Annotated in this window: 57 protein-coding genes (1 of these 57 running past the window's edge); 26 read left to right on the top strand and 31 right to left on the bottom strand. The window is 44.9% G+C overall.

The features are described 5' to 3' along the window. The 13 genes from HRQ85_RS01310 to HRQ85_RS01250 form a co-directional block, all read right to left on the bottom strand. Positions 1 to 445, bottom strand: the 5' portion of a protein-coding gene (locus tag HRQ85_RS01310) for a DUF3833 domain-containing protein (RefSeq protein ID WP_172378454.1). It extends 98 nt beyond the left edge of the window; the window shows 445 of its 543 coding nt (coding positions 1-445); the start codon lies at positions 443 to 445; the stop codon falls past the left edge of the window. Then, positions 442 to 1,017 (bottom strand): chalcone isomerase family protein, encoded by a 576-nt coding sequence (locus HRQ85_RS01305; RefSeq protein WP_172378453.1) that lies wholly within the window; start codon positions 1,015 to 1,017, stop codon positions 442 to 444. Before HRQ85_RS01305 ends, HRQ85_RS01310 begins: the two co-directional genes overlap by 4 nt. A 3-nt stretch (positions 1,018 to 1,020) precedes the next feature. Further along, positions 1,021 to 1,542 (bottom strand): DUF2878 domain-containing protein, encoded by a 522-nt coding sequence (locus HRQ85_RS01300; RefSeq protein WP_172378452.1) that lies wholly within the window; start codon positions 1,540 to 1,542, stop codon positions 1,021 to 1,023. Continuing rightward, positions 1,520 to 2,800 carry an SAM-dependent methyltransferase gene (locus HRQ85_RS01295; RefSeq protein WP_172378451.1) on the bottom strand — a complete coding sequence of 427 codons (1,281 nt, stop codon included), beginning with the start codon at positions 2,798 to 2,800 and terminating at the stop codon, positions 1,520 to 1,522. Before HRQ85_RS01295 ends, HRQ85_RS01300 begins: the two co-directional genes overlap by 23 nt. A 104-nt stretch (positions 2,801 to 2,904) precedes the next feature. Then, entirely contained in the window at positions 2,905 to 3,711 is an 807-nt protein-coding gene (locus tag HRQ85_RS01290) for a DUF1365 domain-containing protein (RefSeq protein WP_172378450.1), read from the bottom strand. Beyond that, the gene (locus HRQ85_RS01285) at positions 3,708 to 4,979 is read right to left on the bottom strand and encodes an NAD(P)/FAD-dependent oxidoreductase (RefSeq protein WP_172378449.1); all 1,272 of its coding nucleotides are present in this window, start codon (positions 4,977 to 4,979) and stop codon (positions 3,708 to 3,710) included. The genes HRQ85_RS01290 and HRQ85_RS01285 overlap by 4 nt, the downstream gene beginning before the upstream one ends. Before the next feature lie 2 nt (positions 4,980 to 4,981). Next, positions 4,982 to 5,713: an SDR family NAD(P)-dependent oxidoreductase gene (locus HRQ85_RS01280; RefSeq protein WP_172378448.1), complete on the bottom strand. Its 732-nt coding sequence runs from the start codon at positions 5,711 to 5,713 to the stop codon at positions 4,982 to 4,984. Further along, a complete protein-coding gene (locus HRQ85_RS01275) occupies positions 5,713 to 6,144 on the bottom strand; it encodes a nuclear transport factor 2 family protein (RefSeq protein ID WP_050647550.1) in 432 nt (143 codons plus the stop codon). The genes HRQ85_RS01280 and HRQ85_RS01275 overlap by 1 nt, the downstream gene beginning before the upstream one ends. A 14-nt stretch (positions 6,145 to 6,158) precedes the next feature. Beyond that, on the bottom strand, positions 6,159 to 7,574 hold the full coding sequence (gene phrB / locus HRQ85_RS01270; RefSeq protein ID WP_172378447.1) for a deoxyribodipyrimidine photo-lyase: 1,416 nt from the start codon (positions 7,572 to 7,574) through the stop codon (positions 6,159 to 6,161). Next, positions 7,571 to 8,518 carry a YbgA family protein gene (locus HRQ85_RS01265; protein ID WP_048610067.1) on the bottom strand — a complete coding sequence of 316 codons (948 nt, stop codon included), beginning with the start codon at positions 8,516 to 8,518 and terminating at the stop codon, positions 7,571 to 7,573. The genes phrB and HRQ85_RS01265 overlap by 4 nt, the downstream gene beginning before the upstream one ends. A 143-nt stretch (positions 8,519 to 8,661) precedes the next feature. Beyond that, the gene (locus HRQ85_RS01260) at positions 8,662 to 9,342 is read right to left on the bottom strand and encodes a ChrR family anti-sigma-E factor (protein WP_172378446.1); all 681 of its coding nucleotides are present in this window, start codon (positions 9,340 to 9,342) and stop codon (positions 8,662 to 8,664) included. After that, on the bottom strand, positions 9,335 to 9,982 hold the full coding sequence (locus HRQ85_RS01255) for a sigma-70 family RNA polymerase sigma factor (protein WP_017060967.1): 648 nt from the start codon (positions 9,980 to 9,982) through the stop codon (positions 9,335 to 9,337). Before HRQ85_RS01255 ends, HRQ85_RS01260 begins: the two co-directional genes overlap by 8 nt. Before the next feature lie 110 nt (positions 9,983 to 10,092). Further along, positions 10,093 to 10,713, bottom strand: a complete 621-nt coding sequence (locus HRQ85_RS01250; RefSeq protein ID WP_172378445.1) for an LON peptidase substrate-binding domain-containing protein — start codon at positions 10,711 to 10,713, stop codon at positions 10,093 to 10,095. Positions 10,714 to 10,965: 252 nt separating this feature from the next. Between HRQ85_RS01250 and HRQ85_RS01245 the strand changes: the two genes are divergently transcribed. Next, positions 10,966 to 11,352 carry a tautomerase family protein gene (locus HRQ85_RS01245; RefSeq protein WP_017070218.1) on the top strand — a complete coding sequence of 129 codons (387 nt, stop codon included), beginning with the start codon at positions 10,966 to 10,968 and terminating at the stop codon, positions 11,350 to 11,352. A gap of 127 nt (positions 11,353 to 11,479) precedes the next feature. On the opposite strand, the gene HRQ85_RS01240 is transcribed toward HRQ85_RS01245, so the two are convergent. Further along, complete coding sequence (locus HRQ85_RS01240) at positions 11,480 to 12,277, bottom strand: DUF4344 domain-containing metallopeptidase (RefSeq protein ID WP_172378444.1); 798 nt, start codon at positions 12,275 to 12,277, stop codon at positions 11,480 to 11,482. A gap of 326 nt (positions 12,278 to 12,603) precedes the next feature. Between HRQ85_RS01240 and HRQ85_RS01235 the strand changes: the two genes are divergently transcribed. Next, positions 12,604 to 12,960 carry a YibL family ribosome-associated protein gene (locus HRQ85_RS01235; RefSeq protein ID WP_017060971.1) on the top strand — a complete coding sequence of 119 codons (357 nt, stop codon included), beginning with the start codon at positions 12,604 to 12,606 and terminating at the stop codon, positions 12,958 to 12,960. 316 nt (positions 12,961 to 13,276) lie between these two features. Continuing rightward, a complete protein-coding gene (gltS, locus tag HRQ85_RS01230) occupies positions 13,277 to 14,503 on the top strand; it encodes a sodium/glutamate symporter (RefSeq protein WP_017060972.1) in 1,227 nt (408 codons plus the stop codon). Positions 14,504 to 14,602: 99 nt separating this feature from the next. On the opposite strand, the gene norW is transcribed toward gltS, so the two are convergent. From norW to HRQ85_RS01210, 4 genes are all read right to left on the bottom strand, one after another. Next, a complete protein-coding gene (gene norW / locus HRQ85_RS01225; RefSeq protein WP_172378443.1) occupies positions 14,603 to 15,772 on the bottom strand; it encodes an NADH:flavorubredoxin reductase NorW in 1,170 nt (389 codons plus the stop codon). Between the two features lies 1 nt (position 15,773). Further along, positions 15,774 to 17,273 (bottom strand): anaerobic nitric oxide reductase flavorubredoxin, encoded by a 1,500-nt coding sequence (gene norV, locus HRQ85_RS01220; protein WP_172378442.1) that lies wholly within the window; start codon positions 17,271 to 17,273, stop codon positions 15,774 to 15,776. Between the two features lie 268 nt (positions 17,274 to 17,541). Further along, positions 17,542 to 18,198 (bottom strand): NAD(P)H-dependent oxidoreductase, encoded by a 657-nt coding sequence (locus tag HRQ85_RS01215; protein WP_104216093.1) that lies wholly within the window; start codon positions 18,196 to 18,198, stop codon positions 17,542 to 17,544. Between the two features lie 291 nt (positions 18,199 to 18,489). Then, complete coding sequence (locus tag HRQ85_RS01210) at positions 18,490 to 19,356, bottom strand: glycerol kinase (RefSeq protein ID WP_172378441.1); 867 nt, start codon at positions 19,354 to 19,356, stop codon at positions 18,490 to 18,492. 571 nt (positions 19,357 to 19,927) lie between these two features. Between HRQ85_RS01210 and HRQ85_RS01205 the strand changes: the two genes are divergently transcribed. From HRQ85_RS01205 to HRQ85_RS01195, 3 genes are all read left to right on the top strand, one after another. Beyond that, positions 19,928 to 21,820 (top strand): PTS mannitol transporter subunit IICBA, encoded by a 1,893-nt coding sequence (locus HRQ85_RS01205; protein WP_172378440.1) that lies wholly within the window; start codon positions 19,928 to 19,930, stop codon positions 21,818 to 21,820. 183 nt (positions 21,821 to 22,003) lie between these two features. Beyond that, on the top strand, positions 22,004 to 23,152 hold the full coding sequence (locus HRQ85_RS01200; RefSeq protein ID WP_172378439.1) for a mannitol-1-phosphate 5-dehydrogenase: 1,149 nt from the start codon (positions 22,004 to 22,006) through the stop codon (positions 23,150 to 23,152). A gap of 50 nt (positions 23,153 to 23,202) precedes the next feature. Beyond that, positions 23,203 to 23,739: an MltR family transcriptional regulator gene (locus HRQ85_RS01195; RefSeq protein ID WP_017065079.1), complete on the top strand. Its 537-nt coding sequence runs from the start codon at positions 23,203 to 23,205 to the stop codon at positions 23,737 to 23,739. Positions 23,740 to 23,998: 259 nt separating this feature from the next. Here HRQ85_RS01195 and nagB read toward each other — a convergent pair whose 3' ends face one another. Both nagB and HRQ85_RS01185 read right to left on the bottom strand, forming a co-directional pair. Then, positions 23,999 to 24,799, bottom strand: coding sequence for a glucosamine-6-phosphate deaminase (gene nagB, locus HRQ85_RS01190; RefSeq protein WP_019819998.1), 801 nt, complete (start codon positions 24,797 to 24,799; stop codon positions 23,999 to 24,001). A 606-nt stretch (positions 24,800 to 25,405) separates the two neighbouring features. Further along, positions 25,406 to 25,759 carry a DUF413 domain-containing protein gene (locus HRQ85_RS01185; protein ID WP_019819999.1) on the bottom strand — a complete coding sequence of 118 codons (354 nt, stop codon included), beginning with the start codon at positions 25,757 to 25,759 and terminating at the stop codon, positions 25,406 to 25,408. Between the two features lie 154 nt (positions 25,760 to 25,913). On the opposite strand from HRQ85_RS01185, the gene HRQ85_RS01180 reads away from it, so the two are divergent. Then, positions 25,914 to 26,804 carry a LysR family transcriptional regulator gene (locus HRQ85_RS01180; RefSeq protein ID WP_029405267.1) on the top strand — a complete coding sequence of 297 codons (891 nt, stop codon included), beginning with the start codon at positions 25,914 to 25,916 and terminating at the stop codon, positions 26,802 to 26,804. Positions 26,805 to 26,987: 183 nt separating this feature from the next. Here the strand turns inward: HRQ85_RS01180 and HRQ85_RS01175 are convergent, their stop codons facing one another. Further along, the gene (locus HRQ85_RS01175; protein ID WP_048610044.1) at positions 26,988 to 27,191 is read right to left on the bottom strand and encodes a hypothetical protein; all 204 of its coding nucleotides are present in this window, start codon (positions 27,189 to 27,191) and stop codon (positions 26,988 to 26,990) included. Between the two features lie 242 nt (positions 27,192 to 27,433). Between HRQ85_RS01175 and HRQ85_RS01170 the strand changes: the two genes are divergently transcribed. The 3 genes from HRQ85_RS01170 (at position 27,434) to HRQ85_RS01160 (ending at position 29,915) form a co-directional block, all read left to right on the top strand. Beyond that, on the top strand, positions 27,434 to 28,810 hold the full coding sequence (locus HRQ85_RS01170; protein WP_172378438.1) for an AlkA N-terminal domain-containing protein: 1,377 nt from the start codon (positions 27,434 to 27,436) through the stop codon (positions 28,808 to 28,810). Between the two features lie 65 nt (positions 28,811 to 28,875). After that, on the top strand, positions 28,876 to 29,358 hold the full coding sequence (locus tag HRQ85_RS01165; RefSeq protein WP_172378437.1) for a methylated-DNA--[protein]-cysteine S-methyltransferase: 483 nt from the start codon (positions 28,876 to 28,878) through the stop codon (positions 29,356 to 29,358). Between the two features lie 170 nt (positions 29,359 to 29,528). Further along, positions 29,529 to 29,915: a hypothetical protein gene (locus HRQ85_RS01160; protein WP_172378436.1), complete on the top strand. Its 387-nt coding sequence runs from the start codon at positions 29,529 to 29,531 to the stop codon at positions 29,913 to 29,915. Between the two features lie 14 nt (positions 29,916 to 29,929). Here HRQ85_RS01160 and nhaD read toward each other — a convergent pair whose 3' ends face one another. Then, positions 29,930 to 31,369: a sodium:proton antiporter NhaD gene (gene nhaD / locus HRQ85_RS01155; protein ID WP_172378435.1), complete on the bottom strand. Its 1,440-nt coding sequence runs from the start codon at positions 31,367 to 31,369 to the stop codon at positions 29,930 to 29,932. 247 nt (positions 31,370 to 31,616) lie between these two features. Beyond that, positions 31,617 to 31,787 (bottom strand): hypothetical protein, encoded by a 171-nt coding sequence (locus HRQ85_RS01150; protein ID WP_162926817.1) that lies wholly within the window; start codon positions 31,785 to 31,787, stop codon positions 31,617 to 31,619. Positions 31,788 to 32,319: 532 nt separating this feature from the next. Between HRQ85_RS01150 and HRQ85_RS01145 the strand changes: the two genes are divergently transcribed. The 4 genes from HRQ85_RS01145 to HRQ85_RS01130 all read left to right on the top strand — a co-directional run bounded on the left by HRQ85_RS01145 (position 32,320) and on the right by HRQ85_RS01130 (position 35,070). Continuing rightward, complete coding sequence (locus HRQ85_RS01145; protein ID WP_048610036.1) at positions 32,320 to 33,057, top strand: nucleoside recognition domain-containing protein; 738 nt, start codon at positions 32,320 to 32,322, stop codon at positions 33,055 to 33,057. Next, the gene (locus tag HRQ85_RS01140; RefSeq protein WP_004737023.1) at positions 33,057 to 33,524 is read left to right on the top strand and encodes a YjiG family protein; all 468 of its coding nucleotides are present in this window, start codon (positions 33,057 to 33,059) and stop codon (positions 33,522 to 33,524) included. Before HRQ85_RS01145 ends, HRQ85_RS01140 begins: the two co-directional genes overlap by 1 nt. Before the next feature lie 626 nt (positions 33,525 to 34,150). After that, the gene (locus HRQ85_RS01135; RefSeq protein ID WP_172379329.1) at positions 34,151 to 34,537 is read left to right on the top strand and encodes an MAPEG family protein; all 387 of its coding nucleotides are present in this window, start codon (positions 34,151 to 34,153) and stop codon (positions 34,535 to 34,537) included. Between the two features lie 8 nt (positions 34,538 to 34,545). Beyond that, positions 34,546 to 35,070, top strand: a complete 525-nt coding sequence (locus tag HRQ85_RS01130; protein ID WP_061037715.1) for a hypothetical protein — start codon at positions 34,546 to 34,548, stop codon at positions 35,068 to 35,070. 42 nt (positions 35,071 to 35,112) lie between these two features. Here HRQ85_RS01130 and HRQ85_RS01125 read toward each other — a convergent pair whose 3' ends face one another. Further along, a complete protein-coding gene (locus HRQ85_RS01125; RefSeq protein ID WP_172378434.1) occupies positions 35,113 to 35,748 on the bottom strand; it encodes an START domain-containing protein in 636 nt (211 codons plus the stop codon). Between the two features lie 49 nt (positions 35,749 to 35,797). Here HRQ85_RS01125 and HRQ85_RS26365 point away from each other — a divergent pair, with 49 nt between their 5' ends. Continuing rightward, positions 35,798 to 35,920 (top strand): hypothetical protein, encoded by a 123-nt coding sequence (locus tag HRQ85_RS26365; RefSeq protein WP_301540139.1) that lies wholly within the window; start codon positions 35,798 to 35,800, stop codon positions 35,918 to 35,920. A 3-nt stretch (positions 35,921 to 35,923) separates the two neighbouring features. Here HRQ85_RS26365 and HRQ85_RS01120 read toward each other — a convergent pair whose 3' ends face one another. Continuing rightward, positions 35,924 to 36,400 carry a YHS domain-containing (seleno)protein gene (locus HRQ85_RS01120; RefSeq protein WP_172378433.1) on the bottom strand — a complete coding sequence of 159 codons (477 nt, stop codon included), beginning with the start codon at positions 36,398 to 36,400 and terminating at the stop codon, positions 35,924 to 35,926. A gap of 110 nt (positions 36,401 to 36,510) precedes the next feature. On the opposite strand from HRQ85_RS01120, the gene HRQ85_RS01115 reads away from it, so the two are divergent. Both HRQ85_RS01115 and HRQ85_RS01110 read left to right on the top strand, forming a co-directional pair. After that, positions 36,511 to 37,335 (top strand): AraC family transcriptional regulator, encoded by an 825-nt coding sequence (locus HRQ85_RS01115; RefSeq protein ID WP_172378432.1) that lies wholly within the window; start codon positions 36,511 to 36,513, stop codon positions 37,333 to 37,335. Positions 37,336 to 37,567: 232 nt separating this feature from the next. Beyond that, positions 37,568 to 38,446: a 6-pyruvoyl trahydropterin synthase family protein gene (locus tag HRQ85_RS01110; RefSeq protein WP_059018022.1), complete on the top strand. Its 879-nt coding sequence runs from the start codon at positions 37,568 to 37,570 to the stop codon at positions 38,444 to 38,446. Positions 38,447 to 38,571: 125 nt separating this feature from the next. Here HRQ85_RS01110 and HRQ85_RS01105 read toward each other — a convergent pair whose 3' ends face one another. Together HRQ85_RS01105 and HRQ85_RS01100 are read right to left on the bottom strand one after the other, a co-directional pair. Next, positions 38,572 to 39,612, bottom strand: coding sequence for an acyltransferase (locus tag HRQ85_RS01105; protein ID WP_172378431.1), 1,041 nt, complete (start codon positions 39,610 to 39,612; stop codon positions 38,572 to 38,574). Between the two features lie 123 nt (positions 39,613 to 39,735). Beyond that, a complete protein-coding gene (locus HRQ85_RS01100; protein ID WP_172378430.1) occupies positions 39,736 to 40,692 on the bottom strand; it encodes an AEC family transporter in 957 nt (318 codons plus the stop codon). A 161-nt stretch (positions 40,693 to 40,853) separates the two neighbouring features. Between HRQ85_RS01100 and HRQ85_RS01095 the strand changes: the two genes are divergently transcribed. After that, complete coding sequence (locus HRQ85_RS01095; protein WP_004732750.1) at positions 40,854 to 41,447, top strand: TetR/AcrR family transcriptional regulator; 594 nt, start codon at positions 40,854 to 40,856, stop codon at positions 41,445 to 41,447. Positions 41,448 to 41,640: 193 nt separating this feature from the next. Then, positions 41,641 to 42,489, top strand: coding sequence for an alpha/beta hydrolase (locus HRQ85_RS01090; RefSeq protein ID WP_029221922.1), 849 nt, complete (start codon positions 41,641 to 41,643; stop codon positions 42,487 to 42,489). 158 nt (positions 42,490 to 42,647) lie between these two features. On the opposite strand, the gene HRQ85_RS01085 is transcribed toward HRQ85_RS01090, so the two are convergent. Both HRQ85_RS01085 and HRQ85_RS01080 read right to left on the bottom strand, forming a co-directional pair. Further along, positions 42,648 to 45,182, bottom strand: coding sequence for a glycosyl hydrolase family 18 protein (locus HRQ85_RS01085; RefSeq protein ID WP_172378429.1), 2,535 nt, complete (start codon positions 45,180 to 45,182; stop codon positions 42,648 to 42,650). 400 nt (positions 45,183 to 45,582) lie between these two features. Continuing rightward, entirely contained in the window at positions 45,583 to 46,047 is a 465-nt protein-coding gene (locus tag HRQ85_RS01080) for a DUF2850 domain-containing protein (RefSeq protein ID WP_017065063.1), read from the bottom strand. Positions 46,048 to 46,354: 307 nt separating this feature from the next. Here HRQ85_RS01080 and ppnP point away from each other — a divergent pair, with 307 nt between their 5' ends. Next, a complete protein-coding gene (ppnP, locus tag HRQ85_RS01075) occupies positions 46,355 to 46,636 on the top strand; it encodes a pyrimidine/purine nucleoside phosphorylase (protein WP_019820174.1) in 282 nt (93 codons plus the stop codon). Between the two features lie 211 nt (positions 46,637 to 46,847). On the opposite strand, the gene HRQ85_RS01070 is transcribed toward ppnP, so the two are convergent. Next, a complete protein-coding gene (locus HRQ85_RS01070) occupies positions 46,848 to 47,720 on the bottom strand; it encodes a pirin family protein (RefSeq protein ID WP_172378428.1) in 873 nt (290 codons plus the stop codon). A gap of 158 nt (positions 47,721 to 47,878) precedes the next feature. Between HRQ85_RS01070 and HRQ85_RS01065 the strand changes: the two genes are divergently transcribed. Then, the gene (locus HRQ85_RS01065; RefSeq protein ID WP_048614058.1) at positions 47,879 to 48,163 is read left to right on the top strand and encodes a hypothetical protein; all 285 of its coding nucleotides are present in this window, start codon (positions 47,879 to 47,881) and stop codon (positions 48,161 to 48,163) included. 25 nt (positions 48,164 to 48,188) lie between these two features. Here the strand turns inward: HRQ85_RS01065 and HRQ85_RS01060 are convergent, their stop codons facing one another. Next, positions 48,189 to 49,379, bottom strand: a complete 1,191-nt coding sequence (locus HRQ85_RS01060; protein WP_123300935.1) for a GGDEF domain-containing protein — start codon at positions 49,377 to 49,379, stop codon at positions 48,189 to 48,191. A 315-nt stretch (positions 49,380 to 49,694) separates the two neighbouring features. On the opposite strand from HRQ85_RS01060, the gene HRQ85_RS01055 reads away from it, so the two are divergent. From HRQ85_RS01055 to HRQ85_RS01035, 5 genes are all read left to right on the top strand, one after another. Continuing rightward, positions 49,695 to 50,033, top strand: a complete 339-nt coding sequence (locus HRQ85_RS01055) for a DUF1840 domain-containing protein (RefSeq protein ID WP_123311514.1) — start codon at positions 49,695 to 49,697, stop codon at positions 50,031 to 50,033. Between the two features lie 394 nt (positions 50,034 to 50,427). Beyond that, the gene (gene uhpT, locus HRQ85_RS01050; RefSeq protein WP_172378427.1) at positions 50,428 to 51,822 is read left to right on the top strand and encodes a hexose-6-phosphate:phosphate antiporter; all 1,395 of its coding nucleotides are present in this window, start codon (positions 50,428 to 50,430) and stop codon (positions 51,820 to 51,822) included. 189 nt (positions 51,823 to 52,011) lie between these two features. After that, a complete protein-coding gene (uhpA, locus tag HRQ85_RS01045; RefSeq protein ID WP_017061545.1) occupies positions 52,012 to 52,620 on the top strand; it encodes a transcriptional regulator UhpA in 609 nt (202 codons plus the stop codon). Continuing rightward, a complete protein-coding gene (gene uhpB / locus HRQ85_RS01040) occupies positions 52,620 to 54,116 on the top strand; it encodes a signal transduction histidine-protein kinase/phosphatase UhpB (RefSeq protein WP_172378426.1) in 1,497 nt (498 codons plus the stop codon). The genes uhpA and uhpB overlap by 1 nt, the downstream gene beginning before the upstream one ends. An 8-nt stretch (positions 54,117 to 54,124) precedes the next feature. Then, positions 54,125 to 55,465 (top strand): MFS transporter, encoded by a 1,341-nt coding sequence (locus HRQ85_RS01035; protein ID WP_172378425.1) that lies wholly within the window; start codon positions 54,125 to 54,127, stop codon positions 55,463 to 55,465. Positions 55,466 to 55,565: the final 100 nt, after the last annotated feature.

The raw sequence follows: 55,565 nt of genomic DNA, 5'->3' as shown, positions 1-55,565 counted from the left end.
TCCAATCATCGAGCACCACTTCATAGGTGCTGCCGTCTACTTCAATCTCTAAGTCATATTTCCAATACAGCGCAGAACCTTGGGTCTCACCATAAGCGGTTCCAACGACATCGTTGGCGGTCCCAGAATAGGTGTTTTCGCCCGTTTTGATCAGATTCCAAACGCGAGTTGAGCGCTCGCCATCAGCAAAAGAGAACCACTCTTTTATTTCTCCATTGTCACCGTCCCAAGTTGCGATAAGCTTGGCATCAAAGCGGCGCAGTAGGTTACCAGAGCGGTCGAGCACCATGCCGTAGGCCATGAGCTCGCCATTAAAAAAGGTTTCAAGCTTGAGTTCTGGCGTAGTGTCGACATGGTCTTCTAAACTTGCAGAGCCACAGCCTACTAGCCAAGTGAGTGAAAGAAATGCCAGAGCGAATTTTATTATTGTTGTTTTTGGATTCATTTGTTCAAACCTAAAAGTTGTTTACGAAGACCGGGTTCAGAGGTGTTTTCAGATAACCAAATCGCTAGAAAGGCTTCGCCGAATTGCTTGTCTTGAATGATGCCGATCGGTTGTTCATCGAAATAAAAGCGACTCACGTTATCTTCAGCGACACGAATCGTGAGTGTGCTTCCTTCTTCCACGTTCGGCCACATCGCGTACAAGGGTTTCAACCAACGTTGAATGTTGCTGTTAGAGTAACCAAGCTTGTTCCACTGATCTTCTGTCGCGTCTACGAGGTCTTTGCTGTCGATAGAGCGGTAATATTCAAGCTTCAAAGCTCGTTCAGAGTTGGTTGGAGTCGCGTAGAATTCTGCGGAGTAGAGAGTCCAAAACAGGTAACTCATTTCACCCTGACCACGTTTGTTCAGATCATCGACAGCAGAGGCTTTGGCGCTTCCGGAAAATAACAGCGCAGCAAAGATTAACGAGAGAGTAATAAAGCTTAGAAGTGTGTTTTTTGCTTGCTGATGAGTGCGAACAATACCTCGCTCATGTTTGAACGTCTGTGTCGGGTTGCGTGGATAAGCCATAAGTCACCTCGTTATTGCCATTTTAGGTTGTATTAAGTTGGAGTAGGCGGCCACCAGTAAGGGCAACAAAATCCCCCAACTTATTGCAAGGGCAGCAACTACCGATGCATCTGGCCAAGTAGTAAGAAGAGCACCTGCTTTGATGCCTCCCCAATAACTACTAGTACCTGCTACGAACCCTATGACAAACAAGATCACTTTCGAGCATTTTAATAGCCAATTTAGGCTGTGGTTAAAACTGATTAAGAACATGATCCACAGGCAGACAAGCCACATTGGGAACCACGATTGATTAGCAATTTCAGAGTCGACGGCAAACACGCCAAAGTGAAGTAAGAGGCTATCAAGCAATAGCCCCAATGGTAATAAAATGAGTATCTTCAGATCGCTACTGCGAGTCGGTGATAGAAGGAAGTGAACCACTACAATCAGTGGTGTGACGAACGGGGCTTGCGCGGTAAAGAAGGCACTGCAAACCCAGGTCGCTTGAAACAGTACGAGATTAATAATCCAAAACCGCTTCATCTTTTGCTCCAAAGTAACGAGGTTTTCTTGCGACGACATGGTGAGTGCTGATCACGCGCTCTTTGAATGCGCCTTCACAGTAGCAGAAGTAGAAGATCCACAAGCGCTTAAACTCTTCCGAATAGCCGAGAGACTCTAACTCTTCCCAACTATTTTCAAAGGCGATGTTCCAATCATTCAGCGTTCGAGCATAGTGCAGGCCTATGTCATCAATTTCTTGAACAACAAGGTCTGTGTTGGTCGCAAGGTGTTGGGTCATCACTGAAACCGAAGGTAGGCAACCGCCGGGGAAGATGTACTTTTGAATAAAGTCGACACCTTTACGGTATTTATCGTAACGGCTGTCGGCAATAGTAATTGCTTGAATCAGCATTTTGCCTGAGGGCTTTAACAGCGAAGAACATTTCTCAAAGAAGGTCTGTAGATATTCATGGCCGACCGCTTCTATCATCTCGATCGAAACCAACTTGTCGTACTCACCAGTGAGGTTGCGATAATCCTCTTTAAGCAGGGTGATTTTGTCGGTTAAACCAAGTGCTTTTACTCTCTGTTCCGCAAGCGTATGTTGTGCATCTGATATTGTGGTTGTGGTGACATGGCAACCATAATGCTGCGCCATGAAGATGGCTAAGCCGCCCCAGCCAGTGCCTATCTCGACCACGCTATCTTTCTCAGACAGCTCTAGTCGCTCACAGATGGTTTTCATTTTGTTTTGTTGAGCCTTCGACAAGGTTTCTGCGTCTTCGCTGTAGATAGCGGAAGAGTACTGCATCGAGCTGTCTAGGAAGCGCTCATACAGCTCGTTGCCAATGTCGTAGTGGGCGAGAATATTTCGCTTAGAGCCTTGTTCGGTGTTGGCATTCTTGCGACGCAGCAAGAGGTTTTTGATGCGAGAAATCCACTGTGTCTTGTCATCAAGCTCATCCAATTGGGCTTGGTTACGAGCCATGATTTGAATCACACGCGTGAGATTCGGGCTGGTCCATTTACCATCGATGTACGCTTCGGATGCGCCGATACTGCCGTTAATGACAACATCTCTAAAAAAGGTCGCATCATGAATCACGATTCGACCTTTCAGTTCGGCTTCTCGATCACCAAATACTGAATGCTGGTCGCGCTCAATGATCTCGAGCGTCGCGAATTGAAGGCTTTCTAAAACCTTGAAGATTAAAGCTCGATATTTACAGTTGCTTGAAACAGCAACGGCTTTAGCTTGTTGTTCAATATTGTTGTTTTGTTTGGCAAGCTGTTCCATGTAAACCTCGCTGATAACTCATTCTAATATTTTGTGCCAACTAAGCTGAGTTCTGCTCCTTGGTTGGAGCGAACCCAGCTTCAATTGAGTTCTTTCATGTGCGCTTAAGACGTAGAGTCTGGATGCGCCACAAACGGTACTTTTTTCAGGAATAATTTGAGAGCCTGATAATAAATTCCCATCACGACCTTTATCGTCATCGCCGGAATCTTGAAGACCGTTCGTCTAATGTTTGTCTTGGTTACTGACTGTTTCGTAAGAGCCAGTGTCGCATCGAAAAGCTTGTCGTCTCGGCGGCTTTCGATGTGAACTAGTGTGCGTTTCGCTGGTGGCTTAATCTTCCAAAAATAAGTCATGTTCAAGTCCATGAACGGCGAAACGTGAAACTCTTTTTTTACCTTTAATTCTTGGTGCATGTCGATGAGGTAATAGTGTCTTTCTCGCCAAGGCGTATTACTCACCTCCGCCAACATGTACTTACAATCTCCGGTTTCGTCATAACAGAAGAAACAGTTGATTGGGCTGAAATAGATGCCCAAACAGCGGCATTGAGCCAGCATCGTCACACGGTTTGAATCAGACCAAACCCCACCAAGTTGTTGCACTTTGGAAGCTATACGTTGCTTAAGTGATTTTGGTTCATCCGTGGTGACATTTTCTTTTTTTTCAGCGAGATAATCCGATTCGACAAAGCGAATCGGGTTGTACCATCGAGTTCCGAACAGCGCACTGCGCGCTGTGGTTTGGGGTAGCTCATCAAGATCTAACCCCATCATATACAGCTGATAGCTGAACTCATGAGTGATGTCGCCAAAGCGGCGATGTCTGACGTTACCCCAATAGATACCGCTGAGCTCTTTACTCTTTTCGGATGCGATCCCCATCTCGGGTGTCAGGGTTTGACTGTTCATAGCGCGGAACTCGTACTCAAATCTAAACCGAAGCGTTTGGTCACATCGAGTGCACTGTGGACACCGTCTTCATGGAAGCCGTTATACCAATAAGCACCAGCAAAGTGCGTCTGGTTTTTGCCACAGATTTGCTCACGCTTGTGCTGAGCTTCGACCGTGTTCGAGTTAAGTACCGGGTGATGATAAACAAAGCTGCGAATAATTTTTTCTGGGTCGATGGCTTCGCTTTGATTCAAGGTGACACAGAAGGTGTCTTGGCTTTCGATGCCTTGCAGAATGTTCATGTTGTACGTGACACAAGCAGGTCGTTTACTGTCGCCATCCAACATGTAGTTCCAACTTGCCCAAGCCAGTTTTCTATCTGGGAGTAAGCGAGTATCGGTGTGCAGAACCACTTCATTGCGGCTGTATGGGATTTCGCCCAGTACCTGTTGCTCTTGTTCTGTCGCATCACCAAGCAGGCGTAAGGCTTGGTCTGAGTGGCAAGCAAAGATTACTTCGTCGAAACCTTGTGTGCTGCCATCTTCAAATTCAATCGTGATGCCCGTTTCTTGGCGAGTCACTTGTTTAATCGATGTATTGAGTGCAACAGGCTTACTTAGGCGTGAAAGGATGATTTCAACATAAGAACGCGATCCCTTTGGAATCACATACCACTGAGGACGGTTTGCGATATCGAGCAATCCATGGTTGTAGAAAAACTGGATGAAGAACTTGAGCTCAAACTCTTCCATCTCTTCCAAGCTTGTCGACCAAATAGCGGCGCCCATCGGTAGAATATAGTGCTGACTGAAAAAGTCGGAAAATTGATTATCACGTAGGAAGCTGCCGAGGGTAACGTCTGGTGTGAATTCATTGCTTTCAAACTGAGCCTTACACAGTTTATTGAACTTGAGAATGTCAGACACTAAAGACCAGAACTGAGGTTTGAAGATGTTACTCCTCTGCGCGAACAACGAATTAATGCTGTGGCCGTTGTACTCAAACTTGGTAGTCGTGTTGTGGGCGCTGAAGCTCATCTCAGTCGGTTGTCTTTCGACACCGAGCTGTTCTAGAAGCTGATTGAAATTCGGGTAGGTTCGATCGTTGAATACGATGAAACCTGTATCTATCGAAAACGCCGAGCCTTGATGTTCAATATCAACGGTAGCGGTGTGGCCCCCTACGTAATCATTCTTTTCGAATACTGTTACGTCGTGGTGCTTATCTAATATATGCGCGCAAGTGAGTCCAGAGATACCTGAACCAATAATGGCGATTTTCTTCATTGTTATACCATCCTTGAAGCGAGTTTTTGCCAAACTGGAGTTGGAAGCATTCTTAATAGCTTCATCAACATGATGAATCGTCTTGGGAAATCGATTTCACTCTTTCCTTGAGCGATACCATTTACGATTCGCTGAGTTGCGGCCTCACTACTAATAATCATAGGCATAGAGAACGTATTTCGCTCGGTTAATGGCGTTTCAACAAAGCCTGGGTGCACAATTGAGACATGAATGTTGTGCGTTGCCAGATCAACCGAAAGTGTTCTGCCTAAGTAGGTGAGGGCTGCCTTTGAAGCGCCATAAGCCTCGGCTCTTGGCAAAGGTAAAAAGCTGGCGCTGGAGCTGACTAAAACCAAACGGCCGCCGGGCTTGATGTTTTTTAGCCAGGCTTTAAGGGCGTAGCCAATTGAAATGAGATTGATGTTGATGACGCGCTCGAAAAGCTCTGCATCAAAGTTCACTGGGTCGTCGATGTACTCACAATCACCCGCATTTAAAATCAGCAGATCGAGCGGCTTGTCTTGGTCGAGTTCTGGGAAGTTGTGGTAATCAGTCAGATCGAAACAGAGCGGCTTAATGGATGAATGCGCGACGTCTGTATCGTGAGAGTCAACCAAGGCTTGCAGCTTGTCTGAGTTACGGCCACAAGCAATCACCTGATGCCCTTGCTCAGCGTAATCTTTAGCGAGGGATTGGCCGATACCTGAGGTCGCGCCTGTAATCATAATACGCATTATCGGCTCGCCCTCTTTTTGATGGATTTGATCGCGCAGCCCAGTACTGGAATGTGTTCATACAACATAGAGCCGACGTCGAGGTAGTCTCTGTGGTAAATAACTTGACCGTCGAGCATCTTGAGGTGGCTGTGTCCTTGTACTTCGATTGGCTTTTGCCCATTTAATTGCTTGTGAGCGAATTGCATCGTCCAGTAAACAGAAGCTTCGTCGTTCGCTTCGAAAGTGTGTTCGATATGAAAGTAACAGCTGGTTACTTGGGTGTAGAGATTCTCGAAGTAGTGCGTAAGCGCCGAAATACCGCTGACATGATGTAGCGGATCTTGGAATTCAATATCAGGGTGATAAACCGTCTTAAGCACGTCGAAATTGTCGGTTCCGAGTTCTCGATACATGTTGAGAAAGTTATCAAGCCATAGAGAGTTATCCATAATATTCACTCTAATTATTTGAAGAAGGCTAAGGCTCTCAATCGTGCTTCTTTATGCTCAACGATGGGTTGCCAGTATTCGCTGTCTATTCCGTTTTTAGCGATAAAGTCATGTGGGAAATGCACATGCTTATCTGGGATATTTTGCAGCTCTGGTATGTACTTACGGATAAAAATTCCTTTTGGATCAAATTTTTCACTCTGAGTGATTGGATTGAAAATTCGGAAGTAAGGTTGAGCATCGCAGCCAGTACTTGAAGCCCACTGCCAGCCACCGTTGTTGGCGCTAAAGTCACCGTCGATAAGGTGCGACATAAAGAAACGCTCGCCCCAGCGCCAGTCAATAAGCAGGTGCTTGGTTAGGAAGCTTGCCACCACCATTCTTAGCCTGTTGTGCATCCAGCCCGTTTCAACCAGTTGACGCATTGCTGCATCAACCAATGGATATCCTGTTTTTCCTTCGCACCAAGCTTTGAAGCTAGGATGATCGTGATACCAATCTAAACCATTGTATTTTTGCTGAAAGTTAGCACCTTTAACCAGTTTAGGATGGTGGAACATCAAATGCTTATAAAAATCTCGCCAAATCAATTCGTTGAGCCAACAAAAGGCCGGTAATTGCGTATCAAATAACAGATCGGGTTGTTGCTGAATCAATTGAATCGCTAACCAACGTGGGCTTACTGCGCCAATCGCTAAATAAGGCGACAGTCCTGATGTTCCTTTAACTGAGGGAATATCTCTCAGACGTGCGTAGTCGTTGACTTTATCGCCTAAGAAATTGGGGATCACATTGCCCAATACATCTTGGCTTAATGGCCAGCGACTCGAATCAACACGAGGAAAGTCGAAATCATAGTCAACGGAGAGGGTTAAGACTTGTAAGTCGTCAGGAAGCTGTGTTTGTGAACGTTCAGTCGGCACGACAGGAGCTGGACTACAGATGATGCCTTTCAGCTGAACTTCTTTTAACCAAGCGTTCTTAAAGGGCGTAAAGACTTTGAACATCTCGCCTTGTTTGTTGAGAACGCTACCGAGTGGCAGCATAACGTCACAATCGCTGATCTTGAGGTTTAGGCCGCTTGAAATCAGCTTTTTATCGCGAGCTTGTTCATCGACCTCTGGTTCAGAGTTAGCGTAGACGCACTTGGCATCAAGCTGCTGGCACAAATCGATGAGCTGTTTGGATTGGTCGTCAAAATCGGTCGCTTTTAGGTGAAGCAAAGTTATCCCGAATTCAGCGAGCTGGGAATCGAGTTGTTTTAGATGACGATAGATAAAATCAGCTTTGATTGGTGCAAGGTGGTGTTGCTGCCATTGCTGTGGGGTTGAAATAAAAACGGCGATAGATACGCCGTTTTCAATTGCTGCGACGAGCGCTGGGTTATCGTGAACCCTCAGGTCTCGTCGTATCCATAAAATGTCGCTCAATATCCGTATCTCAGCTTAAGTTCTTGTGGGTGAGGGTTTAGGTAAACCTGTGATTCCAAGTACTCGTTTGGGTATTCCATTAGGTAGTGATTGATCAGTGTCAGCGGCACTAACAGTGGAATCACGCCCTCTCTGAAAGAATCGATCTGGTTGGTGAGTTCTTGCTTGTGAGCGCTACTCAGTTGTTTCTTAAAGTAACCTTGCAAGTGATGCAGCGTATTGGCGTGACTGCCTCGATTAGCATGATGCGATAACGCCTTCATCAAACCTTCGATGTATTGAGCCGCCAATTCGTCGATGTCTAACTCATTACCCGCTAACAGTTTGCCTAAACTTTTGTATCCCTCAACGTGGTGACACATGACTAAGTATTTGTGAGCGCTGTGGAACTGAATCAGTTTGTGTTTGGTCACACCTTCATCTACGAGATCGAGCCATTTTTGGTAAGTGAACACTCGAGTCATGAAGTTTTCACGCAAAATGGGATCGTTAAGGCGGCCGTTTTCTTCAACGGGAAGTAACGGGTTGCCGTCCATAATTTGTTGGGTGAACATGCCTATGCCTGTCGATTCAGAGCCGCGACCATGGTGGTGGTACACCTTCACGCGCTCCATGCCACAGGTTGGGCTTTTTTGACAAACAATAAAGCCAGCAATGTGTTGGTTGTTCTTTGAGTAGTTTTGACCGAACTCGATCAGTTCGTTGGTCACATCACCTGAACCATCTGGGCGAGAAACATGAATGATGTCATCTAACATTCTTGTTTGACGAATGGTTGGGCGAGGAGTTGGAAGGCCGACGCCCATTTCAGGACAAACCGGTTCTAACTCTACATAATCTGCAAGATCGTCTGTGCAGAAGCGCGAACGTTTGTGTCCAGTATCGAACCGAACTTTATGACCGGCGACACATGCACTGATGCCTATTTTTATTTTTTTATCCATTGGTCAATTCCTTACGATCATTGCTCATCGTTATTCTTATATTATGTGGTTTGTTGCTTATTCCACATTACTTTAGTTCGGTTATTACTTTTCTACCTAGCCAACTATGCGAGTCTTGTGACGAGCCCAGTAAATACTTCAATCTAATAAATGTATTTACCTAGTGGGTTGAACAGTTGACTCACGCCTTTAGTGAAGTACAACGCATCACTTGAAACGGTTAAACAGACACAACCTTCTTTTGTTGCAGGTTGATGAGTGTGATTGCCATCCAACCAGATGAAGTCACCTTTGTTGTAAACGCCCATTTCGTCTTCGAAACTGCCTTCTAGAAGAAGCGTGATCTCGAAGCCTTTGTGGGTGTGGCAAGGCACTTGTCCGTCTTTATCGATGTGCAACAAGCTGGTGTGGTGTGCTTCGTCAGCAAAATCGAGTCTTGCTCGTGAAATTTTGCCTAGGTTCATCCAGTCCTTTCTCGCGACTGAGTTAAGGGCGCGAGGGATTGTGAATGTCGTGTCAGCGACAGTTACTTTCTGAACCTCTGGAGTCACTTCAACAGACTGAGAAGCATCGGCTGTGATTTGCTCTATCGCATCAAAATCAAAGTCCATGTCGTCCATTGAGAAACTGTCTAGATCTTCATTTGAGAATACTGGCTCTGCGTCAAATGCATTATTAGCCGCTTCAGCAGTGAGCTGCTTAACCTGTTGTTGGCAGTGTTCACACAGCTCTACATGGCTAGAAACAATCAAAGAAACTGAATCAGCCAACGTGCCATCGACGAAGTCTTTCAAGATTGCCGCGTTTGGGTGATGTTTAATCATGGTCTTGTTCCCCCATGTGAACTTTTAATTTGGCTAAAGCGAGTCTCAGGCGTGATTTCACCGTTCCAAGTGGGACGCCAAGTTGCTGTGCGAGTTGCTCTTGAGAGAGCTCTTGAAAATAAACGCCTTTGACGATGGTTTTCTGAGCGAGAGGCAACTTTTCTATTTGAGTCATTACGTGTCGGCTCATCAAATGGTCACCGAATGGCAAATCTTCGCTTTGAGACTCGGCTACCATCGCATCGATTGGCCAGATATCGTCGGCTATCGTTTGTTCGGCTTTCGCTTTAACTTTGCGCAACATATCGAACGCTGCATTACGCATTACCGTGTAGACCCAAGTGGTCGCAGCGCCTTTGTCTACATTGTAGAGATGCGCTTTCTTCCAAACGTTAGTCATCGTGTCTTGAACTAGCTCGTTGGCAGCAGCTTCGCCACCCAACTTACTAATACCAAAACGCTTAATCTTAGGAGCGAAGAACTTGAACAAACAGGTGAACGCCTGCTTGTCTCGGTCTGTACCAACCAACACCAACCAGCTCGAGAGCTCTGTAGGTACTTTGTTGTCTGTAGGTACTTTGTTATCGGGAATAATGACATGCTCCTTGCCGTTCCCTGAACTTCTGCTTTCCACTTGCATAGTAACTAACCATCATGCGAATTTGATAGGCACTACGTGAAAGGAGAAAGTCGGGATCACTTTAATTTAAATTAATTTCTACTATACAAAATTATAGTGAAGAAAAGTGCTTATTGCCCCGTAATGATTTGATTCAAAAAAGGAACTAGAGACGGAAAACTGGCTGGCTCAGTAAATTCTGTTTTCTTTTCCAATGGGATAGGCATCATTTCGAGCAATCGCGCACAAATCCATTGTGGGTTCTCGAAATCTGGAGTGGGATAGAGTGTTCTTATCGAATCGTGGTCGCGAAACAACTGAACCAAAAAAGCGGTAAACACGTTAGGCACTTTATATTCATGGGCTGGCCAGTGTGGCAACGAGCTGAACTTACTTTTAATCAGGTCATCGTCGTCTCGAAACGACCCATGCAATTGCACCAGCTTTTCGCCTTTGACATCAATTTCTAAGATTTGGTCATCGGACATATTGAAGTCGACGATGGTCACCTTTGTTCCCCAAGAACTGAGATGATCAGAGTTAGAGTTATCTTGAGTGGCGATAATGAAACCATCGCCCTGCGCTGCGTGAGCAACCATCGCGAGATACTTTGGCTCAAAAATGCGCAGTCTTTGTCTGCCTCCCGGTAGAAGGAAGATGGGGAGAGGAAACACAGCGAGCTCTAGAGAAGACTCTACGGGTGTTTCTGGTTCGGCGTCTGTCCGCGTGGTCTTCCTAGGTGAATTCGGCACATAGTACTCCTTAGTTCAAATGTGATTTGAGAAGATATACGCGGGGAGGGTGGTGTTCGATCAATTCGCTTCGGCTTATGTTCGCAAAGGGATAGGTATTTTGTTGCACCTGTTCATAAATTCATTGTTTTTACCTTTTCTCATACGCGTCATTAGGTAATATATGTACAAATAGTAAGCGAATGGGTAGTCGCCAGACGATGCTTCTATCTGACGTTCTTCTATACCTAACATCGCATCAAAGGAATGGTCATGATTGTTATTTATGGTATCAAAGAGTGCTTAAATCCAATTAAGTTGCAGCTCTCTAATGTGTTGCAGCAGTGCTTAAACAGTGAAATGGGTTTACCCGATGACAAGCGAGCACATCGATTTGTGCCATTGGAACGAGATGACTTCTTTTACCCGGAAGGAAGAACAGAAGCCTATACCGTCATTGAGATCAACATGATGGAAGGTCGAGCGGTAAACACCAAAAAGCGCTTAATTAAGAAGATATTTTCTGAGATAGAGAAGCAGTTAGCTATCTCTCCAATTGATATTGAAATCACTATTAAGGAACAGCCATCGCACTGCTGGGGATTTCGAGGCATGACCGGCGATGAAGCTCAAGATCTGAAGTATAAAGTGAAGGTCTAGGGTTTAAACTTTTAATTCTTAACTCTCAATTCTTAACACGTATGACTTAAGCACACCTATCGATTGACGGCTTTGGAATTTGATGCCAAAGCCGTTTTTCTAGTTCTCGACACTAACCTTTCAGCATCTAAGCATCGTCACTCTCTTTTAAATACTGATGCCAATTTTCATTGATCACGTCAAAGTGCTCAACGCAGAACTCTTTTCTGTCTTTCAAATAGTCGTTTTCCACTTCATCGAGCAAGTTCTTATAGGCATCAGGATCGCTGCCATACACTAAGCATAACGTGGAGAAGTAACGCTGCAGGTCGAAACTGTGCTCGTCGATGTATTCCCCCAAGTCGTAATATTCCGGCCGGTCTTCTGACTCGAAAGCGAACATGTCTGCAGCGCTGATAGCGGCGTCGGCCCCATGCTCTACGTAGTTAAGCAGTAGCACGGTTGCTAGGTTATCAACTGCATCTTCTTCTTTACCCAATATGGCAATGTTCTGATCTTCGATATACGCATGCCCAGCTTCGTGTAGTAGGGTGTGCAGCAATGTATCAATAGCGCCAGTTTGCGCAGATTTTCCATACTCTTTTTCGTATTGGTTCTTCTCAAAGTAATTGAGTGACTCAGCGTAAAAGCTATAAGGGATCAGCACTTGATGGGTTTGCGGATCGTAGAGCGGTCCTTCTTCCCCGCCATATTGAATGGTTAATGGCTTCTCAAACATGAACAGTTGGTTTGATAGATCGACCACGGTGTCATTAACGCCACTGCTTTGAATCTCTCGTTTGAGCTGTTCTTCTTCGGTATTTTGCGGTGTAGAGTACTCGACGAGCAGGTTACTTTGGGTTGTTTGTTCACTAGATGCATAAGTTGTGGCAAACATTGCACTCAGGGCTAGGCTGCAGGTCAATGTTCGTTTCAATAATGTCATCGGCTATCCTTGTGATTGCGTGGTGAATCAGAGTCGTGCTAGAGGTAACAACGCCAAGCTGTGTACCCTGATTTAGTTACTGCGTTAGAGTATAAGTTTAGACGGAATTTTGATGCATCGAGAACTGCAATTTTTGAAGTAGACGCTATCCTATCAAGGAATAATCCGCTTAGAGTTTCGCCACAAAGAATAGGTAAGCTGAATGAGCGGTGTCGATGTGATTCGTTTCTGTTGGTAATTAACAGATAAATTTCGGTTCAACAGAACCCTTGTGCTATACTCCGCGCCCCAATCCGAATTGGCTTGTTTAATCTTAGGAAATTATTATGAGTGTTAAAAACGAACTTCAACAAATTAACAACCGTCTAGACAAGTGTCGCCACAAGTTAGATGCTGCTAAAACTCGTAATGATCGTCCTGTTGTTCGTCAGTTCGAGGAAGAGATTAAGAAGCTAACTAAGAAAATTGCCCAGCTTAAACACAAAGAAAGCTACGATGTGAACCAAGAGCGTAAGTCTCTGGTTGATATGCCATTTAGCCGTGAGATCACTAAGGCTGAGCAAGCGGATATGGGTAAACTTAAAAAGTCTGTTAAAGGACTCGTAATTGTTCACCCAATGACGAAGATCGGTAAAGAACTTCGCATTGAGGTTATGACTGGTTACGCACCGAAAAAATTCTAATTACCAGCGATGGTGATGAAAGAGGAGCTAGAAATAGCTCCTTTTTGCTTTTTTAGGTATTAAGAAAGCAGAGTCAGCGGCATAGATACTCACGCCGTTTTCAACTTTTAGAAGGTGATTGTTGTCACAAATCCTTTTATCTCCTATAAAAGTTAACGTGCTACTAACATGGCACTAAGCGATCGCAGTAATGTGTTCGCTTTTCGAATCCACACTTTCTCTCCAGTTTGTATAAATATAGGTAGAGCAGCACAAATAATTACAGATAAAACTAGACTCATTAGGGAAGATGAGAACGTAAAAAAATAGAGGTTATATGAATCAATTAATTTCAATTGGACCATTAGAATCCTTCCTAATCGCGATTAGTGTTTTGTTTCTAGGTCATTTCGTCAATGCAAAGCTTCCGATTCTCAAAAAGTACAACATTCCAGAGCCCATTGTCGGCGGCTTGATTGTCGCTTTTGCTATTACAGCCCTGCACTTTAACGGCCTTGATCTAGAGTTTTCTTTGCCCCTGCAGAACACGTTTATGTTGATGTTCTTTGCAACGGTCGGTCTTGCGGCGAATTACACGCAGCTGATAAAAGGTGGTGCTAAGGTATTCCTATTCTTAGGGGTAGCGTCGGTTTACATCATTATCCAAAACGGTGTAGGCGTAACCTTAGCTACGGCACTAGGCCTTGAACCCTTGATGGGTTTGATTGCTGGCTCTATCACCCTTTCGGGCGGTCACGGCACAGGCGCGGCTTGGTCTCAAACTTTTGCAGACACGTTTGGCATTGCAAATACGCTAGAAATCGCGATGGCTTCAGCGACCTTTGGTTTGATCATCGGTGGTATTATCGGTAGCCCAGTGGCGCAAAAGCTGATTGATAAAAACCAGCTTGAATCTGAGTACGGCACTGGCACGCAAACGCATGAACGCTTCCCTGAACTTGTTACTTACAACGAGTATGAAGAAGACAAAGTGACGGCGAAGAAGGTGATTGAAGTGTTGTTCATCCTTCTTATCTGTATCACGGGTGCGAAGTACCTAGAGCAGTGGGTGGCGACTTTTGAAATTTCTTGGTTGATGATTCCTGACTTCGTTTACGCGTTGTTTATCGGTGTGTTCATCACTAACGTGTTTGAAGTGACTAAGCTGCATAAGACTGACAGTGAAACGGTCGATATTCTTGGTACGGTGTCATTGTCACTGTTCCTAGCAATGGCGCTAATGAGCCTTAAGCTTTGGAACATCTTTGACCTTGCGATTCCGTTCTTGGTTATCCTTGCGGTTCAGGCGGTTGTACTGGGTATTTTCTCTTACTTTGTGACGTTTAAAGTAATGGGTTCTAACTACGACGCAGCGGTTATGGCTGGTGGTCACTGTGGTTTCGGCCTAGGTGCAACACCAACAGCGGTAATGAACATGGGCTCTTTGGTGAACCGTTTTGGTCCATCGCCACAAGCCTTCATGGTGGTGCCAATTGTTGGTGCCTTCTTTATCGATATCGTTAACCTGATTATCCTTCAAGGTTACATCTCGTTTATCGGTTAATGTTCGCCTTTGCTTAAACGCAATGAGCTCATCGCACTAAGATGAACACAAGAAAGCCAGTCTGTTGACTGGCTTTTTTTGCATTAGCGCATCTAGAACTTATACGGGTGAGCTTGCTTGTAGCTCTTTAAGAAGAGGAAATGCGGCTTTGATGTGCTCTCCTGTGACAATGAATCCAACCAACTGGTTATCTTCATTGAAGCCTTTGGCGACAATGCCTTTAGGATCGAATCGAGTTTCCCAGCTCTGAGCTGTGTGAATATCGCGCCCTGCCAGCTGAATCGGGTAACTCGGTGTTTTCACCTTGGTGATCATATGAGGCAAGCTGAGCTTTGCTTCGCCCACTTTGATGTCGCCTTTACCCATAGTCAACTGCTTCGCCAACACGTTTGCCGATAAGATTGCTGGCTGCAGATAAGCCATCACACGCCCTTCAATTTCAGCGCAATCACCAATCGCATACACATTGTTGGCACTGGTTTTCAGGGTGTCATCGACCACAATGCCTCTGTTGACGTCTATTCCCGCTTGCGTGGCTAAAGCCGTATTTGGCCTTAACCCTGCTGCGGCAATCACGATATCTGCTCGTATTAATCGAGAAGCGGTAGTTTGTAGCCTGACTCCATCATGAAGATAAGTCGCTCGACAAATCGCAGAGTCGGTTTCGACGGTAACTCCTGCTTTTGTCAGCTCCCTTTCCAACTCAAGAGAAACGAAAGGTGGCACTAGGTTATTCAATAGATAACTTGCGGGTTCGATAATCGTGACATCTTTGCCCGCAGTTTGAAGATCGAATGCAAGCTCTACCCCAATCAAGCCTCCACCAATCACAGTGATACGTTGAGCTTCATCGATCTGAGCTTTGTGTTTCTCGAACTCTTCCAAGCTATTTAACGTAATGGTCGCGCTGCGTTTAAGCCCTTCCGCTGGTGGTATGAAAGGCGTTGCGCCCGTTGCTAATACCAACTTCGAATAGTGGATGATTTGCCCGTCAACATGAACACACTGCTGCTTGGTATCGATTTCACTGACGAAAGCCTTGGTTTTGATGACCACGTTGTACTGCTCAGCCAATTGCTGAGCGTTATTAACGGCTAACGACTGTGGTGTTTGAGCCTGGCTGAATGCGTGTGAAAGGTTCGGCTTACTGTACTCAACCCCCGAATCTGCCGTGATCATGGTGATCGCGATATCTTGGTCGAGCTTACGCACCATCTTGATAGTTTGTAGGGCAGCGAAACCGCCACCCACAATTACAATGTTCGACATGCTATTTCTCCACAAACACTTCTTTGCCTAAATGACACTCAGGGCAAAGGAAGTCATCAGGTACTTGTGCCCATGGTGTTCCCGGTTCAACGCCTTGGTAGGGTTCACCCAATTGTGGGTCGTACACCCATTCACACACCGTGCAGCGCCAGCAAGTGCAGTCTGCGCTATGTACAGGCTTATCTTGCGCTTCTTCTGGCTTTTGTTCAGCCGTATCTTTTAGCTCTGTTGGGGTGCTTGTCGGTGCTGATTCAATACGTTGAACGTTGCGGTCAACTTGCTTAGGCTCACTAACCTCGTTCGCATCGGTGCGCCAAACCTCGGCCAGTGTCATCCCGTAATCAATACATTGACGAAGTGCGTCTGTATCTGGTTTCCAGTGGATGTGCTGAGGTGCGCTCACCTCGAAGTTGGCTTCACGTAAGCGAGCATCGATGCGTTTTACTGCGCCGCCAGTCCAACCTGAAGATCCAAATGCTGCGGCTCTTTTTTCTGCAAACCGCAGGCCGTGTATTTCTTCAAGTAGCGCGGCGATTTGCGGCATCATCACGTTGTTCATGGTCGATGAGCCAACAAGTACACCCTTCGAGCGGAATACATTGGCAAGGATGTCATTCTTGTCGTGCTTAGAAATATTGAAGACCTTGATTGCCGTTTCTGGGCTGCCTTTACGGATACCCTTTGCGATCGCGTCAGCCATCATGCGAGTGTTGTTGGACATGGTGTCGTAGACAATCGTGATACGATCTTCTTTATAGGCTTTCGACCACTCGTAATATTGCTCAACGATTTGAGTCGCATTGTCACGCCAAATACAGCCGTGAGAAGTAGCAATAACATCGATCGGCACGCCTAAGCTCAGCACTTCTTCAATCTTTGCTTTAACCAGCGGCGCAAACGGCGTCAGGATATTCGAGAAGTAACGCAGACACTGTTCATGTAGTTCAACTTGGTCTAGTTGGTCATTGAATAGATTTTCGTCGCAGTAGTGTTGGCCGAAAGCGTCGTTACTAAACAGGATTTCATCACCAGTTAAGTAAGTTGCCATTGAGTCTGGCCAGTGCAGCATTTTCATCTCAACGAAGATAAGTTGCTTGCCGTTACCGACATCGAGCGTATCGCCAGTTTTGACGGTTCTGAAATTCCAGTTTGGTTGGTGGTGGTGACCAACAATGGAGTTTACACCCGCTTCAGTGCAATAAACCGGCGTGTTCGGAATTTTAGCAAGCAGCGCAGAGAGCGCGCCTGAGTGGTCTTCTTCGGCGTGCTGACAAATGATGTAGTCGATCTCATTGATATCGATTTCCATCTCTAGGTTTGCAAGGAATTGCTCAGTAAAGCGATGATCGACAGTATCGACAAGCACGGTCTTCTCTTCACGGATCAGGTATGAGTTATAGCTCGTACCTTTGTTCATGTGGTATTCCTTACCGTGGAAATGCTCGGTTTCCCAATCGTGGACGCCGACCCAATGAACATTTGATTTAACGTGAATAGTCATAATGATAATACCTTATTGAAATATCTAAGGCTCTCATTGCACTAGTCGTGCCATGTTTTAAGTTGTTGTTTTAATTGTGTTTTTTGCTTTTTGAACTCTTCTTTGTGTCTTTATGACTTGTTGGTTCCTGTAGTCATATTGAAATTAATGTGTCTTAATGACTTGGTAGTGGCTTGGATAAATAACAGATATAAAAAAGGCCAGACGAACGTCTGGCCAAATAAAGCAGTGCGATTTGTTTGTTTCAGCTATTACAGATCAGTGTCTATTACAGCGTAGTAATGACTTCATCAAGAGCTAGGCGCGCTTTTGGTTTGCCGTAGTTGTAGTCTTCGCCGTCTTTGTGGTAGCCGATAGCTAGCGCTACATCAACAACGTGACCTTCTAGTTCGTCAGCAAACTCTTCGCTGATCATAGCTGCATCTACACCTTCCATAGGTGTTGAAGCGATACCTAGACGAGCTAGTGTGTGCAGTGTGTTACCTAGTGCGATGTAAACTTGAGACTTAGTCCAGTTACCGTTGAAACCTGTTTCGTCTGTGTTCATTTCTGCGAATGCGTAAGCACCTAAGAATTGCTCGTACATTTCAGCTGGTAGGTGACCAGAGCTTACTTCTGTATCAGCACGCTTCGCGAATTTCTCTTTAGTGTACTTAGGATCGTGAGCAAACAGGATCGTGTGTGACGCTTCTTTCGCATGTGGTTGGTTAAACTGGAACATGTTTTCGAAAGTATTGTGGAAGCGTTGTTTTGCTGCGTCACTCTCAATGATGATGAATTTCCAAGGCTGAGAGTTGATAGAAGAAGCTGACAAGCGAAGTGCTTCTTTGATCACTTCCATGTCTTCCGCAGAGATGCGTTTTTCTGCATCGTATTTTTTAGCTGTGTAACGAGTGTTTAGATCAGTAATGATTGGATGAGTCATGTTGAATCCTAATATCTATCAATAATAAATGTTGTAGGGTTTTATGTTCAGTCACGTCAACAATAAACGGATAACCAATTTAAACGCATCTCAATAGATTGAACGTCTAAATAGTTATCGAACATGCCCCAATAAATCGAGTATCTGCGGTAGCTCAAGTCGATGGATGTAAGATAATAGAAGAATGACTCGGGAAAAATAGCGAACATATCAAATCACTATGGTTAATAATGTCCATAATGATTCGATAAATGTGATCTTAATGGAGGTGGAATCTCTAGATTCAGTAGCTTAGTAAGCCTTGATACCATATTGGCGCAATAATGGCGGAAGTACGCTGTCTAGGTTGGGGATATCTTCTGGCGTGATTTCGATTAGACCAAAACCATGCTCTTCATAGATTTTTCTCGTCGCTTCACGTTTATCTTCGGCGATGGGCGCAGAATCGGTTCCCCAGAACTGGATGTATACTTTGCCACTTGGTAGATAAAAATCGCTGATCACTTCTTTTGATATCGGAAGCGGACGCTCGTACGCATGAACCACTCCTGCCATATAAAGCCAGTTATCGATGATCAGCTCTCCCTTTGATCGAACATAATGCCCATCTAAGCTTCGGTGCTTCGCCTCAAATTTCTGACGAAAACTGGAGAATGACACATCGGTCGAGTGGCTTTCAGCATCATGCCCTAGGAATTCAACAACAGACTGCTTTAAACGTTTATTGCGAACCAGTGAGTCGTGCCATACCACGAATAAGTTTTGAGTCGCTTTGTCTTCTCTTTGTTCACCTCCGGCTTTTAAGCCTGTAGAGGTGACATGCCAACCGTCTTCTTCTTTTGTTATCCAACCAAGCTCGTTGAGCAGTAAGTTGATTTTCTTTGCGCTGAGTTGAAAGGCGCTACCAAGCTGGGTGGCGGTGAGTGTTTTTCCTGAGAATGAGTCCAAATCGATAAGCAGTTTCTCTGGCCAGACAATAAAGACACCAAACTTCTTGTGTTCGACATATTCCCCACCAAAGCTTTCTCCCCGCTCAGTGAGAATCCAACGCTCTTGTGAACGCACAATATAGCCCGCTGTTTTTAGATCGCTAAATAAACCTTTAGCTTCTATGCCTTTTTGTTTAGCGAGTGCGGATGTGGAAATTTTGTCTGACATAGTCTTTTCTCAAATAGCGGAGTCATCAGTTGATGGGTGTTGGAGATATATATGATGCGATAGCGTTGGTAAATACCATATCACATCTATCAATGCTAACTGCAGTTCAGTGGTCTATGTTTTTAGTAGAGCGTTAGGTCTCGTTTTGTATTTTTAGCAAAATGTAGCCCAGCCTGTAATTAAATTACATTTATAGCGATTTTGCTCATCTGGGTGCATATTTTACATGCGTGGCACGATGTTCTTTTATACGGTTTATATAGATCTCAGATGCTATATTTTACTAAATGTGATTTTGATCACTATTTATTTTTAAGTATTACAAAATAAAATGTGATCTTGATCGTGCGTTAATGATATCTATTCTCATTAATTTGGCTTTGTAATTTAAATTCATGGTATTTTTGTGATCTAAGATGTGCTTGTTAACCCGAAAGTGTTTTTCGTGTGTGATGGCCATCACGAAAGTTGGGCTAGGGTGCATTTTGGAAATGTTGTGATACATTTTAATCGACTTTTGAGTACACACTTTCGGTCATTTGACCAACCAATACACTACGGGGTTCTACCTATGTTATCACCAGAAGCAAAGATTAAGGTTCAAAACTTTGGTCGTTTCTTATCCAATATGGTAATGCCAAACATCGGCGCATTTATTGCGTGGGGTTTCATTACTGCACTATTCATCCCAACGGGTTGGTGGCCTAACGAAACGTTAGCATCAATGGTTGGTCCTATGATTACATACCTACTGCCACTATTGATTGGTTACACCGGTGGTAAAATGGTTGGTGGTGACCGCGGTGCGGTAGTGGGCGCTATCACAACAATGGGTGTTATCGTTGGTACTGATATCCCAATGTTCATGGGTGCAATGATTGTAGGTCCACTAGGTGGTATCGCAATTAAGAAATTCGATGAAGCTGTTCACGGTAAAGTGAAGAGTGGTTTCGAAATGCTAGTGAACAACTTCTCTGCGGGTATCATCGGCATGATCTGTGCGATCATCGCGTTCATCGTGATTGGTCCTGCGGTTAAGATTCTGTCTGGCGGACTTGCGGCTGGCGTAAACGCAATGGTAGAAGCGGGTGCACTACCTCTAGCATCTATTTTTGTTGAACCTGCGAAAATTCTATTCCTAAATAACGCAATCAACCACGGTATCTTCTCTCCACTAGGTATCCAGCAATCTGAAGAGATGGGTCGCTCTATCTTCTTCCTAATCGAAGCAAACCCAGGTCCTGGTTTTGGTCTTCTACTTGCTTACATGGTGTTTGGTAAAGGTAGCGCGAAGCAATCTGCTGCTGGTGCATCTATCATCCACTTCCTAGGTGGTATCCACGAAATTTACTTCCCTTACGTTCTAATGAACCCACGTCTAATTCTTGCGGTAATCGCAGGTGGTATGGCGGGTGTATTCACTAACGTAATGTTCGATTCTGGCCTTATCTCTCCAGCATCACCAGGCTCTATCTTCGCAATCTTACTGATGACGCCAAAAGGCTCTTACATCGGTGTTGTATTGTCAGTTATCGCAGCAACAGCAGTATCTTTCTTAGTGGCTTCAATTTTGCTTAAAACTTCAGCTCAAGATGACGACGAAGACTCTCTAGAAAAAGCTTCTGCACAAATGAAAGACATGAAAGCGTCTTCTAAAGGTGCAGCAGCAGAAGCAAACGTAAACCTAGCGGATGTAAAAGCAGTTTATGTAGCGTGTGATGCGGGTATGGGTTCAAGTGCAATGGGTGCAGGTCTACTACGTAAGAAAGTAGCAACAGCTGGCCTAGACATTGAAGTGACCAACTACGCAATCAACAACCTACCAGCTGATTCGCAAATCGTTATTACGCATAAAGACCTAACAGACCGTGCTCGTAGCACAGTGCCAGGTGCGATGCATATGTCTCTAAGCAACTTCCTAGACGGCGGTGTATACGACCAACTAGTTGCTGAGCTTGTCGATGCTCAAAGTGGCGAAGCGAAAGTAGACGCTCCGGCTCCTGCAGCAGCTCCAGCGCAAGAAGGCAACAAGCTTGCACTCACTGACGACAGCATCTTCCTTGGCCTGAAAGCGACTCAAAAAGAAGACGCAATCAAGTTTGCTGGCGAACAATTAGTAAAACTTGGCAACGTATCACCAGAATATGTAGATGGCATGTTTGCTCGTGAAGAGCTTGTGTCTACTTACCTAGGTGAGTCTATCGCAGTACCACACGGCACAATCGAAGCGAAACAGTACGTACAAAAAACCGGCATCGTTTTCTGTCAGTACCCTGAAGGTATTCAGTGGGGCGAAGATGAAGATGATATCGCGAAGATGGTTATCGGTATTGCCGCACAAGGCGATGAGCACAACATGGTGCTGATGGCTATTACCAATTCACTCGATGATGAAGAAGCTGTGGAATGCCTACAGAACACAACAAACCCTGCTGATGTTCTACGTATTCTCAACGGAAACTAAAAAGCTCTAGTCAAGCTCCTGAGTGAAGGAGGCCGGTATCCCCCTACTGGCCTCATTTTCGGTCTTAATCTTTCTAACAAGATTCAGTCTGAATAGCTTACTGCTTAATGCCTAGGGCACATCGTCAAGGCATGTTGTTGAGCAGTTAGCTATCTAGATTCAAATATTTATAAGGTCAAAATTATGAAAGCGTTACATTTTGGTGCAGGTAATATCGGTCGTGGTTTCATTGGTAAGCTTCTTTCTGATGCTGGTATGAAGGTTACGTTTGCTGACGTAAATGAAACGGTTGTAAATGCGTTAATTGAACGCCAAGAATACCCAGTTAAGATTGTTGGCGAAGAGTGTGTTGTCGAAGTTGTTAAGAACGTGACAGCAGTAAACTCAACAACAAGCGCAGTAGTAGATTGCATTGCTGAGTCTGATCTTGTGACGACTGCAGTGGGTCCTACGGTTCTTAAAATCATCTCTAAGTCTATCGCTCAAGGCATTGAAAAGCGTGCAGAAGCAAACAACACTGCACCAATGAACATCATCGCGGCAGAGAACATGGTTCGCGGTACTAGCCAATTAAAAGCAGCCGTGTTAGAGCACCTTTCTGATGAAATGAAAGCCTTCACTGAAGAGCACATTGGCTTTGTTGATTCTGCGGTTGACCGTATTGTTCCACCGGCAGAAGCGGGCGAAACAGACCCTCTAGCGGTAACGGTTGAGACGTTCAGCGAGTGGATCGTAGACCAAACACAATTTAAAGGTGAGATTCCAAACATCCCAGGTATGGAATGCACTGACAACCTAATGGCTTTCGTTGAGCGTAAACTGTTCACGCTAAACACGGGTCACTTGGTAACGGCATACCTTGGTGTGCTTGCAGGTCATGAGACTATTAAAGACTCTATCGAAGATGACGTAATCCGCGCTGAAGTAACAGCGACGATGGAAGAGAGTGGTGCGGTTCTGATTAAGCGTTATGGCTTTGATCCAGAAGCTCACGCTGCCTACATCCAAAAGATTCTAGGTCGTTTTGCTAACCCGTTCCTACGTGATGAAGTAGACCGCGTTGGTCGTCAGCCAATTCGTAAACTGAGCCCGCAAGACCGCCTAGTTAAGCCTCTAAACGGTACATTAGAGTACGGCCTACCGAATGCTCACCTAGTAAAAGCAATCGCAGCTGCGTTCCATTACAAGAACGAAGACGACCCTCAAGCGGTTGAACTTCAAGCAATGTTCGCAGAAAAAGGCTTTGCTGAGACATTAGCGCATTATTCTGAGCTGAATAGTGACTCAGAAGTTGTTAAACTAGCGGAAGAAGCTTATCTAGCATTGAAATGATAAACCATCAAAGTGCCACACCAGTGGCACTTTCTTATTGTCGAGCCGTTATGCCAATACAAACAAGCCATGAAACTGAATTACTCGAAGCCCTTTCGGAAGCTGAGAGTGCTGGCGCCTGCCTAATGGCTGCTTACGATGCATTGGACGACACGGTAGATGCCGTATTAAAAAACATCTTTAAGAAAGACGACACTGCAATTAAGTTCGTTGTCGAGCCACTTCTCAACAGTGGTGGGCCGTTAGGCGAGATCATGATTCGTGCTAAGTTGCTACTCGGGCTTGGCGTGATCAGTAAAGAACTCTACGACGATCTCGAGGTTTTCGTTACCTTGAAAGAGTGGGCAAAAATACAGGGTGAAGACACCAGCTTCACAGAAGTTGATGTGATATTTGAGCTCAACAAGGTGCACGCGATTCAGCGTATTATGCCTATCGAATATGACGCGGAGATGGTGGAAACCATGTCTGGCCCAATGCTTGAAATGTTCTTGGGGCGACATAATCAAAAGGTGAAGTCGACGATCGTATTGGCTATCACTGACATTATTACGACCCTATGCCGAGATAACGCGCTGAGCTCTTAGCTCTAGTTTGCAGTCCTGCTTATCTTGTTTCACATCCTACATATCTTGTAGCTGTTGGTTCGTTTCAATACAAAGTTTAAAATGATGGCGGTTTCTCTCGTTGGAGAAATCGCTTTGTTGTTTTTGTTCCTCTAAAAATATCCGATACCTCTCCCCATTAAATACAAAATCAACAGGCACAAAAAAAGCCACATTCAGTGGCTTTTTCTATTCAAGACGCTCTGTTTATTTAGAGAGCCTTTTTATTCAAGACAATCGATTATAGGTCTTGGATGTTCTCAGCTTCTAGCTCTTGGAAGTAGCGTAGAGTCTTAACTTTCAGCTCTTGTTGAGCTGGCTCATCAGCAACGATGATAGCTTTACGGTGCATCTGTAGAGCTGTAACAGTCCACATGTGGTTTACAGAACCTTCGATAGCCATTTGAAGCGCTTGAGCTTTGTTGTGGCCTAGAGAAAGGATCATCACTTCTTCAGCATCTAGAAGAGTCGCAACACCGATAGTTAGTGCGTATTTAGGAACTTGGTTGATGTCGCCATCGAAGAAACGAGAGTTCGCGATACGAGTGTCTTCAGTCAACGTTTTGATACGAGTGCGCGAAGATAGAGAAGAACCTGGTTCGTTGAATGCGATGTGACCGTCGATGCCTACGCCGCCCATGAACAGGTTGATTTTGCCGTATGAACGGATTTTCTCTTCGTAAGCTGCACAGTGAGCATCGATGTCTTCAGCTTTGCCGTCTAGCAGGTTGATGTTTTCTGCTTGGATATCAACGTGGTTGAAGAAGTTCTCGTGCATGAATGTGCGGTAAGATTCTGGGTGGTTTGGTTCGATACCAACGTACTCATCCATGTTGAATGTTACAACGTGCTTGAAGCTTACTTCGCCAGCTTTGTAAAGTTCAATTAGCTCAGCGTAAGTAGTTAGAGGTGTGCTACCAGTAGGAAGACCTAGTACAAATGGACGCTCAGCAGTTGGAGCGAATTTGTTGATCGAATCTGCGATATGACGAGCAGCCCATTTACCTACTTTTGCTTTGTTGCTTAATGGAATAAGTCTCATTGATTTTGCCCCTAGAAATAAAATTTTATAGTGTTCTGAAACATTAATTCGCATTATAAAATAAGTTATCCAGTTCCGCTATTGTTTTAGGTCAAGTTTTTGCTTTTTTCGTCGTAACTGTGACTGGAACTCTCAAAATTGCACAATTATTGTATGGATATTTGGTGGCGTTAAACAAGATTAATACGTTTGTCATATACAGCAATATCGATCTAATTCAGCACCTGAAAGGGTTGGTGTGTTTCTATGTTTTGATACGCTTTTGCGATAATGGCGTCGCTCGAGCCATTGACGAACTTTGGTGTATTAACGTGTTTCGGCGTATAGACAAACGTTGGAGGTAAAGTTGAAGCTAGAAAAATAATGATGGCAATGGAGCGCTATCGTGATAAAAGACAGGGGCAGGATGAAGAACGATGAATCTCAGTGGGATGAATACCCATAAGATTGAACGAGAGCTGTGTTTTAGTCACGCTATCGCTATGAATTGTATATAAATATTGGTAAAAATGGACAGGTTGGCTAAACTTACTAATTACAAAGAAGATGTGTGTTTGAAGGCAAAAAAAAGCCCAAAGTGATGAGGTATCACTTTGAGCGATTTTACTAATCTTCTAACACTAACTCACTTTCGTATTCTTCCCTAGGCACTTCGCCGCGTTTGCAGCCGTTTAGGGTGTGAAAGCGACGGCGTCCACGAGCCAGTTGAATGTACTTCAACCAAACACGCTCTAACTTGGACTTTGCCTTATGAGGGTGAGACAACACTTTAATGAAGTGTTTTTCTTCTGCATTGATTGGTGCTAGTTCACCAGTTTCAAGTGCAAGCATAGTGTCACCAAACAAGGTTAGGATTTCCTCTTCTGAAAGAGTAAAATCACCCGACTTAGCGAACCCTCTCGGGAATTTAATGGTGTCATAAAAACGTTTTTTTCCGTGTCGGAATTCGGTCTCAGACATATCAGCCTCAGTAATGTGGTTAGATAGAAATTAGTGTTTATTGCTCACGCGAAAATATTGTTAAAAGGCTAAAATAGGAAACAAAACGTTTTTGCCTTTACGATAAACAATCCTAGATCGGCTAGTTAGCAGATTTATTACAGAGATGTATTTGATGGATGTGAAAGTATTTAGAACCTTTCTTGAGGTTGCAAGGGTGCGCCATTTTGGGCGTGCAGCTGAAAACTTGTATTTAACACAAGCGGCGGTGAGTGCGCGGATCAAACAGCTTGAAGGCTATTTTGATACTCAACTCTTCATTCGTGACCGCAATAACATCAAACTCACATCTTCCGGTGAACGTTTGATTGGTTATGCCGAAGTGATGGTGTCCACTCTACAACAAGCCAAATTTGAGCTGTCGTTAGAAAGTGGTAAAGCCTTGCAGTTAACGCTGGGCGGCACGCCGAATATTTGGGATGCGTATCTGCAAAACTGTTTAAGTGTGGTAACCGACTCTTTTGGCGGTTACGGCTTTATGGCAGAGGTGATGGGGCGCGAGCAACTCAACCGTAATTTGTTAGAACGAACCTTAGATATGGCTTTCGCGTTCGATCAGATCAAAGCAGAAGAGCTGAACTGTAAAAAAGTCGCTGACTTGGTTTTGGTGTTGGTATCAACGCAACAAGATGATCTGGAATCTGTATTCCAACACAAGTATGTGTATGTGGATTGGGGAACACGTTTTGGTTCTGAACACGCAGAACGTCACCCTAAAGTGCCAGCACCGTACCTACGTACCTCTACAGCGCGTATTGCCCTCGATTTCATTTTAGAGAAAGGCGGCAGTGCGTATCTTCCTGTGTCTCTAGTCGAACCTTTTATCGATTCGGGTCAGCTGCATAAGGTGAAAGGGGTTGAAGACTGGTATCGCCCAATTTATCTGAGCTACCGTAAAAGCAGTACTTCGGTTGATGCGATCATGCAGGTTGAGAAGTTGGTTAATGAGATTGACCCATCGACGGCTTACACATTGCAGCAAGCCGCTGAACAAGCACCTGAGTAACGGCATTCGCGGTAAGCAATGGCTTTGTTGATTAGATTCAATAAAAAATGGCTCCCAACTAATTGTATAGTTGGGAGCCATTTTTGTTTTAAACCAGAAATGTACTTCTTTTTGGAACTAGAGATCGTTTCTAATTCCATAAATATCGTTTAAGCCTGGTATGTGTAGCCTTTTTTAAAAGCCCTATAGGTTCATTAGATTCTCAATAGACTCTTCAAGAGAGTGTGACATGTACGAATGGATTTGACTGCCATCCGTTGCGTCAATCTCAATCATAGAAATCCCGTTGTCCGCTTTGTCTTCAAGAAAGCTTAGAGACTGCTCGACTGATTGACTGGTGAGAACCTGTTGGTTTGATAAAACAATACGACATGTGTGAAGAACCATAGCCTTTTCCTTTTTATATTTATATTCGATCGGTCTCTGCATCTTGGCGTGCTAAGTACCGATCGTTGACGTTGTGAGAAGATTGCCTTCTCTAGGTTAAATTTAGTCGAATTGAATAAAATTAAAACCCTTTTTTGTGATTTATCTGACCTTCGCTTCCGAAAGTGGCTAGCGACAATGGTGGTTCACGGTAAACTTTTAGGTATCGGATCAAACGCTATGGTAAATGGGAAGAGTACGGCATGTCGAAAAAGATCAATCACAACAGCACCTTAACCAGTGAGCAGTGCCATTTGGCTCGATATGCGCGAGATGCTCGCTTTGATGGGATGTTTTTTACAGCGGTGAAAACGACAGGAATTTTTTGTCGCCCGATTTGCCCAGCAAGTCCGCCCAAAGAAAAAAACGTCGAATATTTTTCCCATCAAGCTCAAGCATTGAAAGCGGGGTATCGTCCTTGTTTACGTTGCCGACCAGACAGCGCGCCTTTTTCGCCGGCTTGGAAGGGCGTCGAAACCACTTTCTTGCGTGCGATGCAGCTGATTGATAATGGCGCACTGAATTCAGGATCTATCGTCGACCTTGCAACGCGGTTAGGTATTTCAGATCGTTATTTACGAACCCTATTCGACAATTACATCGGTGTGTCACCCAAACAATATAGTCTGTACAGCCAATTGATGTTTGCCAAGCAGTTGCTGCACACCAGCAGCATGAGCATTACGGATGTCGGCTTTGCTAGTGGCTTCAATAGTACGCGCCGTTTTAATGATGCCTTTCAAAAAGAGTTGCAGCTTTCGCCAAGCCAAATTAGGCGAGCGAAGCCAAGTGACACTCTGAGTAATCATATTCAGCTTGGTTTTCATGGGCCTTTAGATTGGAACCACTTATTGGGTTTCTATCGACGAAGAATGATTGAGGGCTTAGAAGATGTTGGCGAAGATTATTATAAGCGCACGGTAAATATGAACGGATCAAAGGGTTGGTTTAAGGCGACGTTAGCCAAAGAAAACCGCTTGGATATTGAATTTGAGTTGGACGATATAAGTCAATTAAGAAGCTTGATTGCGAATATCCGCCGTATGTTCGATCTTGATGTCGACATCGCCAAAGTCGAAGCTTTTTTTACGACTATCGATCCTAACTTGGTGGCTAAGAGTGGTATCCGTATTCCTGGCGTGTGGAGTGCTTGGGAAGCCGGAGTGAGAGCGATTCTCGGGCAGCAAGTCTCGGTAACGGCGGTGATTGGTCAACTTAACTTATTGGTGAAAGAGCTTTCTGATGAACATGAGAAAGCCAGCTTCCCAACACCAAAACAGATAGCGGAGGCTGATGTTAGCTTCTTGAGAATGCCGGGAAGCCGCAAAGAGACCCTAAAGCGTTTTGCCGAATACATGGTCGACAATGAAGCTGAGCATCCTTCCAAATGGATTGAGCTAAAAGGGATTGGGCCTTGGACGATTCAATATGCACTGCTTCGCGGGTTAAGCGAACCTAATCATTTGTTGGTTGGTGACTTGGTGGTGAAGAAGTTTATTGAGCATCGCCCCGCCATCAATACAGAGAGTGTTTCGCCTTGGGGTAGTTACGCCACGTTCCATTGTTGGAACCAGTCTTAATAGAAAGAACAACCTATAAATATCAGAAATCCGAAAACATCTGCAGTAGCAGGCTAGGAGAGATTATGACTAACCGATTTACTTATTATGAGAGCCCATTGGGAACCGTGACTTTACAGGCGAACGATGAAGGCTTGCTCGGCCTTTGGTTTGAAACATATACCACCAAGCCGGAACAGCTGGGTGTTCAAGATGATAGCTTTCCGATCTTTGAATTGGCTATCGAGCAGCTTAATCGTTATTTCTCAGGCGAAGCTATCCAATTTTCTGTGCCGATTGCAGCCAAGGGCACGCCATTTCAGCAGTCGGTTTGGCAGGCGCTGACGACTATTCCTTATGGAGAAACTTGGAGCTATGCACAACTGGCTGATGCGATAGGCAACCCGAAAGCCGTTCGTGCTGTGGGTTTGGCGAATGGCAAAAATCCGGTTTCAGTGATTGTGCCTTGTCACCGTGTGATTGGTAAAAATGGCAAACTGACGGGTTATGCAGGTGGCGTAGAACGTAAACAGCGCTTATTGGTGATAGAGGGAAGAGAGCAGGACTAGCAAACGATTTGGCAATGAGCCTGTCGAGATGCTGACCGAGGATCACGTATTACTCATGCTGAAGGCGATTGGTTCTTAAAATGTGACTTTGCATTAAAAACAGCGCTTTCTGGAAAATATCGATTTGGTTGCATATTCTTTGACTATGTTCTCTAGGCAAGGATGCCCCAATGAATGGATTCCCGTTACTAATATCTGGCTGCAGCTCTGCACTATTGCTGACCGGTTGTTTAACTGATACCAGCCGACCTTTTGAGGTTCCACAGCTTGCTCTGTTCAAAGGTATGTATGAGAACGCAGATAATGACAGTTATCTACTTTTTGAATCCGGGCAAGTGACTTATCAAACAACGAACAATTCCGTGACTCGAACCTATCGTGTCGATGATGACTTGATCACCATTGAGTTCAATTCTGGAAGCAGCCGCACTGACTCTAGATTGGTGATGCGAATTCAACATCAGGGCGAGATGTTAACTTGCAACCAATGCCCAGCGATACAATTGAGTAACGTCTGGACACGTGTTGATAAGCCTTTGAAAGTTGAATCGAATTAGAAAAGATCTCCGAATTAGAAAAGCCCACCATTAAGCCATAGGTGAGCCGCGATACTGACGGCATAGCCAATCATGATCACTGGCATCCATTTCAAGTGGCCAAAGAAGGTGTATTTGCCATGCGCCGCGCCCATTAACGCGACACCTGCCGCACTACCAATAGACAATAAGCTGCCGCCAACGCCTGCGGTTAAGGTGATCAGTAGCCAGTTACCCATCGACATTTGAGGCTCCATGGATAACACGGCAAACATCACCGGAATGTTATCGACAATCGCAGATAAGATCCCCACCATGATGTTGGCCCAAATTGGATCCCACTGGCTGTACATCACGCCAGAGGCAAGCTCCAAGTATCCCAGTAGACTCAAGCCACCGACACACATCACCACGCCGTAGAAGAACAACAGCGTGTCCCATTCGGCATGCGACACTCTTCGAAATACATCAAAGGGCACAACTGAACCGAGTCGCTTCAATGCCCCCTCATCATTGTTGGCAATCGCGACCGCTTTTTTCTTCGCCAGAGAATTTGGCAAGGTCTTACGCAAGAAATAGCCAAAGAACTGTAGATACGCCAGCCCCATCATCATGCCCATTACTGGAGGGAAATGGAGTACGGCATGGAAAGCAACCGCAGTGCCGATGGTCATGATGAACAACAACACGATGCGTCTTGCACCGCGTTTTAATTCAACGTGCTGATGCACCGTGTCGGGTTGGGTTGTGGGAACAAAGTAAGACATGATCAGTGCAGGGACGAGGTAATTCGTCACTGAAGGAATAAACAAGGGGATGAATTCACTAAAGCTTACATAACCAGCCTGCCACACCATCAACGTTGTGATGTCACCGAATGGGCTGAATGCGCCGCCAGCGTTAGCGGCTATCACGATGTTTACACACGCTAGGTTAACGAATTTAGGGTTAGATCCTGCGACTTTCAGAACCACGGCGCACATCAATAGAGCTGTGGTGAGGTTGTCGGCGATCGGTGAGATAAAGAAGGCCAGAATACCGGTTAGCCAGAACAGAGAGCGGAAATTAAAGCCTTTGCCCACCATCCACGCTTGCAGCGCATCAAACAGTCTTCTCTCTTCCATGGCGCTGATGTAGGTCATGGCGACGAGTAGGAAAAGTAGGAGCTCAGCGTATTCCAATAAGTTGTGTTCGAGTGCTTGCTTAGCGACTTCAACAAGGTTGTGTTCTTGGTAGATAAAACCAATGATTATCCAGATCAGTCCTGCTGCAAGTAACACTGGCTTAGATTTTCGGAGCTTTAGGTACTCTTCCATCATCACTACGATGTAGGCGATAACGAAAATGGTCAGGGATAGGTAGCCAGCGAATGAGTTGGTGAGCTTGAGTGGTTCTCCCAACTGAGAAGTGGCAGCACCTGCTACCGTAGAAAAGAGTAACAAAGAGAGAACAGCAGAAAGCTGGATACCTAACATGGATTACGCTCCGAAGTTAATAAGTTATTAACACGGGTAAAAGCGTAGACCTAAATAACCATGTGCAGTGTGATAGATATCTTAATAATTCAATAGATTATAGTGGAAGCAATAGACTGTGATGTGAACGAAATACGGTCTTACATGCTCAAAATTACTGTCTTGTACACTTAAGTTAAAGACTAAAGACTAAAGAAAAAGCCCTACCGGACTCAGTGCCGATAGAGCTTATTCGAAATTGCCAACATTATGCAGCATTGAGATCAAACGTCAGTGTTTGTTCTGCTGCACATACTTCAACAGGCCAGCCATAGGATTGGTATTCAAGCGCAAGTTTGTCCGCTACTACGCGAGATACTGTTGCAGTGATCCACATGCCTTTGCCCATTACTTGATATTTAAGCGTTCTCATTTCCATAGTAATCACCGTTCTCCTTCTATATTGGCTGCGCGAAGTCTATAGCACCTCTGAGGGCTGAAATTTCGAATTAAGCTCAAATTCTTTATAAAATGGCTCACTGTTTGCGCTTGGCTCAAAACTCAATCAACTAAGGGAAAACGGTTGCATTCTGGAAGCGGAATCACTATTTAAGTCTCTGTATTATAATCGAATTAAAATTGACCAGAAAAACAATGTAAGAGATCTCTTACAGCATTATCAGAGATAGCACTAGGTAAAAACTTCTCACTAGAAGCCAGACTTGTGTGGTGATTGTGTGCGTTTTTGGTTGCGCTGTTGAAGCAAGGTTTGTTTAGTTTTGTATGTAAAATATTCTAATTTATTTAGCGTATGGTCCTGCTTTTAAATCCAAATCACAGTTTTATATGTTGCTGTGCTTCTTTTATTTAAACCGATACGCTATTTGATTTTGGTCATTAACCTTTCGCTCATTAGTTTGCACTATCTATACGTGTTCTGTTCCACATAAACGAGATGTATAGAGGTCCTTATGACTAATCCAACCAAAACCGATCGTAAAGTCACGATCGGCAGCTATATCGCACTCGCGTTCGCGATTGTGTTCTTTTCAGGCTTAATGCAGTCCAATGAATGGTATGGAGTGTTCGATTTTACAACGCTCAACGGTTCATTCGGTAAGGTCGCTTACGATGTGAGTGAAACGGCCGATGGTATTCAAGCAGCAACGACGTCACTGCGTGGTAAAGGCGGTAGTGGTGCTCGCGACGGTTTCATTTTTGCTTTGACACTTATTCCGACCGTGATGTTTGCATTGGGTATGATCAACGTACTTGAGCACTACGGTGCACTGGATGCGGCTCGTAAACTGCTGACACCTCTGCTTCGCCCTCTGATGGGTATTCCGGGTAACTCAGGCTTGGCACTGATCGCGTCTTTGCAAAGTACCGATGCTGGCGCAGCGATGACACGTCAGCTGAAAGACGAAGGGCATCTCACTAAGCGTGAAACCGATGTGTTCACCATGTTCCAGTTTACGGCAGGCGCGGCGATCGTTAACTTTTTCTCTTCAGGTGCGGTGCTGTTCACTCTAACCGCGATGGATGGCTCTTTAGCGGTGACATCGTCAATTGGTTTGGCTGTCGCTGTGATGTTTATCTTTAAGTTTGTCGGAGCGAATCTGTTCCGTATTTACCTCAACATTACTGAAGGCAAAGAAGACAAACCAAAATCAGACAAAGAACAAAAACTGGAAGAGGAAGTAGCATAATGAGCGAAGTTAAAGCAAAGAAACCAATGGTTACTGATATTTTCGTTGAAGGTGCTAAGAAAGGCTGGGTTATCGCGACTACCTCTACGGTACCAAATGTTCTGATGGCATTTGTGATCATCAAGGCATTGCAGATAACGGGTGCGCTGGATTTGATGGGTAGTGTATTTGCTCCAATCATGGCGGTATTTGGTTTACCTGGCGAAGCGGCAGCGGTATTGATTGGTGCGTGGATGTCGATGGGTGGCGCGGTGGGCGTGGTTATCACGCTGTTTGACCAAGGTATTCTGAACGGCAACCATATCGCTATCTTGGCGCCAGCTATCTACTTGATGGGCTCTCAGGTGCAATACATGGGTCGTATTATGGGACCAATTGGTACTGAAGGTCGCTACATCCCGGTGATGATCGCGATTTCGGTATTGAATGCCTTCGGTGCCATGTTCTTGATGAACATTATTTTGTAACGTGACTTTGAACGGTTAGCTGCTAACAGCTTTCAGATGTTACAAAAAAGGAAACCCCGTTTGGCTTTCACCAAACGGGGTCTATTCTTTTCGTAGCCATCCTGCTACTGCGCGTTACTTATCTTTCAATAGGTAACTGGTGCTCCCTGCATCGTTCCTTGACGTGGCTAAATCCTTTAACCTATCCAATTCATCGCCGTCCTAGCGGTGTCCTTGCTAACTCATCATCCTGACAAGTGACTCTATCCTAGAGCATAACTTCCTTGCTGATAACTCATCCTAAGCCATCAAATCTTCATCCTGAAGATACCTAATCCGTTAGGCTTTTTCCTGTTCCTGCCAACTCCCTGTCGACATGTGTATTAAACACTGCAGAGGCTTTACTCACAATCCACCTCAAGAAATAAATGTACCCACTGATCGAAAGAAATATGCGTGGATTCATACAAAACAAGGGCTTGGGTTTGTATTTTAGGAATTTTCTGCGAAGCTTGATTGTGATCTCTTACGTTCGGTGTGAGAGATCTCTTACAAGTGCTCGGGCGCGATTTTCATTTTATCTCGGCGGGTGTTGTCGAACAGATAACAAAGAACACTGAGTAAACACAAAATAATAGGGAAATATGATGGTTACAGCACTTTACGCAGCCTTGCTGACGGTCGTAATGATTTGGTTAGCGATAGAGGTGATCAAGCAAAGGCGAATCAATCTTGTTGCTCATGCTGATGGCGGTGTTGAGTCGTTACAGATAGCACGTTCGGCACAAAGTAATGCTATGGATTACATCCCAATCACCGTGATTTTGATGGGGTTGTTAGAGATGAATGGTGCCAGTGTGTGGCTGATTCATGTCATTGGTGTCGCGTTTATTGTGGGGCGTGTGATTCATGCGAAAGGGATATTAGCGAAGAACTTCAAAGGTCGAAAAGTGGGGATGGTGTTAACGCTTACCTGCATGATCTCTTTGATTGTCCTAAACTTAGCTTACCTACCTTTTGATAAAATGTTCTAGGGAGCATTATGGCGTTGCGTCTTCCTCCTGCTTGGGCGATTGTCCTCGCAGGCTTGATACTCAACATCATGGCGATTGTCATGTCGAGCTTGGTGCTCGATAAAATTGAAGCTGCGAAAGCGGAGTACAACGATCGCAAATACGGCAATGTGTACTCAATACAGCTTGCTTGGAATACGATTGAAACCCTAGAGCGCAAGCGAGAAGCGATTTTGATTCACCTTGATAAACCAGAAACAGTGCAGCCGACCACGGTTCTCGATGAAGCACTGCGTGGGCAACTTAGGCGTTGGGTGAGTAGCGAAGTGCCAAGTATCTCTTTGGCTCACTTACCGAAACTGATGATGCTGATAAACAGTGCACAAGAAGCGCAACGAACTCGAATCGATGACTACTATTTGGATAACCTGACTTTGGTTGAGTTAATTCAAAGGCTTGATGAGAAAATGGCTTTCTATAAGAATATCGCCCTGTTTCTTCAAGTATTTGGCTTGGCGCTTATCTTAGCTCGCGACCTCGCTAGAAGACCTTAATCTTTAACCTTAATTCTTCCATTTACTTATCGACTTGTATCGTTAGCGAGACTCATTTGGTAGGTTAGGGTGCTGTTGGCCTTGGTATTTTGGTAACTGTTCTTTTAGCCCCTTAAACGTGCTCAGTGCACTGCCTATCGATAACTTGTTCATCAACCAATTTGGCAAGATGCCACCTGCGTTCGCATATGCGGTGTAGGTAATGTAGGTATTGCCATTAGTCAGCGGTTGTAGCGTCCAAAGTGCATCCACATCGTAGATTCGAATGAACCCTGACTCTTTCGCTAAATAGTTCGACGCATCCTTTATCGACAAGACAAACTGGCCATCCTCGATGCTGTATTTTGAGTAGGTCACCATGTCTCGATCTCTGGCAGGCCACGGTGCTTTGAATTGGGTATAGACGATGTTTTCATCTTCAGATATCTGCATCAACACACGACTTTGCGACACGTTATCTATCCAGTTTGGTACGTTCTCGCTGTCTTCCAGCAACAACAGAAAACCGGAATAAGTGGTGGGCGTTTGCATCTGTGCTCGTATCTCAACCAAGCCTTCGCTGTGTGGCCTTTTATCAATCATGATGCCATCTTCACTTTTGACGAACTGCCATGGGTTGGCATAAGTCAGTGTCGATAGGGCGCAGAGGCCGAGTACCAAAATCCTAGGTAATGTCATTATTCTTCCATAAAAAGAAAAGCTTATCTGCTAGGAGTATAGAATAGAAATGGACTTAGTAGGTGTTGCCAATCGCTTTGGGTTGACCTCTTTGGGGAAAATCCCAATGAAAACGGAAGCGTTCGGTCGCTTCCGTTTTATTCTTGGGCAATGGATAAGCGCTGTAGGTTAGAACTTAGAGCTTATAAGCTTCGACAGTTTTGATTGTGGTCCAGTTGCTGTTGGCGTCTTGGATGAACTCTTGTGTGTTCTCCAGCCAGCGTTTTTGAACCGATTTGTCTAAGTTCAGATACAACTTCCCATCTTCCACCTTCCAAGCGAGAGGGTCGGTTTCAAACTTCTTACCCATGGCCACCCCAAAGGCGCAGTAACCGCCATATTGAGGGGCATAGGCTTCTGGATTGGCTCGAAATTCATCTCTGTTTTCACTGCTCGCAAAGTTATAGATCGCATTCTTATAGGTCGCTGTGAACTCTGATGTGCCTTTTACTGGGCCTTCATTGGCAAAGTAAGCCACTGGGTCATAGCCTTTGATCGCGATGTCATTGCTATCAACGCTCATGTCGATGTCTGCTGCCATGAGTGAAAAGCTGGTTCCTAGTAACGCGGCCAATAGAGTGATTTTTTGACTGGTCGATTTCATGTGTGACATATCAAGTTCCTTGTCAGTGTTGGTTATCTTGTTTGAAGTAATTTAGCCCACCCGTCCGGTCTATAGAGGGACAAAAGAACTTAAAAGTAAGCGAATCGTTCGGAGGATGCATGGATCTGCTTTCACAACTAATGGAACACTTCTCGATACGTACCGGTGTTTTCTACTCTGGCAATTTGTGCGGAGTGTCGTCATTTAAGCCGCAACAAGGTAAAGAAGGGCACCTTCATGTATTGAGCGCGGGTGAATTGACTTTGTCTAGTGCGCACACGGAGTACAGGCAACTGTCACAGCCCTGCATTATTTACCTTCCGAACAGCACACCACATGTGATTGAAGGCGTGGGAGAAGGTGCTGAGGTCGTGTGCGCGAACGTGGAGTATCGTTCTGGACAGATGAATCCTTTATTGTCGGTTCTGCCTGACGTGATAGTGATTCCCCTTGAGGAGGCACCTAACTTAATGCCAGTGATCGAGGTGTTATCTAATGAGTCGAGCCAAGAATCGTCGGGGCAGCAGTACTTAATGGACAAATTGAGCGATGCCTTGATGGCTTTGATTTTCCGCCATCTCATCGAACAGCAGAAAATTGATAGCGGCGTTTTCTCGGCGCTTGCTCACCCGCGATTGGCTCCTGTGGTTACGGCTATTCATCGATTACCTGCTCGTCATTATTCGATTGTCGAAATGGCGTCACTGGCCGCGATGTCTCGCACTCAGTTTATTGAAGCGTTCAAACGAGAAGTGGGTGAAACGCCGGGAGATTATGTGCAAAAGTGGCGAGTCTCTGTGGCTCAATCTCTGTTATTGCAAAATAAGCCGATCAATTGGGTCGCTGATGAAGTGGGTTACAACAGCTACTCAGGATTCTCACGTGCTTTTCAACATGTTGCCGGAGTGTCGCCGCGCCTTTGGCTAAAGCAAAATGCGTCGTGAAACGCCAGGCAATCCCCACCCGATTTATGGCTATTCGTATCTGGCTGGTCTATGTTTTAGCGGAAATTGTATGTAGTTTGTTCTTTTATCGGAAGAGGGTGTAAAAAGGTGGACTTTATAAGCTTGTTGTAACATCCTGCCCGTCCTATTTTATCTAGACACCTATGAGACGAAGTGCCTGCTGAACATTATTCAGCCTCCCGTATCTCATTAAAGTATTAAGGAGTTCAACTTGAACCTATTTGTAAGAGACCTTACCGTTATCGATTCTTCATACATCTGTGAACACAGAGGGGTCGTAGGAGATAGTTGGATTTTAGATGTCACCATGTCTGGTGAACTTAATGAAATGAGTATGGTGCTGGATTTTAGCAAGGTCAAAAAGCAGATCAAACAGCTTGTCGATGAGCATGTTGATCACCGTTTGCTGCTGCCAATGCAAAGCGCTGCAATTGTTCTTCAAGCGAGCAAAGCGGGCTACTCTAAGGTTGATGTGCTGCGTGGTGACAAGAGCCTTCATCTACATTGCCCTGATGAAGCATATTGCTTGATTGATGCAGAAGCGATTACTATCGAGAGTGTGACCGCACACGTTTACAATATTCTTCGCGATAACCTACCAAGTAACGTCACAGGGTTAGAGATCACCCTTCGTCACGAGAACATTAATGGCGCGTTTTACCACTACACTCATGGTTTGAAAAAGCATGATGGCAACTGCCAACGCATCGCCCATGGTCACCGTTCTCCAGTAGAAATCGTGGTTGATGGTCAGCGTGACGAGCAACGCGAACAAGCATTTGCTCAGCGTTGGGAAGACATTTACTTAGGTTCTAAAGAAGACCAAGTTTCTGTTTCATCACTTAACCTGAGTGAAAACGCGAACAGTGTTAATGATGAAAGTCACTATGGCTTCCGTTACACCGCGCCACAAGGCGAATTTGAGCTAGCGATTGCTAAGAGTGAGACGGAAATCTTGCCGACCGATACCACGGTGGAATTACTTGCGGGCTATATTGCGGATCAAGTTGAGCCTAGCCTAGCAGAGAACCAATCACTACAAATCGTCGCTTATGAAGGTGTTGGTAAAGGCGCAATGGCGTTCCGATAACACTTCAACGAGTGACACAGTCTCGTTACTGACATGATGAAATAAAGGCAAGATAATCCGTTATCTTGCCTTTATTTTTTGTGGCTCTTTAAAACTGATTTAGCGGATAGTTTTAAGAACAAACACTAGCGAAGTAGCACGCGTCGCAGTGGTGTTTTCTCGATCCCAGCAACCAACCCGAAGCTCAACAATACGGTGCCAAAAAATACCGTAAGGTCTTTTGCCAATTCCGTAATGCCTAAGACTCCACAGACATTGAACAACACGATAATGATCAGCAGATGGCAGACGTAGATACCCAGCATGCGATTTGAAATGGCGCGAACCCAAGCGTAGTTACCCATGTTTGGATTAGCCAAAAGCCACATAAATACGCCCATTCCCCATAGCGCCGTGCCAAACAAGAAATCATTCATGTTGAATCCGACGTCGAACGTGGTGAGCCATGCCGCCTCAGCAAAGTGAATCAACATGCCTAACGCTAATAGCCCCAACGCTTTAGTTGATGACACCTTCCATTGATTCTGACGAATAAGGAAACCTAAGGTCACCATTAACGTGCTAAAGAACGGGCCATTACGCGTGAAGAAGGGTGCTTCTAACCCGGTTAGCGTTGCGTAGCTGCCTGCCAAAACACCATAAACGTAAAGTACAATAGCCGCCGGTAATAGCAATTTGTCGAGTTTCATTTCGACTATCAAAGCAATGATCAACACTGCACATACGAGAGCGGGAATAAACCATAAATGAACCAATCCACCCTCTAAGAAAGAATTAAGCGGCGTGTTCATTAAGAAACCCCAATAGCCTTGGCGCTCACCCAGGTATCCAAACTCTTCTACCTTCGCGAGGTTGAATGGCATCACTAGGCAAATGATGCTCCATGCCAACCAAACCTTAAGCAGTGGTTTAGAGTAATTAATGACGGTTTGCCACGGGGATACAATCAACTTGGGCTGAATAAGATAACCGGAAATTAGGAAAAACAGAGGTACCGCAAAACGAGCGGTTTGGTTGAGTACATAACCGATCCAAGGCACTTCATCTATTTGCCAATAAGTGAGTGCCATTTGACCGTGTAAACCAATGATCGCCAAGATAGCAATCACTCGGCCTAACTCGATACTGGCGATGTGTTGTGAAGGCGTATGTTGAACGGAAGACATATCAGATCTCTTAGTAAAATTTTTACGAAATCTAGCAGTCTTTATGCCCACCCAGTTAGTACTAAATCAAGGCTTATGACCTTTGTTTCAAGGCTTGTGTCGGTTTTTTGAAGCCTGTCGCAGCTATATTAAATCCATTGCAGTAAGTACAAAAATACCGAGAGTACAAGTGATAAGAGAAACAACAGTAGTAAGCGCGATGATGTTAGCCGCCAGTGTTGAGTTTCCTCCCATCGCACGAGCCATAACGTAGCTTGCCGCTGCCGTTGGTGCTGCGCTCATCAAGAAGATAAGCCCAAGATCGAGCCCTTCAAATCCTAAGTACCCAGCCGCCAATGTAATCAGTAACGGTGAGGCAATTAACTTGTAGCTAGAGGCAAACCACGTCGATAACTTTTCTTGTTTGAGCGAGCTGATATCGAGCGACCCACCGGTACATAGTAGTGCTAACGGCAACGTCATGTTGGCAAAGTATTGACCAGCGTCAGTGACCATTTTTGGGATAGGGATAGAAAGCGCATAGAAGACGACCGCTAAGAAAATAGCGATGATCAATGGGTTTTTGGTAATCGACTTGGCGATTACTTTAATCGCTTTCGCGCCAGTGTCTTCGCCTTTGGGTGTCAGTGTAATCACGGCTTGAATGTTATACAGCACGGTTAGGGATGCGACATAGATAGCCGCCAATGCCACGCCTTGGTTGCCATAGATATTAGCCACATAGGCGAGGCCGATGATCGCGGTATTAGCGCGAAATCCACCTTGGACAATCACACCTTGATCTTTCGAACCTTTAAATACTAACTTGGTCGAGAAAATCGTGAACAAGAAAAAGACAAAGTTAGCGATGACGCCAAAGGCAACTAACGCGCTACTGGCTGAAAAGTTGTGATTCGATTGAACAATACTCAGAAATAGCATTGCGGGCAGGGTGACTTGAAATACCACCTTAGATGCGACATCAATGAAATTGTCATTGATTAAGCCGATTCGCTTGAGCATCACACCAAGAAACAGCATTAAACAGATAGGGCCTGTTACCGACGCCGAAAACGCAAACTGTTCCCAAAGTGTGTTCATTGTTTTTCCTTTGTTAGCCGATTTCAATTTCCTTTGAATATTGTCGCATTTTTCCACAATTCTTTGATAATACAAAATGAATACCAAAGGTTAAGTAAAAAATCTTGAAAAAAAGAACGAACGTGCTAAAAATAATGTATCAGATTTATTATTGGTGAATAATGAGCAAGGGAAAGATAACCAAAGAGTATATTTTGAGCCATGCATTCGCGCTTGCGAGTGAGAATGGGCTTGAGAGTTTGACGATTGGCGAGTTAGCCAAGCAGTGTGGCATGTCTAAGAGTGGCTTGTTTGCACACTTCAACTCTAAAGAAAACCTGCAACTCTCTGTACTCGAGTATTCCAACGCCATATTCACCGAAAGAGTCATCATTCCCGCAAGAGAGCTGGGAGATGGTGATATTGAAGCGAAATTGAAACAGCTGCTCGACAATTGGCTGGGCTGGAACCATTCATTCCAAGGCAGTTGCATGTTTATTGATGCATGGAAAGATGCGGGCAGTGAAACGTCTGTGATTCAGAAAGCACTGCAGAAAACCATTTCAGTGTGGATTGATTACTTGACGATTCAGGTAGCAAAAGCGGTTGAAAGCAAACAATTCAGAGCCGATTTAGACCCGAAACAGGCAACCTTCGAGTTGTACGGTCTTTATTTAAGTGCGAACTTGTTCTACTCATTACGAGGCCAACAAGCCAGCCACACGCATTTTTGGAGTGGTGTCGAGCGCTTGGTAGCCAGTTGGAAAGCGGTTTAATACATACAGCAGGTTAACTCGCAAATCATGTGAGTCTTGTTGAAGTAAGGTTTACAACAAAATTTTAGAGAAGTGGTGGTAAGCGATGATAAATCGCAGTAGCGCCATTTTTTATATCAACAAATAGCACGGTCGTTCGATTTTTAGGGCCGAGCTCGATCCGCCAATGATGATGGCGATACAAGGAACGGTCATGAGTGACAAAATCTACTTTAATACATCGAACAAATTCAGCTTCAAGCGCAGCTTAATTGGCGCAACAACCAATCTGCATTATATCTTAGCGCCGAGCCATGCGAAGAAAACGGCACGTAAGCTGCTGCTCACCCCGATGCGTACCGAGCAAAAAAATGCGGATCCACAAGGGCTTATCAAGAGTGAAATCGAAGGTCGTGATGGCGTTATAAAAACGTATTCTTTGGGTACGGGGCCCGTTTGGGTACTGACTCATGGTTGGTCTGGCACCGCGAGTCAATTCTTTCCTTTAATGGAACACATCGCTGCTAAAGGTTTTACTGCAATGGCTTACGATCATCCTGCTCATGGTGGCAGCGATGGCGTACATGGTCATATCCCTGCATTTGTGAACGGTTTGGAAGCTGTTCTCGATTCGGTAGGTGAAGTAGCTGGTTTAGTTGGTCACAGCATGGGTACTGCTTCAGCGTTGGAATGTAAGCACGTTAAATTAGAAAACAAACCTTTGTTGCTCATTGCACCTGTGTTGGATTATCTAGAAAACCTATTTGGTAGCGTTGCGCGTTCTGGTTACTCAATGAAGTTGTTTGAGGCGGTCGTAGGTGAAGTGGAAGAGCAGTTTAACTATCCAATTCAGTCTGTTGATCCCTATGGAAAGCTAGCGCTTCGTGAGTCTCAGACGATCATTGTTCATGACGAGCAAGACAAGTTTACTAAGTTTGATGTGTCTCAGCGTGCTGCTAATGAAATGGGTCGCGTTACCTTGATTGCGACTCAAGGACAGGGTCACGGGCGAGTAATGAAGTGCCCACAAGTATTCGAGAGCTTTGATAACTTAATTGGCTAAGCCCAACGAGCGCAAGTCAGTAGAACGCCAGTAAAAAGATCGTAAGCTCAAAGCTCAGAAAACATAAATAAAAAGGCCAACCAGACAGTATCTGGTTGGCCTTTGTTTTAGGGATTTAGTTGATGCTTAGTCAGTATTTAATTAAGCACTATTTTTAGTTAGCAGCTTGCAGGACCGATCTCTTTCCACACGCCCCATTGGCCTGTCGTTGTTGGATCTTCACCGGTTGTCCACCATTTCGCTTCCCAAACCTTACCGCCTTGAGTTACTTGGTCGCCGCCAGTGTAGACCGCACTTGAATCCCAAGCGTTAGTACACGTACCGCCGCCTGTGGTTTTCTTAAGAACGTTCACTGAAGTAGCCGCTACCGATGTATCAGTGCCATCGCTGACCGTTACAGAGAAGTTCAGCGTCGTATCTTGCGTGTATTCCGCCGCGACAAAGCTCACTGAAGAACCTTGAATCGTTGCATCAATACCAGCAGGCATATCCCACGTGAAGGTCAATGTGTCTTGGTCAGCATCGCTCGAAGCCGAAGCATCAACCACGACTACGTCACCCGCATTAACTTCAGCCGGAGCCGTAACCACAGCAACTGGTGCTGTATTGACTGGGCCTGTGTCTTTAGGAGTTACCGTTACAACAACGGTGTCAGTTGCAGTAGCGCCTTCGTTATCAGTTATCGTTAGGCTGAACGTGAGTGCTTCTTGTTGCGCGACTTCAACCACATCGAAGCTTGCAACAGCCGCAGTCGCGTTCGCCAGCGTTACTGCCGTGCCGCTTACTTGTGACCAAGCATAGCTCGCAATCGTACCGTCGCTGTCTTTTGAAGCGCTGCCATCTAGAGAAACAGAAGCTGGGCCTTCAACGGATTGGTCGGCACCTGCTGCTGCAGTTGGTTTACGGTTTACAGGATCGGTGGTGCCACCTGCTAGACCTTCATGCATTGCATTTAGGATATCGCCGTTATCTGCATCAATTTCCCAAGAGAATAGACCTGCAAGACCAAGACTACGAACGTACGCGCCTTTTGCTTTTACCGAGCGGTCATCATCAAATGTGATTAGCTGACCTGAGGTGCGGTTCCATACGTAAGGCGCTTCTGCCATTTCGTCGTAACCGTATTCGAAGCCATTGATACCTTGGTTATTCGCACCAAGCATGTTCGCCTTAATGCCTTTGTAGTCGATAACGCCATCTTCCCAGACGCCTTGCGCAGAGCTACCTTTCAGTTTGCCGTTACCAACACCTGTCATAGGGTCGCTAGGATCCGAAAGTGATGAGGGTAATACACCTTCCCAACCACGACCGTACATTGCTGCACCTACGACAAGCTTGTTAGCTGGAACGCCTTGTTCGAGCAGCAATTGGATGCCGTTGTCCGTTGTGTAAGCTGGGCCTGTGTATGGTTTGCCATTTTCATCAATGCCTGAGCCATCACACTGACCAGGGCGCATGAAGTTACCGCAGTGTAATGCTGCTTGGTGACCTAATACGTTGTTCCAACCGCCGTAGAAGTCGTAAGTCATCGCAAAGATGTAATCCATGTATTGGATAGCATCGCCGTAGTTCACGTCTTCAATTTTATCGTGGCCAACACCTATCGCAGATGTTAGCTCGTAAGTACGGCTATTTTCTGCTTCTAGCTCATCGAGCATCGCACGTAATTCTGCCATCAGTGCAATGTAGGCTGGGCCATCATTTTCTGGGTCACCAAGCTCTGGCGCAGCACCGCCACCACCTTGGTATTCCCAGTCGATATCTACACCATCGTAGAATTTCCATGTGTTTAGGAATTTTTTAACAGATGCAACGAAGGTGTCACGGTTGGCTTTGGTTGTAAAATCAAAGAACGGGTCAGATAATGTCCAGCCACCAATTGATGGGATGATCTTCAAATCAGGATTACGCTGTTTGAGCGCCATCATCATTGCGTAGTTACCCTTGATCGGTGAGCTGTATTCGTGACCCGCTTGAGGGAAGCTCTTCTGGAAAGCCGCCCAAGGGTCATGGATCACCACCTCGTAATCGTTAACGCCCTGACATGCCGTCATGAGTGCGTTGTAGCTGTTACCACCTACTGATTTAACTGATTCGTTCGGACCACAAATTGGGATGAAGCCATAAAGGATATGGGTCAAGTTGTCAGCGGGTAGGTTATCTACCGTGTAGTCACGACCATAAATACCCCATTCAACAAAGTAAGTACCTACTACCGTGTTTGGATCTGTGTTGTATGACTTGTTGTTTGGATCCACATTCATCGCAAGTGGCGCTAAGTGGGAGCCATCGGTATCTGCGATGGTGATTTTAGCGGGTGCGCTCTTGCTACAACCAGTTTCGTCACACGCTTCAATTTCCATATCGAATAAGCCGCCTTGGCCGTATTCGAATGAGGCCGTGGTTTGGCTGCCAGTGATTGGGCCGGTGGCTACTTTAACGCCATCAAAGTAGATGTTGTACGTGTTTCCTGACGTTCCGCTCCATTGGTTGAACTTGACGTCGACCTTCGCTTGGTCGTGATATTTCACCATCTGGTTGTAGCCAGAGGTGGTTTCCATCGCGAGTTCAATTTTAGAAAATTGCAGGTTATTGGAACCGTACATGTCGATGCTAGGTGCTGTTGGAGCAGCTAATGCTGTACCAGATAGCGCTAGAGCAATGCTTGCAGCACAGGTATTTATACGAATCATACTATTTCTCTCATTCCTTGAAGATTACGAGAACCAATTGGCCCCATAAACGGCTCCAATCAGTTTTGAAGGAGCTTCCCAGTCAGTATTCGAGAGAGTTTTAATTTCATAACTGAAAATAAATCCGTTTTCGATGGACAACTAAAAAATTGTATCTTGTTACAATTCTGTTGCTTAACGAATGAGAGGCTGAGTCCATGTTTTATAAAATAAAACATCCTTCAGTAGGAAAATCTCACAAGTGAAAATTCACGACATGAAGTTATGAAAAGGTGCGACAAACTATAAGAAAATACTGTGAATTGAAGCAGAATCACAAAGTGAAGTATGTTGAGCGGGCGTGTTCGATCGACGAGTAAACTTGAAGGCGAATGCTGCTCTGAGTATGGAGAAGCGAGGGTTATCTTTTGAATTGCTCAGCTAAGGAAGCGCGTCGTTGTTGCATGACACTATGGGTATCACCAGTCGCAGTATCTTCGTAGCCTTCTTTAATAAATTGCTGAGATGGTACGCTTGGCTCTAATCGCTTTAAGCGAGGCGAATCGTAAGTACCACTGATGGTGTAAACGGTGGTTCCAGAGCCAGTGTTGATCGTGACGATCTTCCCGTCAAAATCGAATGAGGTAGTGATAAGACGATGATTCATCATCACACCGTTTTCTGAAAGTGTCAGGATGTCGGTGTTGTAAGGTGGCGCCGCAATCTCTATCCATGTGCCATAGACGTTGCTTGGGCTGACAGATTGCTGGTGGGCTTGGTAAGCAAAATAGCCGGCGGTGAGGGCAACCATAAAGCCAGCTAATAGGAAGCCGTAGAGTAACGAGTTGGCAAATAGATCTCTGCTTTTAGTCGGCTTTTTTGCCATTATCTCTTCATTTTTCGACTGATATTGTTTTAGATTCTATTAACTAAAACCTTAGTTTGCAAAAATTGTTCTAAGAGTTAGAAGCAGGATCGAATGTTCAAATAAATTTGGTTGCGTTAGTGGTTTTTAGCCTTGCTCCTCAGTATTTACGTTATCAATGAAAGCGAATTCCAGAAATGCTTAAGCTATGCGTATTTATTTCTTGTAGGAAAGTCTCGAATTGGTTAAAACAATTATCACCTAAATTTACGCATAGGCTTACTCAGTGAGCTCAATAATTGCAATTTGAAGATAACAAGGAAGTACAATGATTAAAGAAAACACATACTTTGAAGGTGGCGTTAAGTCGTTAGCGTTTAACCAGTCTGGTGCTGATGTGAGTGTTGGTGTAATGGCAACTGGTGAGTACACGTTTGGTACTGCGGCTCCAGAAAAGATGACCGTTGTTAAAGGTGCTTTGATTGTAAAGCGTGTTGGCGATGATGATTGGACGACATACCAATCTGGTGAGTCTTTTGACGTTGCGGGTGATTCATCATTCGACCTACAGGTAAAAGAAGCGACGGCTTACCTGTGTGAGTACTTGTAATCAGAACTAAATTTGTTCAACCAGGGCATCGTTTGTCTCTGATTGAATAGAAAAAAACCACGCTCTAGGAGCGTGGTTAAATAAGTGATAGTAACCGGCAGTGGATAGTGTCACTTGTTTTTGTAGTCATCAAATGGATGACCAAATCGTTGTTCGTTACAAAATCTCTTCAATCTTCAATCTTCAAAGCTCAAAGCTCAAAGCCAAGATATCAGTAAGTCTCAAACACACCGTTGTTGTAGTCTTGAATTGTCTGTTCAATCTCTTCCATCGAGTTCATGACAAACGGACCATAGTGCACAACGGGTTCATTAATCGGTTCACCAGAAAAAATCAGTACCCCTGAATCTTCTAAGCTACCCAAAGACAGCAAGTCAGCTTTAGTGAGCAGCGCAAGTTGACCTTGGTTGATGACTTTGTCGCCGATCTTAATACTGCCTCGGTACACGTAAGTCATGGCATTGTGATCAACTTTAGTCCCTAACGCCACTTTTTGCCCAGAATGAGAGCGCCAATCCGCAACGCTTAATGGCACACCTGTTTTCTGTAATGGACCCTGCGCTCGTAAAGCCTCTGAATCATCGTCAGTTTGGTTGTACAGTTCAAACCCTCCGGCAATCATTCTCAACAAACCACTTTGTTCACTTTGATGTTCCGCGATGCTTTCATTTTGGAAGTCGTGATATTGCGCTGGCTGCATTTTGTGTGCCGCAGGTTGGTTTATCCAAATCTGAAAACCATGCAGCGCGCCTTCTTCCATCATTGGCATTTCGCTGTGAATGACACCACGGCCTGCGGCCATCCACTGTGCGCCACCGCTGCGCAGCTCTCCAACATTCCCCATATGGTCTTTGTGTTGGAAGTGACCTTGGAGCATGTAAGTGAGCGTTTCTATCCCACGGTGAGGGTGTGGAGGAAAGCCGCCAACATAGTCTTTGCTTTCATCCGATTTAAGTTCATCAATCATCAAAAATGGAGAGAAGCGCGTGTTATTAAAACCCGTGAGTCGTTGGATTTTGACACCATCACCGTCTGAGGTAGCATGCGCTGCAATCACATGATCTACTGCTCTTATATTCGTCATTTTGAAACCCTCATATACTTGAATAGCTGTAGTTTATGTAATTTGATTGAAAAAGAAGATGGCACAGCGTTGAGTGACTTATTCGAAAATCTTGAACAGGTAACAATATGAAATTATGTCTATACTTGAATAGAGAGTAGACCGCCAAGGAGGCCGCTATGGCAGTTCAGCAAAAACATGGCGAAAGGCATGGTCGGATGGGTTTTGATAACGACTTTACAACGGAGCAAAGTCAGCGTTTTACAGAAGTTGCAAACAGCGCGGTTAAACGCCGCGTCAAAAAACGTGAGATTGAAGCACCGTTTATTCAGTCGGCTAAGCAAGCTGCTTTTAAAACAGTGGTGAGGCGACCTAAAGGTAATAACCCAAACCGAACACGGCAAGTCATATGGATTATTATGATCGGGTTAGTGAGCCTTTGGCTTATGTACCTTGCAGGTTAGCAGCGCCGCTAAGTTATAGGGCTGGCTAGCGTTGACGGGTTTTTAATAGCGTAACATTGTTCCCTTCGACCTTTGCTTCAAGACAATCTTCAAGTTCAGAAGAATCTGACCCTGAGCAGGTTAGATTCGTAGGTAGTTCTTCTATCAAGGTTGATACTGGGTTGTCGTGATAATAAGCGTATCGGTTTTTTCCTGAATGCTTGGCGACATACATCGCTTTATCAGCACACCTCGTCAGCTCATGTAATTCTTGGGCGTCTTGTGGGTATAAAGCAACCCCAACACTTAGCGTCAATTCCTTGATTCTCTCGTTTGTTTGGCAACCACTTTCGAACAGCCCGCAAATCCTATCTAAAATACCGTCTAGATCTTTACGAGAGGGTACATCGTAGAGCATTAAAACAAACTCGTCTCCAGCAAAACGCGCAATCGAATAATCGTATTCATGGCTTTTTCTGTCTCGGGTTCGAATATTGTTGCTCAAGCGATTGGCAAAATGCTGCAAGACACTGTCTCCGACGTCGTGTCCGTAGCTGTCGTTAATGCCTTTAAAGTCATCAATATCCAAAAAGACCAGTGCGGTAAGTGATCGCTCACTATCCACCGTAATTAATTTTTCTGTCGCCCAGCGTTCAAAGCTCCAACGGTTAGCTAAGCCGGTAAGTTGATCTCTGTAGGCCAGATCTTCGATGCCTTCTTTATACAGACGTTGGATATAACTGACGGCTTTGGTGTAGTAATAGGCGGATGTGTGGCACACCAAGCTCATGGTAAATAAACTAAGAATAAATCGATGGGTACTGTTAAAGGGTAAAGAAAAGTTGTTTGGCATGGCGGTAATCAAGGTGCTGATAAACAAGCAAAATGAGGTGCTGAAGATAATACCAATTCTGAAATCATTAATGAAAATGACCGCTGCTAGAATTGGGTAGAGCCAAAGTATTCGGTCGGGGATGGCGTGACTGTACAAGAATAGGATGACGCCCTGTACAAGAAGAACACTACTCAGAATCAATTCGGAATAATCAGAGTTGGCTACTTTTCTCACATAGAATGCATTGGAGATGGCAATAATCGCGAAGCACAGCTCGAAAATTGAAAGGGTATAGTGTTGGCCTTGGAAGTAAGCCCAAGTATAGAAAATGAACAACGCAGCGGCAGTCAGTGAAAAGGAGTGGACAATTTTTTGTTTACGGGTGGAGCGTATGTCCGCCATTTCTTCTAGGTGTCTGCCGACCAGCCTTTTCATGTGATTTGTGCCAAAGATTTTGATAATGGTGTTAATAGTAGATTAAATAATGAGCTATGCGGAGGTTTAGATAGCTATTTAGTGTGATTGTACTCAAGGTTTCATATTAAAAAATAATCGACCGGTAATTAATCGTGATGTGTATCACTGACGGTGCAGACCCATTCGAAAATGAGACTATCAAGGTTCGAGTTATAAGAAGCGGCTTAGCGATTATCTACTTGCTTTCCAGAGAGTTACTCAACATAGTTTGTTGGTAAACAAAACTTAGAGAGGCTCATAATGTTAATTACCTTTAGTTGCAAGGCCCATGCTAGCGTCACGATGTTTGGGGAAGTCGGTCTTCAGTTCATCAAGATGCTTGGGCATAGCGGTACCGTCCCAGGTGCCATTGATGCTTCAGAAGTTTCTCAAGCTCTGGATAATTTACGTGCTTCGATCGCCTCTGAGCAGAGCAAGCAGGTAGAGCAAGAAAATACTGATGACGACAATGAAGAAGAGGTTGTTGAAGCGCCTGTTAATCTCGGTAGCCGAGCGTTCCCACTGGTTGAATTATTAAAAGCCGCGATCAAGGATGAATGCGAAGTGATGTGGGAAGACGGCAGCGGTAAACGACTGTAGTACGATTCGTAAAAAGCCTATTGGATCTATTTTAATAAGCATGAATGTTGAGTCAGTATCGGTCACACCTTGGGGTTTGATGGTGATGAATCGATACTGGCGCTTTGTTTGTTGCGCAGTGTTTGGCTTGTTTCTGTTTGTTTAAAAGGTTCATCAGCCTTGAGATGAGTTACTTTTGTTATCGTAATATCAACCCATAACAGATCGTAAACAAAGTGATGCTGTTCACGCTTTCTGGACTCACGATTCTGAACTAAGAGTTTTTCCTAGTTATTCTAAGACCCTCTCTCATGCGGTCGATTTTTAGACTCCTTATTATTTCACGGTCAACTAACAAAGAATGCATGGTCGCAATTATGCCGTGCAGACCTCACAAAAAATAAGAGAGTTCACAATGTTAAAGTTCCTAGATCAGGTTCGAAAACCGACGCTGGATCTTCCGGTCGAAACCAGAAGAAAAATGTGGTTTAAACCATTCCTGCAATCTTACCTAGTGGTGTTCATTGGTTATCTAACCATGTATTTGATCCGTAAGAACTTCAATGTCGCACAAAACGACATGATTTCTACTTATGGGCTATCGATGACGGATCTAGGTCTTATCGGTCTTGGTTTCTCAATTACTTATGGTATTGGTAAAACCGTCGTTTCCTACTACGCCGATGGTAAAAACACTAAGCAGTTCCTGCCATTTATGCTTGTCCTTTCTGGTATTGCCATGTTGGGCTTCAGCTTCAGTATGGGTGGCGGCAGTGCTAGCTTATTCATGATGGTTGCCTTCTATGCATTGAGTGGCTTCTTCCAAAGTACAGGTGGACCTTCAAGTTACTCAACCATCACTAAATGGACGCCTCGTAACAAGCGTGGTTCTTATTTAGGCCTTTGGAATATGTCACATAACGTGGGTGGTGCAGGTGCTGCTGGTGTTGCTCTGTTTGGTGCAAACTACCTATTTGATGGCAACGTGATTGGTATGTTCGTGTTCCCATCGATCATTGCGATTGTGGTTGGTTTTATTGGTATGCGCTTTGGTAATGACTCTCCAGAAGCATACGGCTTAGGTACGGTTGAAGAGTTGTTTGATGAAGAAGTCAGCGAAGAAGATACCGCTGCTGAAGAAAATCAAATGACTAAGAAAGAGATCTTTGTTGAATACATCCTTAAAAACAAAGTGATTTGGTTGCTCTGTTTCGCGAATATCTTCTTATACATTGTTCGTATCGGTATCGATCAATGGTCTACCGTTTATGCGTATCAAGAGCTAGGTCTATCAAAAGAAACCGCGATTTCAGGTTTCACGCTGTTTGAAGTTGGGGCACTGGTCGGCACGCTAATGTGGGGTTATTTATCTGATCTTGCGAATGGACGCCGTGCTCTAGTTGCTTGTGTATCGCTTGGGTTGATTATCGTTTCTCTAGAGTTCTACCAGCATGCAACAAGTGAGTTCATGTACCTAGCATCCCTGTTTGTGCTTGGCTTCCTAGTGTTTGGCCCTCAGTTGCTGATTGGTGTTGCTGCGGTAGGTTTCGTGCCTAAGAAAGCAATCAGTGTTGCGGATGGTGTGAAAGGCACATTTGCTTACTTGATTGGTGACAGCTTTGCAAAACTTGGCTTAGGTATGATTGCGGACGGAACACCTATTTTCGGCTTAACAGGTTGGAAAGGAACGTTCGCTGCACTAGATACCTCAGCGGCTATTTGTATCGTATTGCTCTTGTTCGTTGCCGTTGCAGAAGAGAAGAAGATTCGCCAAGCAAAGAAAATGCACTTAGCGGCTCAAAACGCCTAGCTTGTCTCGCGGACTTGTTTTCGCAAGCACAGTTTCGGGTAGATAGTCTCACGTGCTTTATTGCTTTAAAGCACGTGAGATCATACCAATCGTTAGTTCGATTCAGTATCATCTCTATCAATAAACTTAATTTTATATAGCTCCTGTTGGGGCTATTTTTCTTTCTTACTCTTAATTTTGGTTAATATCATGATTAATGTTGCGCTTGTTGATGACCACGTCATTGTTCGATCTGGCTTTGCTCAATTACTAAGTCTTGAAGCTGATATTACGGTCGTGGGTGAATTCAACTCTGCGGCAGAAGCTCGTCTCGGACTGCCAAGCTGTCACCCTGATGTCGTGATCTTGGATATCTCAATGCAGGACGAAAGTGGCCTGAGCTTATTGGAAGAGATTCCATCTGGCATTGCCAGCATCATGTTGAGCGTTCATGACTCTCCGGCGATGGTTGAGAAGTCATTAGAGTTAGGAGCCAAAGGTTATCTCAGCAAGCGCTGTAGCCCTGATGAGTTAATCCAAGCCGTACACACGAGCGCAAATGGTGGCTGTTATCTCACGCCCGATATCGCCATAAAGCTTGCGACACCCATGAAGAATAAAGCCTCTTTAAATCAGCTCACCCGCAGAGAAAGCGAAGTGTGCCAGTTATTGGCGACAGGGCTCGATGTAAAATCTATCGCTGTTGAGCTCGGGGTTAGCCATAAAACGGTGCATGTACACCGTGCCAATGCGATGGACAAACTCAATGTTAAGAACAACGTCGAGTTAGCAAAACTGTTTACACAAGACCAGTACTAATGCGTTCTTACCTAGCCACCTCCCTATGTGGGGTTTTTATGGCTGGCTGTGCATGGTTCTGTTTATGGGTTATTGCCTTCTATTTTATTAATGACCCTGAGTTAGCCATTCTGCTTTTCCCGTTTTCACTTCGACTGGGAATGACGCTGCACACTCGCATTCACTATTGGCCTGCTATCTATGTTGCAGAGTGGGGGCTTGCGATCGCTTTAGCTCTGCTACTTGATGAACCTCAATGGCTGACGATACTCATCGCCAGTGGACTGAGTATTCCTGCCACGCTAATTGCCAAGCGTTATTATTCTGGTGATCAGAATCGTCATTTGTTAGTGATGGCAAGCTTAATCATGGTCACCGCATCAATTAACGTTGCTGTGGTGGGTTCTCATGTACCAGCCGTTTACATGGTGTGGTTAGCGAGTATCACGGGTGGACTGATGCTGGTGCCGATGTGTTATCTGGTCTGGAACTATCTATTCCAAAATAAGTGGGCGCCACTGAGCTCTTACTTAATCCATAATGTTGTAGAGTTTAAAATCCGGCACATCGCTTTATATAGCGTCTTGTTGGTGGCCAGTATTTTGATACAAACCAGTTTGCCTGATGAACTAAGGCGCTTCGCCCCGTTCTGTATGGCTATCCCTATTATCTTGCTCGCTGTTCGTTACGGATGGCAAGGCGCTCTGCTTGCAACAATGTTAAATAGTGTCGCGTTGATTGCTGCCCACAGCGGAACATCCAAACTCGAAATTACCGACTTACTCTTGTCTCTATCTGCTCAAACCATCACAGGTATACTGCTTGGCCTTGCGGTTCAAAAGCAGAAAGATCTCAACTCCAAATTGCGGAGCGAGCTCTCTAGGAATCAAAATCTTTCACGTCAGTTAGTTACCGCTGAAGAATCGGTTCGTCGTGATATTGCGCGTGAACTGCATGATGAAATCGGCCAAAACATCACGGCAATTCGTACTCAGGCAAGCATTATTAAACGCGTCGATGCCGCTGAGATGAGCGTTCGCTGTGCGGGTACCATTGAATCATTATCTTTGAATGTTTATGACACCACCAAACGTCTACTTACAAAACTAAGACCTAAGATGTTGGACGATTTGGATCTAAAAGATTCTGTGGAACAGCTTATTCGAGAGATGGAGTTTTCTGATCACGGCGTTGATATCCAGTTAAATTGGCAAGGTGATTACTCGTGTTTGAGTGACACGCTTAAGGTCACTATCTTCAGGCTGTGCCAAGAGTCTCTAAACAACGCCTCTAAATACGCCAACGCGAGCGAAATCAGAATTGAACTGATTTTAGATGATCAGGCTTATCTTCGGATCTCAGATAATGGCGTTGGTTTTACAGCGCAAGACCTTCTCAAAGGAATGGGGGTTCGTGGTATGCAAGAGCGTGTTCAGGCGCTCGGCGGCAAGATGACAATCAACGCTAATGGCTCATCTTCGGGTACCAATATCAGCGTTACATTACCTAAAGTGTGAGAACGAATATGTTTGGATTTCTGCGCTCAACAACGTCAAAGAGTGATGATCTAACAGATGATGAAGTCAATCAGAGTTATCGCTACTGGCGTCTTCACATCATGATAGGTATGTATGTCGGCTATGCGGGTTTTTACTTCACTCGTAAAACCTTTAATTACGCCGCGCCTGCTATGATCACCGATCTTGGTTTGGACAAAGGCGATATCGGCTTAATTGGCACGCTATTTTATCTTTCTTATGGCTTATCGAAATTTATCTCAGGCACGATATCGGATCGGTCGAACCCTCGTTACTTCATGGGGCTTGGCCTAATCGCGACTGGTCTGATAAACATCGCGTTTGGCTTTTCGAGTTCGTTAGCGGCTTTTATCTCGCTATGGGTTCTGAATGCATGGTTCCAAGGTTGGGGCTGGCCATCGTGTTCCAAGTTATTGACGACTTGGTATTCTCGCTCCGAAAGAGGCTTTCGCTGGGCAATCTGGAATACAGCACACAACGTTGGCGGGGCGCTTATCCCTATTCTTGTGGGTTATCTAACGCTGCAGTTCAGTTGGCGAGCTGGGTTTATCTGGCCGGGTGTGATTGGTGTTTTTATCGGTCTTATCGTTTGCTGGCGCTTACGTGACAAGCCCACCACCATGGGACTGCCGACGGTAGGAAAGTGGCGTAATGATCACCTAGAATTAGCGCAAGAGAGCCATGGGCAAGGGTTAAGCTATCGAGAGATCCTGAAAACCTATGTGTTCAGCAATAAGTACATTTGGTTACTCGCCTTTAGCTATGTGTTGGTTTACATCGTAAGAACGGCAGTTAACGACTGGGGCAATTTATACCTCACCGAAGAACACGATTACAGTTTGATCAACGCCAACGCTGCCTTGTCTCTGTTCGAGATTGGTGGTTTTGTTGGTTCACTTGTTGCTGGGTGGGGATCGGATAGGCTGTTTGGTGGTAACCGTGGCCCGATGAACATCCTGTTTGCAATTGGCATCTTCCTTTCGGTTTCGGCTTTATGGCTTATGCCTTTAACCAACTTTGTGTTTCAAGCCGCTGGGCTGTTTTGTGTAGGCTTTTTTGTTTTTGGCCCTCAAATGCTTATTGGCATGGCGGCGGCGGAATGTTCACATAAAGACTCTGCCGGGGCGGCGACAGGTTTTGTTGGCTTGTTTGCTTATATGGGAGCAGCACTTTCTGGTTACCCATTAGCACTCGTTCTAGAAACTTACGGTTGGAGTGGGTTCTTTATTACCATCTCGACTTGTGCGGCCGTTATTGGCTTGCTGTTACTGCCTTTCCTACAAGCTCAATCACCTCAGAAAAGTGCAGAGGTTCGCTCTGGCTTTTAAGGGGCTTCTTCGTCAATAAGATAGCTGCTAATGGTCCTCTGGTTATTGTGCAGCTATCCTATCTTCAGCGTTTTTTATACGTAGCATTCAAATGTGACTC

This window comes from Vibrio sp. Vb339, assembly GCF_902751245.1.
Classification (GTDB): Bacteria; Pseudomonadota; Gammaproteobacteria; order Enterobacterales; family Vibrionaceae; genus Vibrio; species Vibrio coralliirubri.
The sequence above is the reverse complement of the archived record's forward strand: the minus strand, read 5'-3'. Positions and strand labels throughout refer to the sequence as shown.

What these genes read in the sequence shown, in the direction of transcription:
- HRQ85_RS01115 (WP_172378432.1), top strand. Translation starts at nt 36,511, where the DNA reads ATGGATCTGCTTTCACAACTAATGGAACACTTCTCGATACGTACCGGT.
- uhpA (WP_017061545.1), top strand. Translation starts at nt 52,012, where the DNA reads ATGATTAATGTTGCGCTTGTTGATGACCACGTCATTGTTCGATCTGGC.
- HRQ85_RS01195 (WP_017065079.1), top strand. Translation starts at nt 23,203, where the DNA reads ATGCCAATACAAACAAGCCATGAAACTGAATTACTCGAAGCCCTTTCG.
- nhaD (WP_172378435.1), bottom strand. Translation starts at nt 31,369, where the DNA reads ATGTTAGGTATCCAGCTTTCTGCTGTTCTCTCTTTGTTACTCTTTTCT.
- HRQ85_RS01205 (WP_172378440.1), top strand. Translation starts at nt 19,928, where the DNA reads ATGTTATCACCAGAAGCAAAGATTAAGGTTCAAAACTTTGGTCGTTTC.
- HRQ85_RS01280 (WP_172378448.1), bottom strand. Translation starts at nt 5,713, where the DNA reads ATGCGTATTATGATTACAGGCGCGACCTCAGGTATCGGCCAATCCCTC.
- HRQ85_RS01085 (WP_172378429.1), bottom strand. Translation starts at nt 45,182, where the DNA reads ATGATTCGTATAAATACCTGTGCTGCAAGCATTGCTCTAGCGCTATCT.
- HRQ85_RS01300 (WP_172378452.1), bottom strand. Translation starts at nt 1,542, where the DNA reads ATGAAGCGGTTTTGGATTATTAATCTCGTACTGTTTCAAGCGACCTGG.
- HRQ85_RS01100 (WP_172378430.1), bottom strand. Translation starts at nt 40,692, where the DNA reads ATGAACACACTTTGGGAACAGTTTGCGTTTTCGGCGTCGGTAACAGGC.
- uhpT (WP_172378427.1), top strand. Translation starts at nt 50,428, where the DNA reads ATGTTAAAGTTCCTAGATCAGGTTCGAAAACCGACGCTGGATCTTCCG.
- HRQ85_RS01235 (WP_017060971.1), top strand. Translation starts at nt 12,604, where the DNA reads ATGAGTGTTAAAAACGAACTTCAACAAATTAACAACCGTCTAGACAAG.
- HRQ85_RS01185 (WP_019819999.1), bottom strand. Translation starts at nt 25,759, where the DNA reads ATGTCTGAGACCGAATTCCGACACGGAAAAAAACGTTTTTATGACACC.
- norV (WP_172378442.1), bottom strand. Translation starts at nt 17,273, where the DNA reads ATGACTATTCACGTTAAATCAAATGTTCATTGGGTCGGCGTCCACGAT.
- HRQ85_RS01090 (WP_029221922.1), top strand. Translation starts at nt 41,641, where the DNA reads ATGAGTGACAAAATCTACTTTAATACATCGAACAAATTCAGCTTCAAG.
- HRQ85_RS01055 (WP_123311514.1), top strand. Translation starts at nt 49,695, where the DNA reads ATGTTAATTACCTTTAGTTGCAAGGCCCATGCTAGCGTCACGATGTTT.
- HRQ85_RS01150 (WP_162926817.1), bottom strand. Translation starts at nt 31,787, where the DNA reads ATGGAAATGAGAACGCTTAAATATCAAGTAATGGGCAAAGGCATGTGG.
- HRQ85_RS01095 (WP_004732750.1), top strand. Translation starts at nt 40,854, where the DNA reads ATGAGCAAGGGAAAGATAACCAAAGAGTATATTTTGAGCCATGCATTC.
- HRQ85_RS01120 (WP_172378433.1), bottom strand. Translation starts at nt 36,400, where the DNA reads ATGTCACACATGAAATCGACCAGTCAAAAAATCACTCTATTGGCCGCG.
- HRQ85_RS01290 (WP_172378450.1), bottom strand. Translation starts at nt 3,711, where the DNA reads ATGAACAGTCAAACCCTGACACCCGAGATGGGGATCGCATCCGAAAAG.
- HRQ85_RS01105 (WP_172378431.1), bottom strand. Translation starts at nt 39,612, where the DNA reads ATGTCTTCCGTTCAACATACGCCTTCACAACACATCGCCAGTATCGAG.
- HRQ85_RS01130 (WP_061037715.1), top strand. Translation starts at nt 34,546, where the DNA reads ATGGCGTTGCGTCTTCCTCCTGCTTGGGCGATTGTCCTCGCAGGCTTG.
- HRQ85_RS01080 (WP_017065063.1), bottom strand. Translation starts at nt 46,047, where the DNA reads ATGGCAAAAAAGCCGACTAAAAGCAGAGATCTATTTGCCAACTCGTTA.
- HRQ85_RS26365 (WP_301540139.1), top strand. Translation starts at nt 35,798, where the DNA reads ATGGACTTAGTAGGTGTTGCCAATCGCTTTGGGTTGACCTCTTTGGGG.
- HRQ85_RS01245 (WP_017070218.1), top strand. Translation starts at nt 10,966, where the DNA reads ATGATTGTTATTTATGGTATCAAAGAGTGCTTAAATCCAATTAAGTTG.
- HRQ85_RS01180 (WP_029405267.1), top strand. Translation starts at nt 25,914, where the DNA reads ATGGATGTGAAAGTATTTAGAACCTTTCTTGAGGTTGCAAGGGTGCGC.
- HRQ85_RS01035 (WP_172378425.1), top strand. Translation starts at nt 54,125, where the DNA reads ATGTTTGGATTTCTGCGCTCAACAACGTCAAAGAGTGATGATCTAACA.
- HRQ85_RS01295 (WP_172378451.1), bottom strand. Translation starts at nt 2,800, where the DNA reads ATGGAACAGCTTGCCAAACAAAACAACAATATTGAACAACAAGCTAAA.
- nagB (WP_019819998.1), bottom strand. Translation starts at nt 24,799, where the DNA reads ATGAGACTTATTCCATTAAGCAACAAAGCAAAAGTAGGTAAATGGGCT.
- HRQ85_RS01210 (WP_172378441.1), bottom strand. Translation starts at nt 19,356, where the DNA reads ATGTCAGACAAAATTTCCACATCCGCACTCGCTAAACAAAAAGGCATA.
- HRQ85_RS01255 (WP_017060967.1), bottom strand. Translation starts at nt 9,982, where the DNA reads ATGCAAGTGGAAAGCAGAAGTTCAGGGAACGGCAAGGAGCATGTCATT.
- HRQ85_RS01165 (WP_172378437.1), top strand. Translation starts at nt 28,876, where the DNA reads ATGACTAACCGATTTACTTATTATGAGAGCCCATTGGGAACCGTGACT.
- HRQ85_RS01065 (WP_048614058.1), top strand. Translation starts at nt 47,879, where the DNA reads ATGGCAGTTCAGCAAAAACATGGCGAAAGGCATGGTCGGATGGGTTTT.
- HRQ85_RS01145 (WP_048610036.1), top strand. Translation starts at nt 32,320, where the DNA reads ATGACTAATCCAACCAAAACCGATCGTAAAGTCACGATCGGCAGCTAT.
- HRQ85_RS01140 (WP_004737023.1), top strand. Translation starts at nt 33,057, where the DNA reads ATGAGCGAAGTTAAAGCAAAGAAACCAATGGTTACTGATATTTTCGTT.
- HRQ85_RS01135 (WP_172379329.1), top strand. Translation starts at nt 34,151, where the DNA reads ATGGTTACAGCACTTTACGCAGCCTTGCTGACGGTCGTAATGATTTGG.
- HRQ85_RS01125 (WP_172378434.1), bottom strand. Translation starts at nt 35,748, where the DNA reads ATGACATTACCTAGGATTTTGGTACTCGGCCTCTGCGCCCTATCGACA.
- HRQ85_RS01170 (WP_172378438.1), top strand. Translation starts at nt 27,434, where the DNA reads ATGTCGAAAAAGATCAATCACAACAGCACCTTAACCAGTGAGCAGTGC.
- uhpB (WP_172378426.1), top strand. Translation starts at nt 52,620, where the DNA reads ATGCGTTCTTACCTAGCCACCTCCCTATGTGGGGTTTTTATGGCTGGC.
- HRQ85_RS01305 (WP_172378453.1), bottom strand. Translation starts at nt 1,017, where the DNA reads ATGGCTTATCCACGCAACCCGACACAGACGTTCAAACATGAGCGAGGT.
- HRQ85_RS01175 (WP_048610044.1), bottom strand. Translation starts at nt 27,191, where the DNA reads ATGGTTCTTCACACATGTCGTATTGTTTTATCAAACCAACAGGTTCTC.
- HRQ85_RS01060 (WP_123300935.1), bottom strand. Translation starts at nt 49,379, where the DNA reads ATGGCGGACATACGCTCCACCCGTAAACAAAAAATTGTCCACTCCTTT.
- HRQ85_RS01260 (WP_172378446.1), bottom strand. Translation starts at nt 9,342, where the DNA reads ATGATTAAACATCACCCAAACGCGGCAATCTTGAAAGACTTCGTCGAT.
- HRQ85_RS01215 (WP_104216093.1), bottom strand. Translation starts at nt 18,198, where the DNA reads ATGACTCATCCAATCATTACTGATCTAAACACTCGTTACACAGCTAAA.
- ppnP (WP_019820174.1), top strand. Translation starts at nt 46,355, where the DNA reads ATGATTAAAGAAAACACATACTTTGAAGGTGGCGTTAAGTCGTTAGCG.
- HRQ85_RS01265 (WP_048610067.1), bottom strand. Translation starts at nt 8,518, where the DNA reads ATGGATAAAAAAATAAAAATAGGCATCAGTGCATGTGTCGCCGGTCAT.
- HRQ85_RS01285 (WP_172378449.1), bottom strand. Translation starts at nt 4,979, where the DNA reads ATGAAGAAAATCGCCATTATTGGTTCAGGTATCTCTGGACTCACTTGC.
- gltS (WP_017060972.1), top strand. Translation starts at nt 13,277, where the DNA reads ATGAATCAATTAATTTCAATTGGACCATTAGAATCCTTCCTAATCGCG.
- HRQ85_RS01240 (WP_172378444.1), bottom strand. Translation starts at nt 12,277, where the DNA reads ATGACATTATTGAAACGAACATTGACCTGCAGCCTAGCCCTGAGTGCA.
- HRQ85_RS01160 (WP_172378436.1), top strand. Translation starts at nt 29,529, where the DNA reads ATGAATGGATTCCCGTTACTAATATCTGGCTGCAGCTCTGCACTATTG.
- norW (WP_172378443.1), bottom strand. Translation starts at nt 15,772, where the DNA reads ATGTCGAACATTGTAATTGTGGGTGGCGGTTTCGCTGCCCTACAAACT.
- HRQ85_RS01275 (WP_050647550.1), bottom strand. Translation starts at nt 6,144, where the DNA reads ATGGATAACTCTCTATGGCTTGATAACTTTCTCAACATGTATCGAGAA.
- HRQ85_RS01200 (WP_172378439.1), top strand. Translation starts at nt 22,004, where the DNA reads ATGAAAGCGTTACATTTTGGTGCAGGTAATATCGGTCGTGGTTTCATT.
- HRQ85_RS01070 (WP_172378428.1), bottom strand. Translation starts at nt 47,720, where the DNA reads ATGACGAATATAAGAGCAGTAGATCATGTGATTGCAGCGCATGCTACC.